The following is a 57,671-nucleotide window of genomic DNA, read 5'->3' as shown; positions in this document are numbered from 1 at the left end:
CTCAAGCGCCAGCGCGCCCGCCGTGAGGCCCGCGCCAACGCCTAAGTTGGTTCGGCGCAGCGCTGCTGACCCAGTCTGAATCGACGTCCCCCGCCACACCTCGTGGCGGGGGACGTTGTCATATCCGGGGACAGGCGACGTTCCGATAGCGGATGCATATCACCCTGCCATGGGCCGTGCACTTCCTGCGGCCAGCTCCGCAAACGAGACTTGGCTCACACCGGGGGTGCGGGAGCGCGGGATCGACGTCCAGATTCGACGTCCATTCAGGCGTACCGGGTCGCCAATCGAAACCGCCCTGGCGGATGGCCCCGGAGCGCAAGGCAAATCCGTGCATTGGCCACCAACACTCGACCACGGGGGTCAACCAGGACTGTGCATCACGAAGTTCCCGCCAACGGCCTATGTCCCCAGCAGGTGCGCGGTTCGCCGGTCAACGGGCGCCCGGCGAATGCCCATGGACCATGCCGGACCCAAGGAAATCGAATGCCGTACCCAACGCAACCACTGGCACGAAGCACGAATCAACCACTGAGGAGCAGGAATGTTTGAGTCACGGAACAGCGGATTGTCCATCGGAAGCCTGAGGCAGTTGGAAGGTGGCGTGTCGCGGCGTTCGCTGTTGAAGTATGCCGGACTCGGAGCGGCGGCACTTGGCTCGGCGTCCCTGCTGACGGCCTGCGGAGGCGGGGCAGGAGCCGCGGACGGCCTCACGACATTCGGGATCGGGGCGTTCCCGGGGGACTCGTTCTTCCTCGATACGGTCAATCTGGCCAACAAGGACTATTCCAGGCACGGCTTGGACGTTCCCAAGCACCTGACTCCGCAAAGCGGTGTCCAGTCCTTCCAGCTGATGGTTGCCGGAGCTCTTGACGGGCTGGGCGCCGACACGATGCTGCTGATGGCGACCCACGCGAACAGCTCCAAGGGCAAGCGCCCCGTTCTCATTGGCTTCCGAACGGCAGAGACCTCCTACGGAATCGTCGGAGGCAAGGACTTCCAGTCGCCAGGTTCCGATGCGGGTTTTGAGGAGAAGATGCGGTCGCTGAAGGGCAAGAAGGTGGGCGTGACGAGCGTTGGTTCGGGCAGTGACCTGCAACTGAAGCTGGCGCTCGAACTGGCCGGCATGAAGTACGGCGACGTCACCGCCCTGGCGGTCGGCACCACCGCCAACGCCATCCCGAACCTCAAGCAGGGGCGCGTCGATGCCTATGTCACCGTCCAGTGGACCTCGACTCGGTACGTGGCCAAGGAAGCCGGCGGTTCCATCATCATCGATTTCGCCGAACCGAGTGTTCCGGAGCTGCTGCGCAACCAGGCCGTGCTTGCGATCGCCGTCCGCGAGGAAACGGCCCAGAATCAGCCGGAGCTGGTCACGAACTGGCTGGCATGCCAAGACGATGCCAAGAACTGGATCATTGACAACAAGAAGGCGGCGGCCGAGCTGCTCAACACCACCGGGCTCGGTGGCAAGGCGCTGGATATAGCCGAGGCGTACATCGAGCACTACGCCACCACGATGGCTCCGAACATCCAACCGATGTTCAAGGCGAAGAAGGAAACCGTGGAACACATGGCCACACTCGCCGAGCGTTTCGGAAGCATCAATAAGGGGGATATAACCTACGAAACCTTGGTACCCGAATTTGCGCGGGCGTAGGTGGCACGGGCATGAATGCGTGATGCACGCATTCGCCCACTGCGGTTGACCGGGAATCAATTGCCGGCGCCGGTCGGCCGTGGAGGGCGGACGGGGTGCACGGCAATGTCCCTCGCCACGGTGGCGGGGGACTTTGCCGTGCCCGGACCAACTTCCGGCATTTGCCGTCAAGCGTTGCCCCTCTACCACCCGGCTATCACGTCGATACGACATGTGAGATTGATTACAGGCTTGTTTGGCAGGGATGATCGAGGTATGTCTACTCATGCCACTTCGCTCCCGGTCGACGTTTCGTCGGCGTACAGGCCCACCGTTGGCCGCCCTGGAATCCAGTCCCTCCGGGTAGCCCGGAAGGATCTGCTGGCAGACGGTGTCGTCCGCTTGCGGCTGGAGGAACCGAACCAGGCCCGAGTGCCGGACTGGACGCCCGGCGCGCACATCGAACTGGTGCTCCCGACCTCGGACGAGGGAACCGTGTCGCGGCACTATTCGTTGTGTGGCGACCGGTGGGACGCGCATGCCTACGAGGTGGCGGTCTTGAATGAACCGAATTCCAGGGGCGGATCGCGCTACATCCACGAGGAGCTCGCGGTGGGGGACATGATCACCGTGGGAACCCCGCGCAACAACTTTCCCCTGTCTCAGGCGAAGCGCTTCGAGTTCATTGCCGGCGGCATCGGGATCACCCCGATCATGACGATGATCGCGGCCGCCGAACAGTTGGGCATCGATTGGCACTTGCACTACGGCGGCAGGACGCGCGCCTCGATGGCCTTCCTCGACGAATTGGCGCAGTACGGCGACCGCGTCACCATCTGGCCGCAGGACGAACTCGGCCACCTGAACCTGGGCTTCCTCAACGAGATGCCCGAAGACGGACGCGTCTACTGCTGCGGACCGGAACCGCTGTTGAACGCGGTAGCCGGAGCCGCGGCGGCATGGCCCACGTGGGCGGTGCGCTTTGAACGCTTCGTTGCCGCAAGCCTGGACGAACCGGTGCGCACCGAGCCGTTCGAGCTGGAACTGGCCGTGTCGAAGAAGACCGTCACCGTCGGAACCAACGAAACCGTTCTCTCCGCCCTGTCCTGCGCCGGGGTCCCGGTGTTGGCCTCGTGTATGGAGGGCGTGTGCGGCACCTGCGAGGTCGGGGTGCTCAAGGGCACCCCGGAACACCGCGACTCGCTGCTCAACGATGCCGAGCGTGCCAAGAACGACCGAATGTTTGTCTGTGTCTCGCGAGCGGTCTCCGATCGCCTCGTGCTGGATCTATAGAAGAGGTACTCCCATGTCGATCACGACGAAATGCCCGGCCCACCAGGGTGCCATCCCGGTCCTCGACGATGACCCGTTCTCGCCGGAGATCCTTGAAGACCCGTTGCCGTTCCAGCAGCGCCTGCGCGAGGCCGGCCCGGTGGTATTCCTGTCGAAATACAACGTCCATGCGATCGGGCGTCACGAGGAGCTGGCCGGTTCGCTGGAGAACTGGCAGGAGCTGAACTCGGGCTCGGGCGTGGGCCTGAACGAGCCTTGGCGTGCTCGGGGCCTGCTGCAGATGGATCCGCCGGAGCATGACGCCCCGCGCGAGGTGTTGCAGGAGATCATGTCCTCGCGCGCCCTGCGTGCGCTGAGGGACACCTGCCTGTCGCACGCCGATCGGGTGCTGAACCCCCTGCTGGCCGGAAAAGACCCCGGTACGCAGGTCGAGATAGACGGCTTCGGCGACATCGGCTCCGTCTTGCCGGTGAACTTCTTCCCGGATGCCGCGGGCATTTCCGACGAGGGCCGCGAGAACCTCGTGCCCTATGCCGACCACATCTTCAATGCCGCCGGCCCGCACAACGAGCTGTACAAACAAGGCGAATGCCAGGCCCCGGCACTGGCCGAGTGGGCCACCGCAAAGTGCCAACGCGACTCCCTGAAGCCCGAGGGCTTCGGAGCCGACGTCTGGGCAGCCGCCGACCGCGGGGACATCACCCATGACTTTGCGCCGCTGCTGACCCGTTCGCTGCTGTCTGCCGGCGTGGACACGACCGTGTACGGCATCACCGGCCTGCTGTACGCGCTGGCCACCAACCCCGACCAGTGGGCCGCGCTGAAGGCCAATCCGGGCCTGGCCCGCGTGGCCTTCGACGAGTCGCTGCGCTGGATCTCCCCGGTGCAGCATCTCTTCCGCAAGGCAGCGAACGACGTGGAAATTGGTGGAACCGTCATTGCCGCCGGGACCCGTGTCATGCTGAACTTCGCCGCCGCGAACCGCGACCCGCGCCGCTGGGAAGACCCGGACAAGTTCGACTTGTCGCGTGACCCCTCCGGCCACCTGGCCTTCGGCATGGGCGTGCACCAATGCGTGGGCCAGCATGCCGCCCGACTGCAGGCCGCCTGCCTCCTGGAGAAGCTGCTGCCACTTGTCGAACGCATTGAGCTGGCCGCACCGGTTCGGTACCACCACAACAACGCGCTGCGCGGCTGGGGAGCCGTGCCGCTGCGCCTGACACTCGCCTAGGAAAACCCCTAGGCGTATCAACGCCGGCATCGAGGAAGAACCCTTAGTGCCGGCGCCCTGTTTTCGGACTTCGACTTTTCACCTGCCACGACATGATCACGGCACGGGGCAGGGCGGTTATTCCGGCATCATGCCGGCCAACCGCCCTGCCCCGTGCTTCTTGTTTCTAGCGTGCGACCTCGAAGAGGCCGGCGGCTCCCATGCCGCCGCCCACGCACATCGAGACGACAACGAATTGCGTATCGCGGCGCCGGGCCTCGAGCAGGGCGCTGCCCACGGCACGCGAGCCGGTCATGCCGTAGGGATGGCCCAGGGCGATTGCACCGCCGTTGACGTTCATCTTTTCCGGGTCGATGCCCAGAATGTCGCGGCAGTAGACGGCCTGGGCGGCGAAGGCCTCGTTCAGTTCCCAGATCCCGATGTCGTCAACGGTGAGCCCGTGGTTCTTCAGCAACTTCGGGATGGCGGTGACCGGCCCGATCCCCATCTCGTCGGGTTCGCATCCGGTCACGGCAATGCCGCAGTAGAAGCCCAGCGGCGCCAACCCCAGGGACGCTGCGTAGTCGCTGTTCATCAGCACATTCGCCGAGGCGCCATCGGAAAGCTGTGAGGCGTTGCCCGCGGTCACCGTCGGATTCGCGGTGAAGTCCCCGGGCTTCAGCACCGTGCGCAACCCGGCCAGGGTTTCGAGCGTGGTGCTGGCCCGAATGCCCTCATCCTGGCTGACGAGCTGCTCGAATTCGGTGACTTCGCCGGATTCCTTGTCGGTCTTCAGCGTGGTCACCAGGATCGGGGCGATCTCGTCGGTGAACCTGCCGCCGGCCTGGGCGTTGGCTGCCCGTTGCTGGGAGAGCGCGCCCATTTGGTCCTGCCGTTCGCGGCTGATGGAGTATCGCTCGGCCACGAGTTCGGCGGTCTGCAGCATGGGCATGTAGGTGCCCGGGCGGTTGGCCTCAAGCCAGGGATCGCGGTTGCGGTACCTGTTGAGGTGTTCGTTTTGGACCAGCGAAATGGATTCGACCCCGCCGCCGACGGCAACATTCATGGAATCGACGAGGATTTGCTTGGCAGCTGTCGCGACGGCCATCAACCCGGAGGAACACTGCCGGTCGATGGTTTGCCCGGGCACCGTCACCGGCAGGCCAGCGCGCAGGGCTCCCTGGCGGGCGACGTTGAAGCCCTGCGTCCCCTGCTGCGCCGCGGCACCCATGATGACATCTTCGACCGACGCCGGGTCGATCCCCGTCTTGGCAAGCGCCGCCGCAATTGCGTGGCCGGCCAGCTCGGGGGCAGAGGTGTTGTTGAATGCGCCACGGTGGGCCTTGCCAATGGGCGTGCGGGCGGTTGCAACGATGGCTGCTCTGGTCATGCCGACTCCTTGGATTGTGTTTGGGTCTAACTCGTGGTCTAAAAGCAAGGCAAGGCACACCGACGCGCTGCGTCAGGTGTGTCCTTGCCGAAGGCGGATCATTGGCCAGTGAGCGGCACTGCCGCCCTGGGCCACATTCCGGGAGGTGCCCCGCAACCCCATTGTTCCGGGGCACCTCCCCATTGCATCGCCCCCGAGGTGAAGGGTGGATTCCCTCAGGTTCCGGACGATGTGCCGGGGGACTCGTAGAGCCGTGAGACGATCTCGGCCACGCAACCGGGTTTGGACTGCATCCCGTTCGCCTGCTGCTCGATGGTGACTTGGATGATCGACTGGCTCCAGGGCTCGGTGCGTTCCACCGACAGCAATTTGACCCGGGCACGTACCGTTGCCCCCGTGGGCACGGGGGCCGGGTAGCGGACCTTGTTCGATCCGTAGTTGACGGCCATCGCCAATCCGTCCAGCTGGTACACGGTTCGCACGAGTCCCGGAATCAGCGAAAGCGTCAGGTAGCCATGCGCCACGGTGGTGCCGAATGGGCCGTCTGCGGCACGTTGGGCATCAACATGGATCCATTGCTCGTCATTGGTGACCTTGGCAAACACGTCGATGTCATCCTGCGTGATGGTCCGCCATTGACTGACGCCCAGTTCCTGGCCAACATTTTGCGCGAGCTCGTCGATGGAGCTGAAGACTCTCATGCCTTCGGTCCGCCCGCCACGTACAGCACCTGGCCGGATACGAAGCCGGCCGCCTCATGGGCGAAGAACGAGACGGCGTTGGCGATGTCGGTCGGCGTGCCGGCGCGGCGCACCGGAATCTCTTCCGCGCGGGCCTTTTTGAAGTCCTCGAAGCTGACGCCCATCCGCTCGGCCGTGGATGCTGTCATCTCGGTTTCGATGAAGCCGGGGGCTATCGCATTGGCGGTGACGCCGAAGGGGCCCAATTCCAGGGCGAGGGTCTTGGTGAATCCCTGCAGCCCGGCCTTGGCCGCCGAGTAGTTAGCCTGGCCGCGGTTGCCCAGGGCGGAGGTGCTCGAAAGATTGATGATGCGCCCCCACTTGGCCTCGACCATGTGTTTCTGTGCGGCCCGGGCGACGAGGAAGGATCCGCGCAGGTGGACGTTCATGACCAGGTCCCAATCGGAGACGGGCATCTTGAACAGCATGTTGTCCCGGATGATGCCGGCATTGTTGACCACCACCACCGGCGGGCCAAGTTCGTCGGCGGTGCGAGCCACTGCCGCGGTGACGGCATCCTCGTCGGAGATGTCAGCGACAATGCCGATGGCGGCGTGGCCCTCTGCATGAAGGTCGCTGGTGAGCGCATCAAGGCCTTTTTCGTCCAGGTCCACCGCGGCGATGTTGAATCCGTCGGAGGCCAGTCGACGGGCAACTTCCGCGCCAATGCCGCGTCCCGCCCCGGTGATAATCGCAGTGCGCTTGTGTTCAGTCATGATGAAACCTGTTTCCTTGTCTTGAATGCAGTGGTTGGAGGGGAACGCCGGCCGGCTCAGCGGTAGGTGATCCAGGACTGGGGGAGATGGCCATGGTCGTTGTAGGTGACCATCGTCTTGCCCTGGGCCCCGGAGACGATCTTGGTGACGCCGGAGTTGACGGTGACGCGGTTCAGCGCGAGCCATTGCGGAAAGCCGCCATTGACCAGTCGGGTAACCGCCCAGGCGATGGCCCCCGAGCTCGAGACGACCAGCGCGCTCTTGCCTGGGCCGAGCCCGGCCATGGCATTGTCCATGGCCGCATCGATCCGGTCGGCAAAGGCCTTGAACGTCTCCCGGTAGTCATCGTCGTGCTCGCCGGAGGCCCAGCGTGCCGAGGATTTCTCCAACATCCGCTGGAAGGCGCCGGTATCGGTCTTGGACTTCGGGTCCTTTTCGGGGAAGGCATCGATCACCGCGGTGGCGTTGAATTCGTCCCAGCCGGGGTCAACGGCGGGGGCAGCGTCCCAGCCTGCAACCTCGAGGGCGCACAGCGCCGTCTGCCGCTGGCGTTTCATGTCACCGGTGAGGACGCGGTCGGGGATGGTTCCATGACGCTTCAAATGCTCGCCGAGGGCCTGGCTCTGGGCGATGCCGCGCCGCGACAATCGATCATAGTCGTCGGTGCCAAAGGATGCTTGTCCATGCCGGACCAAATAGAGAACGCTCACCTTCTGGACGTTAGCCCAGCCACTTCCACCGCGGATAGCATCCGCCCCTTATAGCCGCGATAGGCGAAAAGCGGACCATCGCCGGCTACTTTGCCCCTGCCGTTCTTGAAGCCCTTCGGATCGGTCGGCAGGGTTCCAATCGCAGGGTCGTTGTCGGCGCAGCGCCATGCAGACCACAGATCGACATCGGGGGAGCGCTCGGTCAGCCGCACGAAGGCCACCGGGGCCGGAAGTGGAAGAGAGCCACGGAAGCCACGGGAACGTGCCAGCCGACCGGCTCGTCATGACCGGCCTGACATGGCCCGGAAAAGGCTTGGCCGTGATAGATGCCGGGTATCTGTCGTGGGCCATGGGGGGTTGCCAGGAATTCCAGTGCCGGTAGGCTCAGCGGTATTACACACCTCTGCGGCAAGTCAGCTCCAAGGCCGCGGCGGTGGAGAAGGGCGCGGGGTATTGGGGTCCTCGGATGGACGCCGTACAACCGTGCGATGCCCGGCAACGAGTTCCTTCACCGGAAAATTTCATCGACCATGGACAGGATCCACAGCATGAGCACCGACGTCCTCTTGGAGCGCACCGAAGGCCACGTCCTGGTGCTGACCATCAACAGCCCTTCCACGCGCAACTCGATCGGCCCCGAGTTCTTCCAGACTCTCAGCCGGACGCTGGCAGCCGCTGCGGGCGATCCCGCTGTGGGAGCGGTCGTGATCACTGGTGCCGATGGATTCTTCTGCTCCGGCGGCAACCTTCACCAGCTCGCCGGCACCCGGAACCTTGACGCAGAAGCACGACGTGCGCGCATCGATTTGCTGCACCGGATGATCCTTGACATCAGGTCATGCCCCAAGCCCGTCATCACGGCGGTGGAAGGAGGCGCCGCCGGGGCGGGCTTGTCGCTGGCGCTTGCAGGCGACCTGCTCGTTGCGGCCCGCAATGCATTCTTTTCCGCCGCCTACATCAAGGCCGGGCTGACCCCCGACGGCGGACTGACGGCTCTGCTTGCCGAATCGGTGCCGCGTCAGGCGCTGACCCAGATGTGCCTCACCGGCGAACGGGTCGGAGCTGAGCGCATGCACGGGCTGGGTGCTGTTTCAGCACTGGTGGAGGCCGGCCATGCCGAAACCAAGGCCATCGAACTGGCAACGCAGTTGGCCCGAGGCCCGGAACACGCCACGGAACGAATCCTCGGATTGTGCCGCACCGCGCACACCCAAACCCTCGAAGCGCAGCTGGATGACGAAGCCGGTGCCATGGTCGCCAGTATGGTCGACCCGGAGGCGGTCGAAGGTATCTCCGCCGTGCTGGCTCGGCGGGCCGCCGACTTTACGGCCCTGCGAGGCGCCGGATTCCCGGGCTCGGGGCTGGCCACCTGAGGGGCATGGAATGGTGTGATCCCCGTAGTGGTTGGCCATCCACTCCGGGCCAGCATCTATCGGGGTGATTAGTTGAAGAACGGCCCGAGGAACCGATTGGCGAGGGACGGAAGCCATGATTCCGGTCCTGGGCAGAAGCGCGAATGCCAGACATGGAGCCCGGCATTGGTGCCCAGCTGGCGAAAATACGGACTTCATGCGGCTTCGGTGGTCATGCAGTGAGGTCGTTGACGGAATGTCAAGGGTTGGACTGGCTTTCATGCTCTGAGGCAGCGTGTAGGCCTGCTGGTCCAATCCGGTTTGCCCAACACGGTTGTTAGTGTGGTGCGGGTTACCAGGTGACGTGAAAGTCCGCAGTGGATGGAAACCATGGTGTAAGCCCAGGGTGAGCCAAGCGCGATAGGCGGATGCGCCTACGCCACGGGCCATCAGCGTGGCGTCATGGCGTGCAATCGCCTGCCACGGCGGGATGACGGTTGATGCCCTGCCGCCTACCCATTGGCGCTGCCAGGACTTCATGTCTCTGCAGAATACGAAAAGAAAGATGGACCATGACCTCGGTTATCGACCACCCAGACTACTTCTTGCTTGATGCGGATCTCACCCACGCAGATCGAGAGCTCCGTGACCGGGTGCGCGCCTTTGGACAGGCAAGCATTGAGCCGATCATCAATGATTACTGGGAACGCGCAGAATTTCCGCGAGAGGTAATCCCGGGTCTTCGTGATCTTGGAATCGTTGGCACCTTCATCAATGGCTACGACTGCCCGGGTTTCTCCCGGCAGGCTGCCGGACTCGTTGCCCGCGAAATGGGGCGCATTGATGGTTCGGTCAACACGTTCCTTGGCGTGCACTCCAACCTGTGCATGGGTTCCATCTACATGCTGGGCAACGAGGAACAGCGGCAGCGTTGGTTGCCTGCGATGTCGCGACTTGAGAAGACCGGGGCCTTTGCACTGACGGAGCCCGACCATGGATCCGATTCGGTCTCGTTGGAGACCTCGGCACGCCGTGACGGCGACACCTGGTTGCTCAACGGGCACAAGCGGTGGATCGGCAACGGGCACGAGGCGGACGTGATCGTGCTCTTCGCCCGCGATGAGGCCGATGGGCAGGTCAAGGCATTCGTCGTGGAACGTCAGGCCTCGGGGGAGTACCCCAGCGGGTACCGACCGACACCGATCGTTGGCAAGATCGCCAAGCGGTCAATCCTGCAGGCAGACATCGTTATCGAAAACCTGCGCATCCCGGCGGAAAACCGCCTGGAAAACTGCGAGTCATTTGCCGGGGTCAACCGCGTGCTGAAAGCGACCCGTGGCGGTGCCTCGTGGGAAGCGGTGGGTCACGGCATGGCTGCCTTCGAAATGGCTGCCAAGTACGCCCTGCAACGTGAACAGTTCGGGGCTCCGATCGCCAGCTACCAGCTGGTCCAGGAGAAGCTGGCGACGATGCTTTCTGACCTGACGGGCATGCAGTTGATGTGCACCCGCATGGCGGAGTTGCAGGAACGCGACGAACTAACCGCCCCCATGGCGTCGATGATCAAGATGACGACCTCGCGCAAGGCCCTTGCCATCTGCCGTGAAGCGCGTGACATGATGGCCGGCAACGGCCTCCTGCTGGAAAACCACGTGGCCCGTCACTTGATGGACATGGAAGTCGTTTCCACCTATGAGGGCACCGATTCAATGCAGGCCCTAATTGTCGGTCGCGACATCACCGGCATTTCCGCGTTCACCCGCAAGCAGTCGACAAGGTAGCAACCCGGGAATTGAAAAAGAAGCGCGAAGGAGCGAAAACACGAGACTCCGTGCTCTCACCCCACCGCGATTGATTCAGGCATCATCCGCTCCCCGCGGACAGATGCAGGTGCGAACCTGGAATCCCCGGTGCCTGTCCATGACCATGGCCCTCGCGGAGGTTTAGGGGCGCTTGTCCAAGCGCTTGCGCGCTTCCTCCCGCGCGCGTTCGATCTTGTCCAGGTGCTTGCCCTTGGTGGCTTTTCCAGCCAGAACCGCGGCCTTGTCGACCACCTGGCCACCGGCCTGCCTGACCTTGGGGTTTTTCGCTGCTTCCCTAAGGATCTTGCTGAATTTACTGAAACCTGCCACGGCGTTTCCCACCTTCTATCATCGGAATCATGCGGTCGAAATTAATGATCGCATGTCTATCCAACGGATGGGGGTGCCGGATCATCCCCGGTGCCGAGGTCAACGGCCGTCGTTTCCCGCGAGGTCGCGGTCCTCGCTCGCCAACCGGTATTGCCTGGAAAATCCCCCACTACCAGTGACGTCCGCTTGTAAGCCGAATCCCTTTGGCATGTGGCACTTCAAACAAAAGATGTGAAGGACTATCTCGCGGTCTTTGTTCGATGCCGACGGATCTCGTCCGACGAGACACGGAAAATCGGGGTTGGGAACTGTCTGTTAGATCCAAGTCCCAACCCCGACATTCGCTAGTTGGAATGCGCGACTACTTCGATTTCCAGCATCGACGCATCCCTGAAGCGGGTCACTTCCACCGATGTCCGCGGGGGAATCGGGTGACCGTCCAAGAACCCGTAGTAGATGTCGTTGAACTCCGGGAGGTTGTCGATGTCGGACAGGTAGGCGTTGACCTTGACTAGCTTGTCCAAGCCCGTTCCAGCCGTCTCAAGGGTTGCGGAGATCTTCTCCAGCACCAGCCTCACTTGGTCCGCGAAGGCGGCCGGGACGGTGCCGTCGGGGAGCCGGGGCAGGTGGCCCCCGGTCCACACGATCTCGCCTACGCGCGCGAACATGGGCGGAACCGGCGCACCGGAACTCACTTGGCCTGCCATTCGCGGGCCTGCTTGATGACAGCCTTCGCATCGAAGTCGTTGTACTTCTCGACGAGGTCGTAGTTGAACATCTTCTCCAGCGCGAAATCGGATGCCGAGCCGGTGAGGATTCCGCCCTCAAGCCCGTCGTCGATCAGGCGCTGCATGTCCTTTTCGGTCTGCTCGCCGTAGCGGCCTGCGGATCCGACCTGCGCGGTGGTCTTCATGCGCAATGCCAACTGGCCGGTGGCCATTTTCAGGTTTGCCGCCTCATCGCCCTGGGTTGGCTTGCTGGCGGGGAACTTTTCCCAGTGCATCTTCACCGCGGCTTCCGGGTTTTCCTGGGAGAAGACCAAGGCCTTGAAGAAGGCGGTCCACAGCCCTGCGACCATGTCCGGCTTTTCGGCCACGTCCTTCGCCCGGCACACCAGCGAGGAGGTCCCGGTCATCGAGTCGGCCTCGGACGCCACGTCCACCACCGGTTCGCCGAGCAGCGATTCGATGACCATGTTGGGGCCGTCGAATCCCGAGTACGCCTGGATGTCGTTGTTCTTGAAGGCCTGCGCCGTCTGGGCGCCGTAGCCCACGGACAGGAACTGGTCCTTGCTGGGCTCCACGCCGTCGTAACGCATGCCGATGCTGGCGATGTCGGTGGCAATCGAGGTCAGTGAGGAAACTCCGATGCTCTTGCCCGCGAGGTCGCCGGAGGTCTTGATGCCCAGCGACTCGGGGGCGATGACGCGGAAGATGTTGCCGGTGGTGGTTCCGACGATGACGAGGTTCGGGTCGTCCTTGATGGCGGAGAGCGCATTGTAGGTCGAGGCGTAGGTGCAGAAGGAGTTGCCGGAGGCAACCGACTGGATTGCCGCCAGGGCGGATTCGACCGGCTGCATCTCCACCTCGAGGCCTGCCTCCTTGAAGTAGCCCATCGAGCCGGGAACCGTGGCATAGCTGGCAGAGGTGGCGCTCAGCGACTGGTCCGCCACGGCAAAGGTGACACGGCTCAGTCCGTCGGCTTCCGAGGACGAGCCCGCGCAACCGGTGAGCCCAATGGCCAGGGCGAGCGCTGCCGAGGACGCTGCGAGATTCTTGATTTTCATGAGTGGTCCTTTCCTACTGCTTGTAGTTCTTGAAAACGCGGTTGAGGATGGCCATGACGACCCAGATCATGGCGCCGAAGACACCGAGCACGATCAGCAGCGCATAGGTCGTGGCGACGCTGCCGGTCTGGGTCGCCGACTGGATGGCGAAGCCCAGGCCCTGCCGGGCGGAGACGAACTCCGCGACGATGGTGCCGATCAGGGACAGCACCAGCGCCGTATTCAGGGCAGGGAGGATGTAGCTGATGGCATTGGGGATCCGGAGCTTGAAGAGCACCTGCCAGGTGTTGGCCCGCATCGACTTGAACAAGTTGAGTTGGTCAACGTTGATGTTGGTCAGGCCGACCATCGCGTTGACCAGGACCGGGAAGAAGGCCATGAGTGCCGCCAGCACGACCTTGGGCAGCAGGCCGTAGCCGAAGGACGCAATGATCAACGGGGCGATGGCGACCTTGGGGAAGGTCTGGATGATGACCAGGAACGGGTAGATGGCCTTCTGCAGCGACTCCGAGAAGACGAAGACGAAGCTGACCAGAAGCGCGGCCGCCGTCGCCACGAAGAACCCGATGAGCGTGACGTAGGCGGTGGCACCCAGGTTCTTCCATACCGCCCCGGTGGCGAACATGTCCTGCAGCGCCTTGCCGACCTCGTCGGGAGGCGCGACCACCAGCGGGGACACCCATTCCTTGTCCGTGGCGACGTTCCAGAGGATGAACCCGCCGACCAGCAAGACAATGGCGATGACGCCCGCGCGGAACGATGTCGATTTCAGGGTGAGCGCCAGCCGGGTCGGCAACTCGTCGGCGGCCGTCGTGGTGATGGCTCCGGGCCTGTCGATCTGCGGTGTCTTCTCGAGGATGCTCATGATGCCTTCCGATTCGGCTCCACGTCGTGGCCGGCCTTGGCCTCTTCGAGGCTGAGCCGCACGGTGCGGATGAGGTCGTAGAATTCTTGGCTGTTGCGGATATTCCGGTGGCGGGGACGTGCCAGCGGCACGTCGATCACCTCGTGGACGGCGCCGGGACGCGCCTTCATGACCACGATCTGGTCGGAGAGGAACACCGCCTCGGAGATGCTGTGCGTGACGAAGACCAGGGTCTTGGGTTCGCGCGCCCAGAGGGAGAGCAACTCGTCGTTGAGGTCCTCCCGGGTGAACTCGTCCAGCGCGCCGAAGGGCTCGTCCATCAGTAGCAGGCTGGGCCGCGAGATCAGGGACCTGGCGATGGCGGCACGCTGTTCCATGCCGCCGGAGAGCTCGCGGGGATAGTGGCCGGAGAAGTCCTCCAGGCCCATGACCTTGAGCAGCTGCTGGGCGCGGTCCTTGATCCCGGAGTCGATCCGCTTGCCGGAGATCTGGATCGGCAGCAACAGGTTGTCCATGACGCTGCGCCAGGGCAGCAGCGTGGGTTTCTGGAAGGCGACGCTGACGCCGTCCTGCGGTCCCGTCAGGGTCTTGCCGTCGATCACGACCCGCCCGGAGGTGGGGGTTTCCAGTCCTGCCATGATCTTGAGCAGCGTGGACTTTCCGCACCCGCTGGGGCCGATGAGCGAGACGAACTTCCCCGCCTCGAACTCCAGCGAGGTCTCCGCCAGCGCGTGGATGGTCTTGCCCGCGCGGTGGTAGCGCTTGGTGACGGACTGGATGGAGATGTTGGTGGCCCTGGTGGCCGGCAATTCCGAAAGTGCTGCAGTCATCACATGACCTCCTTGTAGAAGCGGTTCCAGTTTCCCCAAAGGATGTTGCCGGTTTCCTCGTCGCTGAATCCCACGCGCCGCAGGGCGGGCCCAAACACCTGGAAATCACCGGGCCCCCGGTACCACTCGGTCTTGGTGCCCGTGGCGAGTCCCGGGCCGACGCTTGCGCCCTGTTGCGTGCGGAAGCTCCAGCGCCCGTTGCGCATCCACGCCAGGTAGGACGCGTCCCCGCCCTGGTTGTCGTCGGTGCCGATGCCGATGCTCTCGGCACCGATCAACTCGGCGGTCCTGGCAACCATGGTGGCCCACTCGTCGGGGGATCCGTTGTAGCCCCGGGTGATGTTGTGATAGGTCGTCAGCCCGACCATGCCGCCGCGCGCCGCTAGTTCCTTCAGGATGTGCGCCGGCTTGTTGCGGGGGTGATCAACCAGGTCCGAGCAATTGGCGTGCGTCACCGCCACGGGCTTTGTGGAGGCCTGGATCGCCTCGAGGGAGGTGCGGTTTCCGACGTGGGAGAGGTCAACGACCATGCCCACGCGGTTCATTTCCCCCACGACCTCCTCGCCGAACCGGGTCAGGCCCGCGTCCTCGGGGTCGTAGCAGCTGCCGCCGATGTCGTTCTGGATGTTGTAGGTCAGTTGGGCCACGCGCACTCCCATCCTGTGGAACATCTCGACGTAGCCGAGACGCCCCTGGAGGAATGCGCTGTTCTGGAATCCCAGGATGATGGCCACGCGGCCCTGGGCGGAAATGGCCTCGATTTCGGCCGGCGAGGTGCCGAGCCCGGCCAGGTCGGGGTTTTCGGCGATGAGCCGGTGCCAGTTGACCAGCGAATCCATGGATTCGGTGGCGTCTTCCCAGAACCCGCAGGTCACCGTGGCGCAGCGAACCCCGCCGTCGACCAGGTCCTGCAGGCCGGCCCGGTCCAGACGCGAACAGATCAAGCTATCCAAGTACATGCCGTTTCCTTACTTGATCGCCAGGCGGCGAGGGGTGGGTGAGGGGGTGTTGCCGGTGTGGAACCGGGAGATCTCGGTGATGTGGCTCAGCGCCAGCGTCGAGGCGTTGTAGATGGGCCACCAGAGGGTCGGGGAGACCATGATTCCCTGCACCAGGTCGCCGTGGCTGGAGGGCCGGACGTCCCGGATTTCTCCCTGGGCCAGGAAGGTCGCCGAGTTTTCGCCCTCGACGATCTGAACCTCCACGCCGCGGCGCGCCAGGCGGTGCACGACCCCGGCAAGAAAGCGGGGGCTGGAGACATTGACCACCGAAAGCGTCACGCTCCGGGATCGGGATAGCAGGGACTCCATGGCATTGCCAACGAGGGCGCCGGCGACCAGCGAATGCTGGTGGCGTGCATCGATCCGGTGGCCGTCGTGGGACGTGTCCACGCCCAGCCCGTCGGGGTGCACTGGCTGGGGGCAGTTGACGACCTCCAGCAGCCCGGCCACGGCGTCCGCCTTGAGCAAGACCGCGACGTCGAGGAAGTTGTTGCGGGCAGCTGCCCAGGCCCCGTTGGGCACTCCCCGGTGCTGGAACACCCGCTCGCTGATGAGCGTGAGCTCGCGCCGCTTGAGCAGCAGAGGTTCGTCGCCGACTTCATCCAGGTCGACCATGTCGTGATGGTCCTGGGCCGGGTTCATGGGGTTCACCACTGGCTCATTCCGTTCTGTTGGTTCAGGATTTGCTGGTTGATGGATTCCGCCCGGTCGACAAGTGCCGCCTCGACGGCGTCCGCATCATGGCGCGTGGCGGGCATGATGACGCTGAGCGCACCAACGCAATGTCCGCGCAGGAACACCGGGCTGGCCACGGCGATGATTTCGTCGCCGAGCCAACGCGAGTGCACCCGGGAGGCGCCGCGGGTCTTGACGCGGTGCACGATTTGCTGCAGTTCCTCCTCGTTGCTGTCGATCGCGGAGGATTCGATGAGTCCAGGGGCGTGGGCGAGGAACACCTGCCCGGAGGCCGAGGTGCGCAGCGAGAAGCGCGACTCGAGCCCGCTGCGTATCTGGATGGCGCGGTCGGGCTCGACGCGGTCGATGACGATCGGGCTTTCCTTGTCGAGGACCGCGTAGGACACCGCCGCGTTCACGATCTGCACCAGGTCGTTCATTTCGGCCAGCAGCAACGAGCGGATCCGGCCGTGCGGGGAGGCGTTTCTGGCCACCACGGCGGCGTGGAAACCCACCGAGTATTTTTGGTTTTCGCCCTGGACCAGCCAGTCCGCAGCCACCCCGGTGGTCAGGTATTGGTGGGTGACGTTGCGCGACCAACCGAGCACCCGTGCCAGCTCGGAAACCCCCACGCCGTTTTTGTAGTCGGCCACCGCGTCGATGACCTGCAGCATTTTCAACCCGGTGCTCAGCAGGTTGGTCCCGCCTGTTGCCGTCTTTTCGATGGTCATTATTTGTCGCTCCATTGGACTGCGTCGATGACGGGAAGGGCGTAGGTGTCGTGGTTCGGCGCCCAGTACCAGTCCGTGGCGTCCGGGTGGGCGAGCTCATCGCGGTAGGGGGCGCCGTCGAAGATGACTCCGCGCAGGATGCGCTCGAGGCGGTCCACCGTCTTATCCAGTCCGAAGGCAAAGCCGTTGAGCAGGTGGATGAGGTGGACGGGCACCAGATAGTCGTCCTTGATGTCCATGCGCGGAATGGCGTAGGGGAGATCCGCGAGGTTCTGCACGTGGGCGACGATCTGCTCGAGCGTCGGGTCGGCGACCAGCAGGGCTCCGACGGTCTCGAGGCCGGCGTCCCGGTCGATCCGGCCCAGCAGGCGCTGGATCTCGCGTGGAACATCGAACGACAGGTCAACGGTGCCCGCGGGGACTTCGCCCGCCGGGCCGCATCGCGGCTCTTCGGAATCCCTGGACTTGTACCAAACCCGGTTGGCTTCGTGGTCTGCGGCGAGCTGGAGATCCAGCGCCCACCCGAAGTGCTCCTCGATGTCGACTCGCAACGAGTCAATGCTCTGCGCTCCATTGGCTAGCAGGCTCTCGTCGACCGCGTCGGAGAGCAGGAACGAATCGGTTGCCTCCGGAGCCAGTTCCAGCAGGATCGCGTGGACGGTCTCGATGGTTTCGGGGAGGAATATCCCGTTCATCGATTCCTCAAGCACGCGCAGGGGACGTGGGGAGCCGCTGGTTCTTGCGGCATCGATGAGGCGCTTGGCCGCTCGGAGGTCGGAGGAGATCTGCGGTCCGCCGGGGAGTGTGACGTAGCGGCCCACGTCCTGCTGGCGGTAGAGGATGGATCGGTTGACCAGGGTGTCCAGGCGTTCCCAGGCCGGGTCATCGGCGTTGAGTGGAAGGTCCAGCGCCTGGGCCAGGGCCTTTTCATATTGGCCGATGAGGGTGCCGATCAACTGGGGACGATTGAAGGCAAAGAGCACCAAGCCCAGGGCCGAGCCATTTCCGATCGCGATGCCGCGGCGGATGACGGGGGAGAGGGAGGCAGCGTCCGTGCTATCCAGCCGCGCCAGGTGCTGCACCAGGTCAATGGAGAGCTCGCGCATCAGGTAGGCGGAGAGCATTTGGGCGTGGTACGGGGCGGCCAACGGGTGATCGGGGCCGAGCTCCCGGAAGTCCCGGGTGCCGAAGGTGCCGTTGCCGTCCAGGCCGGTGTTGCGCATCAGGTAGCCGACCTCGGCCACGAGTTCCTGGTCCGGCTGGCTTCCGGCGGCCAGACGCTCGCGCACGTGTTCGAAGAGGCGCACGCTTTGGTTGGCGCGGAACCAGGTGAGGGTGCCTGCCGGTGCCCGGCCTGCGTACAGCTTGGGCAGTTCGCGCCGGTTCTGTTCGATCCTGGCGGGATCCGGTGCGCCGTCCATGAGGCTGCCGAGCATGTCCCAGCTTGAGCCGATGATCCTGGAGGTCCGGTTGACCGAGCGGGGTTCGGACACGAATCCCACGAAGGACATGATCCCTGAGGGGGTGCTGATCCGGTAAGTCATGGTTCCGTTACCGGATGCATCGACATCGGTGCTCAGCAGCTCGATGTCCCAGTGCTCACGCACCATCTTTGCCACAAAACTGCGGGCAGCGCTGAGCCTGTTCGGTTGGAGGGCACCGAGCCAGCGAGGATGCATGATCCGCTGTGGTGGTCTCGGAGGTGATGCGACGGTACTCATGAACGTCCTTGTGGTTAGATCCAATTTCGGTGACTGTCCTGCATGTAAGGACTCGATCCTTTGGAAAGCGACAAGAATCTAGCACTGTGATGTGGATCGCACAAGGATAGTTTTTGAATTGCTCGTGTATGACGCGAATTCCTTGGGCCGGGCACGTTTTACACGGAGGTTCGCCGGTGTCCGAGGTAGTTCACATTGCGGGACATTGCCGCCAGGGCATGACCCGGATGGTTGAGGGACGAACCGTGATCCACCTCACCCGGCGGGCCCAGAAGGAATATCGCCGCAGCGTGGCCGGTTGCACCAGGCAACCCACCCCAACGTTTGGAGTACTGCCCCATGGACCTGTTTTCCCCGCTGACCCTAGGTGACCTCGAACTTCCCAACCGACTCGTCATGGCGCCGCTGACCCGCTCCCGTTCCCGCGTGGACGGCGTGCCGAACGACGACGTCGTCGAGTACTACCGCCAGCGCGCCTCGATGGGGCTGATCGTGTCCGAGGGCGTCTACCCCAGCGCCACCGGCCAGGGGTTCGTCCGCCAGCCGGGACTGGCCACCGAGGAGCAGATTGCCGGATGGAAGCGCGTTACCGACGCCGTGCACGCCGAGGGCGGCCTCATCGTCGCCCAGGTGATGCACGCCGGCCGGGTCACCCACACCGAGACCACCGGTCAAGGCCACGTCGTGGCCCCGAGCGCCATTGCCGTGGAGGGGCTGACGCGGACCTACACCGGCAAGCACGCCTACCCCGTCCCGCACGCCCTGGAGACGGATGAGCTGCCGGGCATCATTGAGGAGTTCGTGGCCGGATCCCGCAATGCGATCGCCGCGGGGTTTGACGGCGTGGAACTGCACGGCGCCAACGGCTACCTGCTGCACGAGTTCCTGGCCCCGAGCTCCAACACCCGGATCGACGCCTACGGTGGATCCCCGGAAAACCGGGCGCGCTTCGTCATCGAGGTGGTCACCGCCGTGGCCAACGCCATCGGTGCGGGCCGGACAGGCCTGCGCATTTCCCCCGAGCACAACGTCCAGGGTGCGGTGGAGAGCGATCCGGTGGACACCGCCGCCACCTATGCGGCGCTCATCGACGGGATTGCACCCCTGGGGCTGGCCGCGCTGAGCATCCTGCATGCGGATCCCGCCGGCGAACTGGTCCAGGACCTGCGCTCACGGTTCAACGGACCCGTCCTGCTGAACACCGGGTTCCAGACCGTCACCACCTACGACGACGCGGCCGCGGTTGCCGCCAATGGCTGGGGAGATGCAGTGGTGGTTGGCCGCCCGGCGATCGCCAACCCGGATTTGGTGCGCCGCTGGCAGGAAGGCTTGCCGTTGAACGAGCCCGATGCCTCCACGTTCTACACCGAGGGTGCAGCCGGGTACACCGACTACCCGTTCTGGGAGAACTAAGCCGGCGGTTCATAAGTGCGCGGGGTTCCCCGCCGATTGACGTGAGGACTTGGCACCTGCGCAAAAATGTGTGGGGTGGACGAACCGAAGTTCGTCCACCCCACACGTATTTCTTGGGTTTCCGTTAGGCCGCGTCCACCAAGGACCCGTCATTGAGATCTTTGCCCCGTGTTTCGGGGGAAGCAATTGCTGCGACGAGCACAAAGGCGCAAAGCACCATCAGGTAGACGTCGAAGATCCGTGGATTGCCCTGCGAGTAGAGCCACGTCTGCAGATACGGAGCCGTGCCACCCGCCAAGGCCCCGGCAATGGAGTACGGCAGGCCCATGCCCACAGCCCGCACGTGCGTGGGGAACTGCTCCGGGAAGGTTGCTGGCATGATCGCCGTTGGTGCCGAAATCAGCACCATGCCGATGCCCATGTAGAAGGCCAGGCGCCACACTTCCGGACCGCCGTTGAGCACCAGCGTCAGCGGAATGATGAGCACGATGGCGCCGACTGCGAAGAAGTACCAATTGAACTTGCGTCCCACCCGGTCCGAGAGCCAGCCCCAGAACACCAGGCAGGCCATGAAGAACACGTTGGCGCCTGTGCTGATCCACAGCACCTGCGTCGGATCCATTTTCAGCGGGCCCATGGCAAAGGCGGGTGCCATGATTGACCAGACGTAGAACATGACGGTTCCGCCGGCGGCCAGGCCAACGATGCGCAGGCAAGCGCGACGGTGGCGCCAAATCTCGCGACCCAGGCCGCGTGTGCGTGGAATGGCCAGGCCTGCCGCCTTGGCTGCCGCGGCGGCTTCGACCTTGGCACGGAACATCGGCGTTTCATCCAGCTTGCGGCGAAGGTACAGGGCATAAACACCCAGCAATCCACCGAGGATGAACGGTACGCGCCAGGCCCACTCGCGCACGGCATCGGTGCCCAACGTCGAGGAAAGGATCGCTCCGAGCAAAGTTGCGGCGATGACGCCGAGGGTGACGAAGACGAAGACGGAGGAAGACCACAAGCCGCGCGATTTACGCGGGGCCATTTCCGTGACGTAGGTGAAGGACGAGACCACTTCTCCGCCGTGTCCGAGTCCCTGCAACATGCGTCCAAGGAGCAAGAAGACCGCCGCGGCCGCACCGATCATTTGGTAGTTGGGGGAGATGCCGATGAGCAGGCTTCCCCCGGCCGTGATCAGCATTGACACCGACATGGCTTGGCGGCGTCCATATTTGTCGGCGAACCAACCGAAGAACAACCCGCCCAGCGGTCTCATGAAGAAGCCGGCGCCAAAGATCGCGAGGGTTCCCAGCAGGGCGGTGACGGGGTCCTTGGCGTGAAAGAACTGTCCGGCGAAGTATGCGGCAAAGATGGAATATGCCGTCCAGTCGTACCATTCGAGGGCATTTCCCACGCCCACGCCCAGGATGATCTTGCGCTTTTCCTTGCGGTCCATGGCTGAACCGGGCAAGGCCGTTAATGCCGTGGCAGTTGTTGAATCACTCATGATGTAAACCTTTGCGAGTAGGTGTCGAAGGAGAACTTTGGAGTCCGTGGAAAGGCCACGACCTTTTTATAGGCGCCGCCTGGGCGGGGCATGGCTCACCCCGAATCTGGTGCATTGATGGCCCTTGGGCCGTTATCAAATTCTGGCGGTCGTCATGAGAATGCCAGATCTTGACAGGGGTCCTGCTATGCGGCGAGTTGCCGAAAGGCGGAGTCGTGGAATACCAAGGGGCTGGTGGTCTTGTCGGCGTGCAGGGCGTGGATCTCCAGCAGCACGACGTCGTGGTCCCCAGCGGGATGTTCGTCGAAGATGCTGCATTCAAACCACAGTGAAGCATGGGGCAACAGCAGGGCGCCGGACTCCAAGCGGTGAACCTCCACGTCGGCGAATCTGGCGTTCTTGTCGCGGTTGGCCAGCTGCCGGCAAAGGGCGCCCTGGTCCTGCCCCAAGATGGAAACGCCCACGCGTCTCGCCTGTCGCAGGATGGGCCACGTCCCGGAGGACTTCTGTACTGCGAACATCACCAGGGCCGGCTCCAGTGAAACTCCAACGGTGAACGACGAGGCGACGAGTGCGTGGGCAACCCCATCGACCTCGGCCGTCATCGCGGCAACCCCGGAGGGGAAATGGGCAAAGGTCTCGCGAAGGACCTGCGAGTCCAAGGTCTGGGGTGTCAAGATCATTTTCTGCTCCTTGGCTGGTTCTTCCACCGGCGCAGGAGCCCGGTGGAACTTCCTGTGAGCAGTAGCTTGCCAGACGGAGACGATCCTGTATAGCCCTTTTTGAACGCTCGTCTAGATTTCGGCAATATGACGCGCCTCACAAATGGATATTGCGCATTCGTGGCGACCGTAGTAGCTTCGGTCACATCGTTCGGCGCCAGTGCGCCAGCCGCCATGAAGGAGCAAAAGATGACACAACTTACCCAGCAGCAGACCAGTCGCCTGAGCGTTGTCAGGCAATCCGAGCGGGAGAACCTGTGGTTCCTGGGCGACTTGATCCAGCCGATCATTACCAGCGAAATGACAGACGGCCGATTCATGATGGCACTGACCCATTCAAAGCTCGCCTCGGAGCCGCCGCTGCATGAACACGTCGGCGAGGACGAGATCTTTTACATCCTTGAGGGAACCGTGACATTTTGGGCCGCCGAAGCCGATGGGCTGACACTGGGCCCCGGCGACTGCATCCTGATGCCCAAGGATGTCCCGCATACCTTCCAGGCGAGCCCCGACATCGAAGCCAAATGGTTGGTCATGTCGGCACCCGGGGGACTGGAGAAGTTCTTCCGTGCCGTCGCCATTCCGGCGGAGTACGCTGGCCCGCAGCGGGGCTGGGAAATGGACGAGGAAACCGAACATCGACTCCAGAATGCTTGCGACGACTTCAATATCACCCTCCTGGCCGAGCCGGGCGTGGTGACGGGAACTGACATCTAATGGGACAGACGTCCGACGGGCAACTGGTTGTGGTGCGGAAGTTCTGGGATGCCCAGGCCGTTGGAGACGAGCAGTCAGCACGCTCGGTGCTGGCCGAGGGCCTCGAGTGGACTGTCGTAGGTCAGCACTCCCGACTGGCACGAACATATCGAGGGGTGGATGCATTCTTCGATGAATTGATCGGAACACTTGCGGCGACATTCGTGCCGGGCAGCGCGGTCATGGAGATCCGGGGCATGTACCTCGATGCCGGTCAGTCCGTGGTGGTCACGCATCTGCGGGAGACCGCAAGCACCCGTGACGGACTGTTGTTCGACAACGACATCGTCACCATCATGACCGTCGCAGGCGGCCGGATCGCCAAATGCCAGGAGTTCATGGATCTCCACGAGGTCCGCCGGGCGTTCGGCGAGGAAATCCGAAGCGCACCCATTGCAACATTCAACGTACAAGGTTAGGCAGAGCAATGATCGAAGTAGCAGAAAACCTTTCAAGCGAAACAGCCCGACCGGTCGCGATCTGCGCGCCCCCGTCGGAGATCACCGCGGACATGGTTAAGCGTGTTCACGAGATCGGGCCGTTGCTGCGCAGGAATGCGGTGGAAGCCGATGCACAGAGGGTGATGTCCGACGAATCAATCGAGGCCCTGGACTCCATCGGCGCCATGCGCATCTCGGCGATGCAACGCTACGGAGGGTATGAAGGCGGCGCCTCGATGCTTCTTGAGGTGGCTCGAACCATCGGCTTCTACGACCCGGCCGCCGCCTGGTGCACCGTGATTTCCAATGGTTCGGTCATGCTCGCCAACCGCTATTCCGACGAGGTGCTCGACGAAGTGTTCGCCGGCGGTCCGGTGCGCATGGCCTCGATCTTCGCCAGCCCGCAGGGAACCGCGACTCCCGAGGCCGGGGGCTGGCGGGTCAGCGGCGAATGGCCATTTGCGTCGAATTCCTCGCACTCCGAGTGGGCCATTGGCATTCTCTTCATCGAAGACGGCACCACCGAAACTCCTCAGATTGGGTTTGCGCTCATGCGCCGCGGGGAATACGAGGTCAGGGACACCTGGCACACCATTGGCATGCGGGGATCCGGGTCCAACACCATGCACACTAAGGACCTCTGGGTGCCGCAGGGCAGGGTCATCACCTTTACCCAGCTGATGGGCGACGCAAACGAAAAGGACCCCCAGGCCACGTTTGCCCGGCGACTCACCCCGCACCTGACCATGTCGACCACCATTCAGGCCGCCTCGCTGGGAGCTGCGCAGGCGGCACTTGACCACGTGACCGAGAAAGCCCAAAGCCGGGGCATTACCTACACCCACTACAAGCGCCAAATCGACTCGGGTGCCTTCGTCCAGAACCTGGGCCAGGCCAGCATGAAGATCGACTCGGCACTGTTGTTGCTCCAGCGTTCCGCTGCCGAAATCGATGACGCAGCGGCAGGAACCGCTCCCATGCCCTTGGCAAACCGCGCCAGACACCGGGGCGGCATCGGGCACGCGGGACATGAGCTGGTGGATGCGGTCAATGACCTGTGCTGGCTTCACGGCACCGCTGCCTTTGCCGAGAACAGCCTGCTGGGACGGATGTGGCGGGATATTAATACGGGCACTCGACATGCCTCGATCACCGCCCACATGGGATATGAACTCCAGGGCAACGGGCTGACCGATACCGTCTACATCTCCACCAAGCTCTAGGCCGGGGCAAGGATGGGAACCTCGACGTCGCCAAGAATCGACGGATTGAAGTCGAAGATCGACCAAGCCGGCATTCGTGCGGTGCTTGGAATCCGCTACGCGCAGCTCGCCAACGGAGAGCGGTTTTCGGCCCCGGTGGCGGCGGATGGACAACTGGAAGTCCAAAGACTGGCGGAGGTTCCCGTCTTTCCCCAGCTCCCCAGTCGCCTGGCCAGTGTCATGGGCACGGGCAGGGATAACCCGCAAGCCGAGGACTCCTTCTTCCTGAATGTTTGGGCACCCGAGGGTGCCGTTGGATTGCCCGTCCTGGTCTTCGTCCATGGCGGGGCCTGGACGAGCGGCGGAGGATCCAATGAGTGGTATGACGGGTCGGCGCTTTCGGCCGAGAACATGGTGGTCGTGACCGTAAACTACCGCATCGGCCCCCTGGCCCATCTGGCGGCACCCGGGGCCCTGGACCTCCCGATGCAGGATTTGGCATTGGCCCTTCAATGGGTCAGCGAAAACATCGGCGCCTTCGGCGGAGATCCTGACGAAGTCACCCTGGCCGGCCAATCTGCGGGGGCTTGGTATGTACATCTGCTCAGCATGGATCCGGGTGCGAAGGGACTCATGCGCCGTGTTGCCTTGCTGAGCATGGCGACGCGTGAGCCGTGGAGCAGGGAAAGGCTGGAAGCCGTGAGGGATGCCGCCGCCAAGCGATTGCATCCCCGGAGCCTTGAAAATGCCGAGGTGGAGGACTTGCTCAAGGCGGGCGTCGGCGCGCTGCAGGAAACAGCCGAACGCCGCCCGCTGGGCCACGCGCCATCCGGCTATCTGCCCGGCCTTGCCGAAAACATCCCGGAGGATTTCTTGCGAACCGAATGGTGTGCCCAGAACGTCCACGTGAACGACGTCCTGCTAAGTTTTACGGCCCAGGAAACGGGGACGTTCTTCTGCGAAGCATCGGAGGAAAGGTCGGTGACCCATGAAGCCGGCGACGCGTGGGTGGCAACCTTGGATGAAGCGGATCTCCCGCCGGACATGGACCTTCGATGCCGATCCCGGGAACCGTACGATCGGATCGTGCACATCTCGTCATGGGTTCAATTCCAGCGTTTTCCGACAGAGCTGGACAACGCGTACAGCGAACGGGGGTTGAATTCCCATCTCGTGCGCCTTGCGATGCGGAGTCTGCAACCCGGAGTCTTAAGCGGTCATTGCCTTGACCTGCCATATTGGTTTGGGACCTTGGACGCGTGGGCGGATGCGCCGATGCTTCAAGGCGTTGACCCCGAGGAATTCGCTATCGAGTCCCTACGATTGCGCCGACTTTTGGCGCGTTTTGTGCAGGGCCACCGGAGTGCGTAGTGCCGTGGATGATGCGTTGGGCGTGCCATCCGGCCAACGGGCTCAGCAGGGCTCGCAAATCAAGGAATAGGGAGCGGGCAGCTCCCCCTTTCCACGAATTGGGCAGGGCTTCCAGGGGAAGCCCCGGATCGAGGTACGGAAGGGTCCGCCAGTCGGTCACCATCCGGATATAGTCGACGAAGGCTTCCCGGGAGCCTTCCTCCGTTTGCTGGGCGGGTTTGCCCCACCGGGCCAGTAGCGGCGAGTACTTGTCAATGAATTCCTGGTAGTGCGCCTCCAAGCTGTCCAAATCCCACCACTGGGCGACCTTGGCGCGGAGTTCTTCCGGGCCACCATGGTTGGCGTGGAAAAAATCGACAAATTGCAACAGGTCATTGTCTTGGAGGTATTCGAGGGCCTCGTCATAGACGTGCCCGGGTGCAACACAAAGTCCCGCGCTGACGGTGCCGAATCCCATGCGAGAGAGTCCGCTGCGGATTTTGTGTCGCTGGCCGCGCTGGGTTTCCGGGACCGAAAAAGAAACCAACAACCATGGGTCGGACGCGCGGGCAGGGTGCGGTGAAAAGATTCGCTCGTCTCCGACGCGCATGTGTTCTTCGAGCTCGGCCGAAAGTGCATAGCCGGCCTCGCCATTGATGCGTTCGCTGGTGAGCACTTCCCGCTTCTTGAGCCGGGAAATCGATGATCGAACGCTGGCTGGCTCGGCTCCCAAGTCCTGGAGAAGGTGCACAATTGCGGCCACCGCTATCGGCACGCCGGCAGGACGGGCATATAGCCCAAACACCGTCAGGATATGGCGATGGTGGGCGGCCTGCCCGCTTTCCCCGGTCAGACGACCGGCGATGATTTCTTCAATTGCACGCATGCACTGAGCGTATCAACCAGGAGGCTGCCAAGAGACGAGCGCCTTCGAGATGAACCCACCATCGCTGGAGCAGCAAGCTGGACTTTTTGCTCGGTAGCGGCTTGGGGGGAAACCGGGACTCAGTCCGAAGAGTCCATAGACTCCGGCGGCAGTCAGTTCGTCGCGTCAAGGCCGGGCGAGTTCGACAACGCCCCTAGTTTGACGATCCGCTCCTCGGTCACGGCGCCGCGGGGCGCGGAGTCGGAGATCGAGACGATCGGATCCACACGTAGTTTCACTGCGAATTTCCCCGAGTACGATGTCCGGGGCACAGTAGAGAACGATCCGGCTGGCGTCGCGGCCACCGATGCTGCACTCATCGACCGGATCACAATCTGATGGCCGGGCTGAACATCCGGCACGCGGTTCACGATTTACACCGAGGGAGCCGCCAGCTACACCGACTACCCGTTCTGGGAGAACTAGCCGAGATGTAGTGGCAGGCTACCTATCCAAGGAGTCGAGGAAGTCCATGCTCGCCCCGGAGACCCGGGTGCGGGCCTCCTCGGGCGGAATCGACGGGAAGCCGTCTCCGGCTTGGCGTCCGTAGTCGCCGAAGCTTGCATGGGTTGCACCCTCGATCTCGGTGAATCGGGTGCCGGGCGGCAACAGGTCCCGGGATGCGTCGATTTCCTCCGGCGTGGAGAGCCCGTCATTCGACCCCGAGACCGAGAGCACGGGCATGTTCAGGATGCTCACGTCGGTGGCCGGATAGGAAGCGAAGAACAGCAACCCTGCCACCGGAGCATCCGCTGCTGCGGCGAAGGACGCTGCGTCATTCGCGGACACCACGCCGCCCAACGAATGGCCTCCAACCACCCAGCGGATCACCGGCGGGTGATCCGAGCGTGCCCCGGAGAAGGCGCCCGTCGCCAGGAAGGCGATGCCGAACGGTTGTTTGGGGATGACCACGGTGTGCCCGGCTTCGGCCAGCGGCCGCAATATGGCGGCGTAGGCCCGTGCATCCACCAGGGCGCCGGGCTGGAAGAACACCCCGACATCCCCGGGATTCTTGACCGGGGCCATGACGATCCGACCGGCCGTCTCGGTGACGGCCACGGTGGCATCCGACTTCATGGCGGCGTGGGCCGGGCCGATCGCCCGGTACGGAACGAGCCACCACACAGAGGCCAGCACCCCGCATGACGCCGCGAGGGCAACCCAGCGCAGCACCTTGAACCTGCGCCCCTGCGCCCTCGGCTTGGGCCAAGCCCGCACGGCCGCGAAGGCGCTGGCCAGGAAAACGATCCCGAGGAATACGGCATACGCGGGGTGGCCGTGAACCAACACGTCACCCGCGGCGATGGCGGCCCACACGCACACGACAAGGCCCAAGCCGGAGACGGTCCGCGTGGCCCAGGCAACCGCCGCATCGGAGCGAGTCGCCGGCGGGGCGGGTTCCGGAGTGTTCATGGCTGGCTCCCGGGGACGGTGGTGGCGAAACTAAAACCTTGCGTTTCATGGTTTATCTGGACAACGCTATCAGTGGGTTGGGCGCGCCCCCCTGCATGCGCACCGCGGAGTGGTGCACGGGATTCGGTGTCTCAGCTCCATCGGGTTCGCACCCGATCGGAGATGGCCACGATAATCGGGTGGCGCCCGCCGCGGCCGAGGGAGGATGGAGTCTGAAAGTGAGGACCACATGATCGGCACACTCAATGCCCTGGTAGATCTCGTCGAGCGGAATACCGGCGACGCGTTCGACGTCGCGGCATTCCCCGCAAGCACGGGACGACCGAATACCACCTGCGCAAGATGTTCTCGGCGCTGGCCCGGATGCCCTTGTCGGAATATGCGCGCCGCCGTCGGATGACCCCGGCCGGAGCCGACCTCGCGGCGGGGGATCCGAACCTGCTGGATGTCGCTGTGCGCTACGGCTACGGATCGGTGGAGGCGTTCGGGCGGGCATTCCGCTCGGTGCACGGCACCGGCCCGGCCGAGGTGCGCCATCATGGTGGTCCGCTGAGCACACAACCCATGCTCAGGTTCCGCCTGAGCGTCGAAGGGAGCACCCCGATGGACGTCACCATCACCCACAAGCCCGAATTCGTTCTCGCGGGACACGCGGCGCAGGTCCCGCTCATTCACGAGGGCGTCAACCCGCACATCCAGCGGCACATTGCCGGCATTGCGCCGGAGGAACACGCACGGCTCAAGGCGCTGGGGGACACCGACCTCGCCGGGATCCTGGCCGTCACCGCGGATGTGGAACCGGACGCGCCGGAAGGGTCGATGCTCACCTACCTCCACGGGGTCGCGGTCAATGCGGCAACCGCGCTGCCCGATGACCTCGACACCATCCGGCTCGAGGCGGGGACCTGGGCGGTGTTCTCCTCCCGAGGACCGTTCCCGGAGGCTCTGCAACAACTGTGGGCCGCGACGGCGACGGAGTGGTTCCCCTCGAACCCGTGGCGGCTGCGCCCCGGCCCATCGATGCTGCGTTACCTCGAGCTCACCGACACCTATGCCTCGTGCGAACTTTGGCTGCCCATCGAGAAGTCCTGACCCGGGACGTTCGGGCGGTGGGCGGCCGCCGCGGCCGATCGCGCCGCCCGGCGTACCATCAACTACATGTCATGGGTCGAAGTAGCAGCCGACGTCTTCGTCAAGAGATACGAAGCGGGCGACGTCAACGTGGTGGCAATCCCCGGACCCCAGGGAGTGACTGTCATCGACACGCGAGGCTCGCCGGCGGAAGCGCAGGAGATCGTCGACGACGTGGCCGAACGCTTCGGCATGCCGATCGTTGGTGCGGTCAACACCCATGCACACTACGACCACAGCTTTGGTAACTCAGTCTTTGCCAACGTCGGTGTTCCGGTGATTGGGCACCATCGGATTCCCGAGCACTACGCCACCTTCGAGGGGCCCCGGCTGCGCGCCTGGCAAGCCGACCCGGCTCGCGAACCTGACAAAAAGTGGGACCACGTGGTGTTAGCGCAGCCCACGGTCCTGATCCAACGGTCCACGACACTCACCGCAAGCGGGCGCAATATCGAACTCATTCCGATCTCCCGCGGCCACACCGACACGGACCTGGTCGTATACGTGCCCGACGCAGGGGTCTGGGTGCTCGGTGACGCGATCGAGGAATCCGGCCCGCCCATGTTCGGCTCGGGCTGTTGGCCACTTGAATGGCCAGCGGCGTTGGACGAGGTTCTGCCCAAGATCAAGCCGAACGACGTGGTGGTTCCCGGCCATGGACGGGTGGTTGACCGGGAGTTTGTCACACGTCAAGCCGCCGACCTGCATGCGGTGGCAGTTGCCATTCGCGGAGCCCATGCAGCCGGGACTGAAATTGAGGAGGCCTTGGATAGCACCCGGCTTCCGTGGCCGAAGTGGATGCTCCGCTCGGCCTTCGAGCAGGGTTTTTTGCAGCTTGATGACGGGTCTCCCTCCGTAGCCTGAGCCCCGTCCAACCTTGATCAAGCACTCCATGAAGGCTGGGCAGTGGGATTCGCGGTTTCGCGGGCCAGATAAAGGACGCTTCGCGGTCGGGCGAAAATCGGTAGGAAGGCTAGTATCGGCATCTGGAAGAGAGCCACAGATTCGGGCAGGAACGAGTTGCCCACCCCGAGCGCCGCCAGACCATCAGGCTTTCTGAAGAATGGCCAGTTCCACGACGTGCGACCGCATGCCGCTGAACAAACCTAATGCTTCCACCTTCTACGCCGCGGGCACAGCCGGCTTCGTCAATTATCGTTGCTGTGTCGTCAGGAGCAGCCGTTCACCGAAAGCGGTGGCTGGCCGAGCTTGAAAAATGGTTCTTTTCCTACAACGGATCTCTTGTGCCGCAACGAATGATCCGAGTCCCCATCGAAGGAACATTTCCTTGTCATATAGTGTTTCCCAAGGCCGCAAAGCCAAGCTAGAAACCAGGGGGACATCTTGAGTGAATACAGTGCTGATGAATCGATGAGTAGGGACCGAAGGGGATCCGAGCCAGAGCTGGAATCAGCCGGTCAAATGATCCTTGAACGAGGCCTACGCGGCGACCCGTCCCCCTTCTGGGATCAGCCGACATGGACCGAGCACAACGCTACGGAGCTGCTCCGTAGGACGTTCGTCAACTACGACGGCGGCACAGGCAACTTCTTGTTCAAGCTGCAAGGCCAGTTGGAAGGGGCCGAGACCGCAGTCATCGTTCTGGCCGCCGAGCTCATGGCCCTGACCCAGTTGCCGCTCGTCAATGTCAGGAGCGACACCAAGCGGGACCATGTCGAACTGATTCTGTCCTGGGCGCATGCAGAGACAAAAATCCCAGATGAAGTCCTCAGAGGGATGGATTCATCTGGTGCTTTCAACGGCGGGCAGGGCTACAACAGCCGGAAATGGCATCATTTTGTGTGGCTTGCCCGCTTCGTGCAGAAGGTGCGTTCGCAGCCCCAAAATGCTGTGGAGGATGCACTTAACGACCCTGAAGCCTTCGGCGCACTTACAGACGCGGTTGACGACCAAATTCAGGGTGTTCGTTTTGCAATCGAATACATGATGTGGCCGAACTTCTTCGAACCGGTGGTTAGCCAAAACCATCGAAAACTACTTCTCGAGGCGTACGCCTGGGAAATTGGTGGTCGAAGTGGCACAGATCAACGCGCAATTGCCAAGGACCTCGCCGCCATCCACAGGATCCACAATTCCAAGGCCGGCCACCGTGTGGATTGGTATGAAGAACCATTCATCCACGACTGGCTGAGCAAAACTTCGACGAAGGCAGGACAGCGGGCCTGGCTGGTTCGCCAACAACAGGGTAGCCATCAGCTATTGGACGACTGGTTGGATCGGGGAGAGGTCTCTCTGAATGCAACCCATCTCGGCGAGATTGAGGCGGGGAGCACTCTCCCCCAGATTCAGAGCGCCGTTGAGTTGGGTTATGACCACGTTGATTATGCGGAACGCAAGCAGAGCGCCCATGCTTTTCATCGATTCCTGACTTTGATGGGCGAGGGAGATGTGGTCTTCACTCGTCGCAGTGACGAACTTTTTGTTGGCGTCGTTGAGTCCGGAGCCCGCTTCGTTTCAGGCGAGCCGGATCATCTAGCCTGCGCGGTTGACTGGCAGCTGCTGGATCTGCCTGTTGGCGATGTAGATGAACTAATCCTGGGAACATTTGACGAACGGGGGATCATTGTTGACGCGACGGCTGCGCTGTCGGCCTTGACCGCTTTGCTCACGGGAGCTGGCGCAGGCGAAGATACCGCGGACCTTGAAACTCCGAAGGCGCAGAAATCCACGGCGCAACCAGGGCTCCTGCCCGATATTGACGAGACGTTTGCCGCATCCATCCACATCGAGCGAGAGCAGCTGCAAGAGGTTGTGGAAATGCTGCGGACCCGCCGGCAAATTGTTTTCTACGGTCCGCCGGGAACGGGCAAAACTTACCTTGCAGGCAAGCTTGCTAGATACCTTGCGACGGCGGAACACGTCGACCACGTCCAAGTGGTTCAGTTCCACCCTTCTTATGCTTACGAGGATTTCTTCGAGGGCTTCCGTCCGGCGGCTATCGACAACGGCCAAATGGGCTTCTCGTTGGAGCCGGGCCCGCTAAGACGCATTGCGGCCGAAGCTGCGGCGGAGGGGAATCGAGACAAACCGTTCTTCTTGATCATCGACGAGATGAACCGTGGCAACCTGGCCAAGATCTTCGGCGAGCTCTACTTCCTGCTCGAATACCGTGACCAGAGCATCAACCTTCAGTACAGTCCAGGATCGACATTCAAGCTTCCGCCCAATCTTTTCTTCATCGGAACCATGAATACCGCGGATAGATCGGTCGCGATGATCGATGCAGCTATCCGCCGTCGCTTCGCCTTCATAGAGTTGCATCCCCAGGAGGGACTGATTGAGGGCTTGCTTGATCGTTTCCTTCGAGCCACAGGACAACCATCGCTACGGGCCGATCTGCTCAGGGCGTTGAACTTGGAGATCGAAGGCACGGATCGAGACTTGATGATCGGCCCGTCGTACTTCATGGGGAAGCACGCGGAGAGCGACATTGGCTTGGAACGGATCTGGCGGTACGAGCTCTTACCGTTGCTGGAAGAGCACTACTTTGGACGCTTCGGTCGAGACGAAGTTCGCCATCGGTTCGGCCTCTCCAGCATCCGCAGGAAGGCTGGGCGGCTTGCCTCCAATAACGATGTCCGCGAGGCTGCGGTGGTCGAGTCGGAATTAGCGACCGAAGATGATCTGTCCTGACGTGAGTACGCACATCGTCTTTGACGAGCTTGAAACCGCACCCCGAACGGTGGAACTAAGTGAGGGCGATGCTGCGCGGCTGCGGGCCTCCAAGTTGTTGCTTGTCGCTCGGGCATGGGGCGGTGGCTGGACTATCTGCCCGACGGGAATGGTGGGGGCCGTGCAGATGGGCGGGCTGCTGATTGAGGTTCTTCCCAAAGCGAGGGTGGGCCTGAACCGATTGATGTTCATGCTCGGATACGCTGCCGATCCAGGGTTTCGCGAAGAGGACACTGACGCGGTGGAGGAGCCAGACTTTTTTGCGGCGATCGCGCACTCCTTTGCACGGCAATGCGAAAAGGCACTGAAACGCGGACCGCTATTCAGCTACCTCACCGTGGATGAATCTCTGCGAGTACTCCGTGGCAGGATCCGTGTGGGTGACCAGCTCTCGCGACACGTTGGACTACCTGTTCCGCTGGAAGTCACCTATGACGAATTCACGATGGACATCGCTGAGAACCGGATCCTTCGGACGGCGATCCGATTGCTGCTCGCTCTTCCCGATCTTTCTCCGGAGGTCAGCGCACGTCTCTCTCATTTGGACAGGAAGCTGGACGGTGTTGAGGTGCTTCGTCGAGGTGCCGCTTGGCCGGATTGGCGCGAAAGCAAGGCCAACGCCCATTACATTCCTGCTCTGCGCTTGGCCGCGCAGATCCGGGCTGGCCTATCGGTGGAGGCAGGAATAGGGCGCGGCCGGATGAGCTCATTTGCAGTGGACATGGCAAAGGTTTTTGAGGACTTTGTTGCGGCAGCGTTGAGAGAATCGATGCTTTCCTTTCCCGGGACTGTTCACTCGCAGTTCGAAGCTCATTTGGATGAACCGAAACCAGGGGGAAAGCCGCGGACGTCCATGTATGTCGATGCCGTCTATTGCGAGACTGGAGTGCCTCGAATCGTATTTGACGCCAAGTACAAGGCTTCATATTTCGGTAGCTACTCGAACGCCGATGAGTACCAGATGCTTGCTTACTGCACCGCACTTGCTGTGCCAAGGGCATGGTTGCTCTATGCAGGATCCGGCAAAGCCAGGCTTGTGAAAGTCCGAAACACGCGCAAGGAAATCGTTCACTTTCCATTGGATCTGTCGCTGAGTCCAGAACTGCTGCTGGAGCGAGTGCAAAACGTCGCCAACTTGGCTCATGCTCGAGTGTGTTCCGCGTAAGGCCCGACGTTCTCTTGCTCGAAGTTGACGGACACCGTGGTGACTCGACACAGCGTTCCTGGTTACGGGCGACGGATTCTATGCTGCATCGCCGATCCTCCGCGGGGGCCCAATTGTTTCCTGAGTTCTGTCTCTGGGGAGCCCAGGGTCAGTCCCAGGAGTCCTTGAACCCCGGAGGCAGGCAGCTGGTGATTTCCGGGCCGTGCGAGTTCAGCAGCGCCACCAGGTCGGAGATCCGCTCCTCGGTCATGTAGACACTCGGGGCCGAGACGGAAATCGACGCGATCGGCTCCCCGCTCAGGTCGGGGATCGGGATAGCCACGCAAATGATGCCTAGTTCGTTCTCCTGATTGTCCAGGGAGTAGCCGCGCTCGCGGATCAGCGTCAATTCCTTGTCGAAGTCCTCCACGGTCGTGATGGAGTGCTCGGTGATCGTGGCGGAGGGGTCGAAGCGGGCCAGGGCCTCGGCTCGCGGCCGCAGGGCGAGGAGCATCTTGCCCATGGCGGTGTTCTGGGCGCGCAGCCGGCCGCCGGGCCGCGAGGCCATTTCGATGCCCCGGCTGCCGCGCGCCTTGGCGAGGTAGAGGACGTCATCTGCTTCGAGGATGCCCAGGTGCGTGGTGTCGCGGGTGGCCTCGGCGATCTCCGCCAGCCGGGACTGGATTTCCTCGGGCAGGTTCAGGCTGCGCTGGGTCTGGGCGCCGAGTTCCATGAGCTTGAGACCGAGCCGGTAGCGGTTGTCCGCACCCAGGGAAAGGTATCGCCCGGCCACCAGGGAGGTCAGCATGCGGTGTGTCGAGGAGCGGCTCAGGCCGGCCGCCGCGGCGATGCCATCAAGCCGATCTACGCCGGCCGCCACGTGGTCCAGCAGCTCGAGGCCGCGCTCGAGGGTCTTGGCTCCGGTCGGTTTTTCCATGCCATCAGTCTTACATGACTTGGGCCTTTCCCTGCCGGGGCCTCCGCGGGTGTGACCGGGGTTGCATTTCAGGGTGTGAGGTGGCTTATAGTTGACCTTATTGAAAGTGGGACGTCATACCGATAATAGGGATGACACAATTCTTTGGATTGGTGACTATGAACGAGAACAACGGTGTTCCCGCCGGCGGAACAGTGACGGCTGGCCCTCAGCCCGCCGCCACGACTGCCCGGCATGACCAGAAGAACGTCCGCCGCGCCGCCTGGGCGGGCCTGGTCGGCACGGCACTTGAGCAGTACGACTTCGTGATCTACGGGACCGCGTCGGCGATCATCTTCAACACGATCTTCTTCCCCAACGTCAGCCCGGCCGTCGGCATCATCGCCTCCTTCGGCGCCTACGCAGTCGGCTTCGGCGCACGCCCGCTCGGCGGACTGTTCTTCTCCCGCTACGGCGACCGCCTGGGACGCAAGTGGGTGCTGGTCTGTACCTTGATGCTCATGGGCGTTGCCACCTTCGCGATCGGCCTGCTGCCGACCTACGCACAGGCCGGCGTCTGGGCCCCGATCCTGCTGGTGGCCTGCCGCTTCCTGCAGGGCTTCGGCGCCGGCGCCGAACAGGCCGGCGGCGTGGTGCTCCTGACCGAGCTCGCCGCGAAGGGCAAGCGCGGACGCTTCGCCTCGCTGGTCTTCGTTGGTGCCGCCGCCGGCACCGCCATGGGCGCGGTCGTCTGGATGCTGGTGCAGCTCATGCCAAGGGAAGCGCTGCTGTCCTACGGCTGGCGCCTGGTCTTCTTCTCCTCGATCTTCGTCACCATCGCCGCTTGGCTGATCCGCCGCAACCTCAAGGAATCCCCGGTCATGGCGGAGCTCAAGGCCGAAGTCGGCATGGCCGAACGCCAGAAGACCCCCGCCGCCGACGTGTTCAAGAACGGCCGCCGTGGCCTGTTCAGCGTCTTCTTCATGAACGTGGGCGCCAACGCGCACTCCTACATCTTCCAGACCTTCATGGGCTCGTACCTGATCACCTACCTGGCCGTGGACTCGACCTTCATCCCGAAGGTGCTGTTCATTGGCGCCATGTTCGCCTGCATATCGGCCTGGGTCGCCGGCAACCTCTCCGACAAGTTCGGCCGCCGCCCGCTCTACCTGGCCATCACCGGGTTCCTGCTGCTCTTCCCGTTCCCCGCCTTCATGCTGCTGAACACCGGCAACCTCTTCTGGATCGGCGTGGTCATCGTGCTCGGCTTCATCTTCGCCGCGCAGGGCACCGTGGGCGTGCAGGCAGCCTACTTCCCGGAGCTCTTCGGCTCCCGCTACCGCTACGCCGGCGTGGCCCTGGGACGCGAGTTCTCCTCGGTCTTCGGCGGCGGCATCGCCCCGCTGATCTGCTCCGCCCTTGTCACCTGGGCATCCGGATCCTGGATCCCCGTGGCCATCTACATGATGTTGATGATGGCCATCACCTTCATCGCCGCACTCAAGGCCCCCGAAACCCGGGACCGCGACCTACTCACGGAAGAAGACGCCCACAAATGAGCATCCGCATCTTGATTACCGACTGCGACCACGACTCGATCGCCGTCGAGCAGGAGGTCGCCGCCGCGGCAGGGATCGAACTGGTGCTGGCCCAGTGCCACACCGAGGACGAGGTGATTGCCGCGGCCGCCGACTTCGACGGGATCGTGGTGCAGTACGCGCCGATCACCGCACGCGTCATGGACGCCCTGCCCAGGCTCAAGGCCATTGGCCGCTACGGCGTGGGCGTTGACACCCTGGACGTTGAGGCAGCCACCGCACGCGGCATCGTGGTCTCCAACGTCCCTGACTACGGCACCGAGGACGTCTCGGACCACGCGATCTGCCTGACCGCCACCCTGGCCCGCGGGATCACCCGCCTGGACCGCGAACTGCGTGCAGGCTCTTTCTCCCTGGAATCGGTCAAGCCGCTGCGCCGCATCCGCGGACGCGTCTTCGGCGTGATCGGCCTGGGCCTGATCGGTGCCGCCACCGGACGAAAGGCCAAGGGCCTGGGCTACCAGGTCATCGGCTCGGACCCGGCCCGCGAGGTCGGCACCACCACTGAGGAGGGCATCGAGGTGCTCACCATGGAGCAGGTGCTCGAGCAGGCTGATGTCATCTCCCTGCACGTACCGCTTAACAGCCACACCCACCATCTGGTGAACGACGACTTCCTGGACAAGGCCAAGGACGGCGCGGTGCTCATTAACACCTGCCGCGGCGGCGTCGTGGAATCCGCCGCAGTGGTCCGCGCCCTGCGTAGCGGCAAGCTCTGCGGTGCGGGCCTGGACGTGTTCGAGGAAGAACCGCTTCCCAAGGATTCGGACCTGCTCACCGAGCCCAATGCGGTGCTGACCCCGCACGCGGCCTGGTATTCCGAGGAGTCCTACACCGAATTGAAGTCACGCGCCTTGGGCAACGTCATTGACGTGTGCCAGGGCAAGGAACCACGCAATATCTACAATCCGGCAGCACTCGCTGTTGCCCGCTAGGAGCTCTACCGTGTCCACCCACACGACACAGACCGGGGGAGTCTTCGACATCTCCGGTCGCACAGCAGTGATCACTGGAGCCTCCCGCGGGATCGGACTGCACATAGCCTTGGGCCTCATGCGCCAGGGCGCCAACGTGATCACCCTGCAGCGCGGCGGGCTCGCCCCCGAACTCGAGCAGCTGGCAAGGGAAACAGGCCGCAGCGCCCACGCGATCGCCGTGGACCTGGGCGACGAGGCCTCCGTCGCCAGCGCAGCGGCGCAGGCACTGGCCTTGGGGCAGGTGGACATCCTGGTGAACAACGCAGGAACCCAGATCCGCCATGACGCGGTTGAGTTCCCGTTGGCGGATTTCGACACCGTGATGAACGTGAACACCCGCGCGGTGTTCCAGCTCTGCCAGCTCTTTGGCGCGCCGATGCTCGAGCGCGGGAACGGCAAGATCATCAACCTGGCTTCGATGCTCACCTTCCAGGGCGGCTTCCGGGTTCCTGCCTATGCCGCCTCCAAGGGTGCGGTGTCGCAGCTGACCAAGGCCCTGTGCAACGAATGGGCCGGACGCGGAGTGAACGTGAACGCGGTGGCCCCAGGCTACATCGCCACCGACATGAACGAGGCGTTGCTGGCGGATGAGGCACGCAACGAACAGATCCTGGTGCGCATCCCGGCCGGACGCTGGGGCAACCCGGATGACCTGGCCGGTGCGGTCCTCTTCCTGGCCAGCGGCGCTGCCGACTACATCCACGGCACGGTTCTTCCGGTGGACGGCGGGTGGCTGTCGCGATGAGCACCGGAATCAATCGCCCGGCACCCGGCGCACTGCTGCGCGAAACCCCGATCGTGGCGGTGCTGCGGGCCAAGCACGCAAGCGAATACGCCCCGGTCATTGACGCGCTAGTCGCAGGCGGCATCACCAGCATCGAGCTGACGCTGAGCACCGCCGGCGTGTTCGAGGAACTGCCCGGGCTGCGCGCCCGTTATGGGACCGCGGCGGATATCGGGGTAGGCACCATCACCACGGTGGAGGAAGCCGAGGCAGCCATTGCTGGTGGCGCCGGATTCATTGTCACACCGATCACCGACACAAGAGTCGTTGCCGCCGCGGTGGCGGCGGGTATCCCGGTCTACCCGGGCGGCATGACCCCCACCGAACTGTTCGCCGGCTGGAAGGCCGGGGCCACCGCGGTGAAGATCTTCCCCGCCTCCCAGGTGGGCCCCGGGTTCCTCAAGGACCTGCGCGGCCCGTTCCCGGACATCCAAGCTGTCCCCTCCGGCGGGGTCGGCGTTGCCGAGGCCGTTGAGTGGATCCGTGCCGGGGCGCTCGCTGTCAGCGTGGGCGGCCCGCTGCTGGGAGACGCCTTCAATGGTGGGAACCTGGACGAGCTCACGGCCCGGGCCAAGGCACTGGTCGCCGCCGTCGCGGCCGCACGGAACGAGGAAAGGGCATGAGCCAGGAGAAATGCACCGACGTGGTGACCCTGGGGGAAAGCATGGCACTGATGCGCGGCACCAGTGCCGGTCCGCTGGCCCACGCCTCCACCCTGGGTCTGGGCATGGGCGGCTCCGAGTCGAACTTCGCCATCGCGCTGCGCCGGCTGGGCACCTCCGTGTCCTGGATCGGACGTCTGGGGGCCGACAGCCTGGGTGATCTGGTGCAGCGAGAAATCCGCGCCGAGGACGTGAACACCGTGGTGGTGCGCGACGAGTCGGCCCCCACCGGCCTGATGATCAAGGAACGCCGCACAGAAACTCACCAGAAGGTCTGGTACTACCGCGCCGGGTCTGCCGGTTCGAAGCTCTGCGCCGCAGACCTTCCTGAATCGTTGATTGCCAACGCCAAGTTGCTACACCTGACCGGAATCACCCCGGCGCTCTCCGCGGAGGCCGCCGGTGCGGTGGACTCGGCCATCGAGATCGCCCACGCCGCCGGCGTCTTGGTCTCCTTCGACCTGAACTACCGGGCGGCGTTGTGGAGCGAGGAAGAGGCGGGGGAAGCCTATCGGGCCATCCTGCCCAAGGTCGACGTGGTCTTTGCCGGGGACGAGGAAGCAGCCATCGCCGTGGGCCCGAGCGATGACCCCATGGAGCTGGCCCGACGGATCGCCGAGCTGGGCCCGCGCCAGGTCATCATCAAGCTGGGTGATGCGGGCGCCGTGGCGCTGATCGACGGCAACGAATACCGGCGCGAGGCGATCAAGGTGCCGGTGGTTGACACCGTCGGTGCCGGGGATGCATTCGTCGCCGGCTACATTGCCGAACTGCTAAATGGCCTGGATCCGCTCCAGCGGCTTGAAACCGCGGTGCGCACCGGGGCCTTTGCCTGCATGGTCCCCGGAGACTGGGAAGGCATGCCGCGACGCGACGAGCTCGGGCTGCTCGAGCACACCGAACCGGTGGCCCGCTGAGAAACCCCCGACAGGACCAGCGGGCAATACCAGATAGACAAAAACCAAGGAGTTGTAATGAAGGCAGTAGTGGTGCACGGACCCAAGGACCTGCGCGTGGAAGAGGTCCCGGAATCCCCGGTGGGACCGGGCGAGGTGGCCGTGGATATCGCCTACGGCGGGATCTGCGGGTCCGATTTGCACTATTGGCAGCATGGCCGCAATGGGTCCTTCGAGGTCAAGGAACCGCTGGTCCTAGGCCACGAAGTGGTCGGGCGCGTGCGTGAGCTGGGGGAAGATGTCACTGGCTGGAGCGTTGGGGACGCCGTGGCGATCCACCCGGCAACGCCGTGCCCCGAACCCGGTGCCAAGCCAACGGGCATGCACCTGGTCCAGGGCGGCACCTATCTGGGAAGTGCGAGCACCACGCCGCACACCCAGGGCGGACTGGTTGAGGTGCTGAACGTCCAGGCGCGACAGCTGCGCCGACTGCCCCAGGGGCTAAACCTGCGCACCGCCGCGTTGGCCGAACCGCTGGCAATCGCCATACACGGGATCGACCGGGCAGCTGGCTGCATCGAGGGATCGCGCTGCTTCGTCAGCGGCGCCGGGCCGATCGGATTGCTGGCGGCGGCGGTGTTGAAACTGCGCGGCGCTGCTTCGGTGGCGATTTCCGATCTGCAGCCGCGGGCGCTGGAAGTGGCCAGGGCCATGGGCATTGAAGAGACCTTCAACATCCTGGAGGGAGAAAGCCCCGTATCACTCGTCTTTGATGTGAGCGTGGAGGCCGCAGGTGCCGCTGCGAGCCTGCAGATAGTGTTGGATGCGACCTGTCGCGGAGGGACTGTGGTGCAGCTGGGGATCCTGCCCCGCGATGCGGCGTCGATCTCGCTCTCGGAGCTGGGCCTGCGCGAGCTGACGGTGTTTGGTTCACAGCGATTCGAGACCGAGATGGACGAGGCGGTGGAATTGTTGGCGGAGCACCCGTTCCTGGCGCGGGTCATCAGCCACGACTACCCGCTCGTAGAAGCCGAGGAGGCTTTCGCCATGGCCCAAAACTCGGCAGTTTCCTCGAAGGTCTTGATCAAGGTAGGCGCGCTCGAAGCATAGTGGGGCCGGGAGAGCCTCACACGTTCAGGTGCAGTAAGCGATTCTTGGCCGTTGGCAAGGATGCTCGCGGGTTTCATGTATGCCGCTCCAAGTGGTAGTCAACTATGGCAGTAATGATAGGGGGCAGACATACTGCGAGCATCGCTCACAGTGACAAATATGCCTAAATGCTACGGGTGTTGTGCGTAACCTCGCAAGGCGCAGGCCGGAACGGGAGTACCCACTGGCGCTATTTAGCACTGTCGGTGCGGATGAGGATCTTCTCGCCGAGCAGGTTCCCGTGCCCGTCGTAGAAGCCGTCCGGCAGCTGCGCCAACGCCCGGGTGAGCACCTCGATGTGGTCCCGCGCGCTTGGCTCCCTCGTTGCCCGGGCGCATCATCACCGCGAGGATTTCCCCGGTCCCGTCGTCCCGGCCGTAATCGACGATGGCGATCTGCGGCGAAAACCCGTACCCGCCCTTGTAGGTTCCCACAGCCTTTTCCTTCTCCAAAGTGCACGTGCACGAGTGACGCGTCGATGTCGATGATCAGCGGGTCCGCCGCGGTGGCCCGGCGCCCGGGGTTCCGCTTGCCTGCCGCGCCCAGACCTTGGGTCGCAGGGTTCGCTGCATCGTCGTGGCGAACCCGTGGGCGAAGGCCTCAGGCTGGTCCTTGACGCGGGCCATGAACCGGCTGATCGTCGCCTCCGAGGCGACGGCACCGAACAGTGCCGGGGGCGGCGTGCAGCTGGTCGACGTCGGTGACCTGTTCGCCGTCGGCGGCGAGCATCACCGCCAGGGTCCCGAGGATCCTTCCCGGCCGGTGCACCGCCGTCGAAGGCACGAATTGGGAGAACCGGTCCTCGCAGAGCTTCCGGAAACCCAAGGCGTTCAGCAAGCCGGTGAGCACCCCCAGCCCGGCGTGGGACACCAGCGCCTGGCCGGTGAGGGATGCCGGAACGGCGGGGAAGACTGGGGTAGAGTTGTGCACTGAAAGGTGACCCTTTGAACCGGTAGATATAAAGCTTAGACACTCCTATTGTCCCAGTTCAGGTCATCTTTTCTTCGTTAAAGACGGACAATGACGCCAGCCCTCATGAAACCCTCGGGCTAGGTCTTCCAAGAGAATTCTGCCACGAAACGTACGTGGCTGCACCGGTCAAGAACAGGGGAAGCTGCCCCCATCAACCTAATGGATACCAAGTTCCATTTCTGTGGCTTGCCCCGGGCCGCAACGCCGAATTTCAAGGTCAAAAGCGGTCGATTATGTGGAGAGATAGGAGGCAGCGAGGAGCCTCCGAGTCGAAGGCGTTGAATTTAATGCACGAGGATGGGATCGCCTTCGCCGACGTGACCGTCTCCAACGGGACAATAGCATGGGGGAATAACTAGAAGGAAAAACTAGCTTTCGCGCCCGCGAAGTGTGCGGATCTATACGACACAAACCAATCCAGCTAAGAGTCTACGAGCGTAACAAAAGATTCAATAGTATTGCGTGTGAGTTTTGAAACCCGGCGAGCCAAAATAGCGAGTATTCTAAAGAGAATGACATCCGAGTAGCCGACAAAACTTGCACTAGCTATAAAAGTTTCGTCACAAATATAGAATGATACTCATGAGATAGCGAAGTGGATTTCGAACAAATATCTACATCACTTCTCAACGAAAGAAAGAAATAAATTGCGAACTAAATTTGTGTCAAAGATCGGCACGTTTTCGATGCCAACCGAAAATATTAAAAACAGGCGATTGGAAAATAAGTTCACAGTTGTTATTGGCGCAAATGGTGCCGGGAAAAGCCATTTGCTTGGAAGCATTGCCCATCAGTTTAGGCGAGAGACCAAAGGATTGACGTCTTGGGAACTTAGATTCGACCAGGACAAGGCCCCTGGGAGCTTTCCGGATAACACCAGCCTCCTTGCAATCTCGAACCTGGTACAGGATTCATTTCCGTACGACACCGGCACCATAGGTGGATACAAGTACCTAGGATTGCGCGGGGCAACCAACAATGTGTTTACTGGATCCCTTGCACAAACGACGTGCGATTCACTCTTGGACTTTGAAGGAACACCGGCAAAGCTGGAGTGGATCCAACCTCTTCTATCAGAAATTCAAATGACGAAATTTGGATTCACTTTCGAAGCAGCGAACAAGGCGGAAATAAGCAAACCAAACGTTATTTATAGAATTTCAGAAATTTTGGAAAAACCCAAGGGCACTAGAAGTGCTTTAATATCTCAACTTTTGGATTCAGCTAATGTAGAAATTTCCGGACTAGCTCAGGATGTCGAGGAAGCAATAAGACATTTTGGTATCGACGAAGAAGACAGTTTCAAGTTCGGTAGATCAATTGAAAAAGTTTTAGACATGTCTTATAAGTATGAAGTCAGCCCATCCAAAATTTCTCAATTATTTAGAATACTGAGTTTGGGTAAGGTCGAATCGACATTTACTGGGAAATATGGAACATTCAATTTCACATCACTTAGCGCTGGTCAGCAAATAATTATCTCTACATTCGCCCGAATAGTTGCGAATATCGAGCCTGGGGCGCTGGTCCTTATTGATGAGCCAGAATCTGGACTACATCCAAATTGGCAGCACCGCTATATTCCACTTCTCAACGAATCGATCCCGTCGAATTATCGTTGCCACTTCGTCATTGCCACCCATTCCCCGTATATTGTCTCAGACGGCAGCGATCTGCTTGTCCCGGGTGCCAAGTGGGGTGATTTTGTGCAATTTGATGAGCCTTTTCAGGGACGCTCTGTCGAAAACATCCTTTACCGCGTTTTTAGGGCCCGAATCAGTGGGAACTCGTTGGTTCAAGACGATTTGCAGATTCTGCTGGAATATATTGCCGGTTTGGGTGATTTTCCGGACGCTGAAGTCGCGCGAAGCCTGCGTCGGCTAGAGATTTTATCCGGACCGGACACGAAAGACTTGAACGATGTGATTGGTCAAGTTCGCGAATTGCTCGGTAGTGGGGAGAACTAGATGCGCCAGTTATCTAAGCCGAAAATTTCAGCCTCATCAACAGTTGGAGTTTCGCGAACCGGTGGCCAACGGTCATGGGACAGTTCAGCAAATGAGCTAGAAGACCTTAAAGATAGCTTCAGAGCTTGGGCTTTGACTTCGCAGAATCATCGATGCGCTTTTTGCTTAGCAAAGATCGGGCACGTTCTGGCCCGTCGCGGAATCGATATTGACCACTTTGCACCCAAAGAGACGTATCCTCGGTGGACATTCGAAACCATGAATTGGATAGTCGCGTGCAGCAGCTGCAACCAGCACTTCAAATCTCGCTATGACCCTGTGGTTCCCACCTCGAAAAATATAAAAAATTCGATTTATTATTCTACGGAATTTACTTTAGTTCATCCGTATCTTGATAAATTGGATAACCATCTTTGCGGTGGATTCATGAATGATAACCGTAGGCCAACTCCAATTCAAACTCTCGACGATAAGGGACGGGAGACGGTTAGACTTTTCGATCTTGCTTCACCCGACTTGCTCAGTGAATGGAAAAATGATTACAGAAGAAACAAGTTTGATAGACTGCCACCAATATTACAGTATATCTATGACAGGATATTGGATTCCTTATGATTTACAAGATTTGCGATCTCCTCATATTGTTTATTGCAATTTCCGTTAGGTGTATTCGGTGATTGTGAGTTCCCTAGACATGTTCCGTGAGATTTGCAATTGGCCGGTAGGGGTGGCTGGCCACAATGAAGCGACCACCTGCCAGATAGCGTCTGAAGGTACTACTGTTCTGACGACTTGGACTCTTCTATGTCTTGTCTGATGCCCGCACCCGCACAGGTGTTCCGCTTCGTGACACACCCGTACCGAAAGCCACGCCAATACACGAAATCCTTCTCCGTCGGCGAGATAGATGCCAAATAGGGCCAGACGGTACTCCCGTTCCGACCTGTTGGTCGCCGGAACACCGGTACCATCAGACGCTATTTGGCAATTACACACCAGGTCGTCGGATCAGCACTACCAAGAGGCGCTATTTCGCAGCAATCCGATGCACCCACGGGTGCTACCGATTCGCTCCACACCCGCTATCCGATGCTTCGAATTAACATCACTGCCTGTCGAAACCAACCAGCAGTGTCATCCAAGCAACTGAGCTCGGGGATCCAGCCCATCATTCAAACCTTGTCGCTTTAGCTATTGCGATCGCCTCGTCGCGGTTCCTCGATGATGGGGGCAGGCTCGTCGATTGCCTCATCCGGCCGAGCGCGCCGCCACCGACGGCCATTGATTACAGCCCCTGTGGCGTCAGTGGATGGCGTAACGCGAACTGAAATGTACTCATCTTGGAGGGGAACCGCAATGCCAAGATCCTCGGCCAATTGCCGATGATAAAGCCCGCTGAGGATGATGATGCCTTCAGGCTGCAAGGCAGATCTGGACCCTCCATTGTAGCGCACTCTCTTTTGCGGGTCTAACTGATGACCTACGGTGGCAACGATGTTGCGGTGAACGATCATGTCCGCGGTCGCTCTGAAGAGGCGGTGAGTCCGCTGGGTGCCGTGCGGATGGTCCAGAATGTCTTCAACGATGCTTTCTGGAAGCTGTAAAAGGACGTTTGGACGAAGTGGCGCATCCATCCAGACCCAAGCGACGTTATCACGCCCAAACTTGTTGAGCCGACTCTTCTTATCGCGATTGTCTTTTTCATGGCGGACATCTGCCGTTATGCGGATGAGCCCAAGGGACCAGACAGATTTCTCATCGCTAGCTGTTACAACCAACGCTAGCTCACCGAAAACCTCCGGGGGGAGCATCCACTTACCCCAGTCTTGACTCCACTTCGCATCAACTTGATGGCCAGCAATCCTGTAATCGGTTTTATCCCCATCTTCAAACTCAAATTCTCTTTGGGCATTAATTTCCAGGACAGTCCCGAAATGAGTCTTTTCAGTCTTCATTAACTGATCCCAGCGATAACGCCCCGATTCCTGGCCGTTATAAATCATGTCATACGTGTGCCGAATTACGGCTGCCCAACGTACACCTTCAGGGTCGAGCCGTTTCAGCTCAGCGGCGACCTCATCAAGAGCGGGGTCTGGTTTGGGAACGAAGACTTCAAATGACTGATTCACCGTCTGAGACTACAGAATGCAACCGTGCTCTCGCACCTCGACACTTCTGCATGTCGATGTCAGATCGCGTGTCACGACCGCTATGCGCCAGGGAGTCGCTGCATCAATTCTGCCGAATGAGTCGTGAGAGGTTAGATGGATGCGTCGTGCTGCGATACGCCTACCCGAATGGTTGAGATCTGCTCACCTCCACGTTCAGCGCTGAGGCTTGCCCACGCAAACACGAACGGGAGCGAGTTTCGTTTAGCAGCCCTAGCTCACGGCACGAAGATGGCGTACTACATCCGCCGAATCGTATTTCTTAGCCGCCGCTTTGACGCCCAGCGCGGTTGCGATCGATGTCCCGATAGCTGTAGCAACCGGCGGCGGGAACGCGTTGCCGATCTGACGGTATACGGATGTCTTCAGTCCGGAGAACTGCCACTCCGGAGGGAAGCCCTGGATTCGGGCGACCATCTGGTTGGTCAGACGCGGAATGTGGTCGAAAGGAGTATCCGGCCCTGGAACCTCGTTAGCAACTCCCTTGCCATCGACGCCGAGCTGCAGCCATCCGGCCTTGGCGCGAGTCGGGCCGAGATCGGCTCCGCCGTGCTTCTTGGAACCGCCCACGACGGTCGGGGCAACACTGTTAGCCTTGGCCGCCCATGCTTCCGCCCCGGCCCAGCCACCACTAGCCATGTATGGCAGCAAAACTTCACCGACCGTCGGCGGAGTACCTTGCGGCGCGGGCCAAGCAAACTTCTTCTGAAAGCGGGTTTTGACAGCCACCAGGATAAAACGGGGGCGCAGCTGGGCCACGCCAAACTCACTCGAATAAAACAGCTGCCAATCCGCATGGTACCCAAGCTCTTTGAGTTCATCCAGAATCGACTGTCGGTAGGTCGCAAACCTAGCCGAAGCTAGCCCCTTAACGTTTTCAAGCATGACCGCCGACGGATTGGCTTCTTTGACGAGCCTCAATGCTTCCGGGAACAAGTCACGCTCATCGTCAGCACCAAGCTGCTTTCCCGCAACGCTGAATGGAGGACACGGCACACCGCCGGCGAGCAAATCCACACCCTTGTAGTCCTTGCCGTTGATCTCCCGAACGTCCCCATGGTGGACGTTCCATGCCTCACGGTTGAGCTTCAGCGTTGCCGCCGCGTCCTTGTCGATCTCGACTGCCAAAGCATGGCCGAAGCCGGCCTTTTCCAGGCCAACTGACTGGCCACCTGCACCAGCGCAGATTTCAAGTACGGAAAGGGAGTTGGTGGTGTTCATGTCGTCTATCTTCTCATTACGGGGCAGTTACCGGGACCTTGTGTGGTGCGCCTCCCACAGTGCCATGCAGCACTGACAGTTAGTCACCGGGGGAGCTCAGGCTGAGAATGCCGCCACTAGACGTTGAAGTCTACAGTCGTGCCGCGAACTCCTAAAGACCCCGCGAGAGGGGTCAACCGGTCTCATTAATCGTTCGTTTTCGAGAATGGAACGGCCGCCAAGATAGGGGGGGGCGGTTGGGACTGTCGTTGTCGTAGCTATGGACCGGTAGGAAGTAGGGTCGTCATCATGATTGATGCGACAGCACGTGAAAATCAAACGACTCTGAGCTGGAGTCACTCCGGACCGAGCCTGGTTGTTGAAGGTGACAATTTGGGCGTACTTCGTTCTTTGCCGGATGAAACTTTCCGACTGATCTACATTGACCCGCCATTTAACACCGGAAAAACTCAAGTTCGGCACTCGTTGAAAACGATGCGATCTGCTACTGGTAACAGGTTAGGTTTCAAGGGCGAGAGGTACGAAACGGTCAAGGGCGCGAAGTTAGCCTACGACGATACTTTTGATGACTATTGGGCTTTCCTGAAGCCACGTTTGATGGAAGCCTGGCGGCTGTTGACCGACGACGGGACCTTGTATTTGCACCTTGATTACCGTGAAGTGCATTACGCCAAGGTCTATTTGGATTCGATATTCGGAAGTAACTGCTTTTTGAATGAAATTATTTGGGCGTACGATTATGGCGCAAGAGCCCGAACGAAATGGCCAACAAAGCATGACAATATATTGGTCTATGTGAAGAACTCAGAGAACTACATTTTCAACACACGGGACGTTGATGGAGAACCGTATAAGACTCCGGGCCTGAGTCTTAGGCCGTCAGCCACAGATGTTCTTCCCAGCGATGTCTGGTGGCACACTATTGTGTCGACAATGGGGAAGGAAAAAACAGGGTATCCTACCCAAAAACCGGAAGGCATCCTTCGGCGGATTATTCAAGCTAGTAGCGAGCCAGGCGATTGGGTTCTCGATTTTTTTGCAGGAAGTGGAACTACGGGAGCGGTGGCGCATGACCTCGGAAGGAAATTTGTAATGATCGATCAAAATCCTGAGTCGTTAGTCACCATCAAGGCGCGACTCAGTCCCCATCTGAGAAGCTCTGCCGACATGGAGGAGGAGGTTCGGATTTATGCCGCTAGTCCATCCAAACGGGGGCTAGCGTAATGACTTTAAGTGACTATAAGATCATGACCTCCGCCTCCGAAAAGCTTCTTGGGGAGATCGTGCGGAACGACGCATGGACGGGGAGTTCTTTCGAATGGATTCGAGGAGTTCCTTCGGCCACCAAGGGTCGGGTTGGGAAGACCTTGATAACTGAATGGGCGCGTGCTGTTGGACTTTTTGTAGAGGGAGCTCCAGATGGACAAGGGGATCGTTGGATCAATGGACATCTAATCCAAATAAAGATGTCCACCCTTTGGGACGTGGGCTTCTATAAGTTCCAGCAAATTCGCGACCAGGACTATGCATATTGTCTCTGCCTGGGAATCTCACCTTTCAAAATACACGCATGGTTGCTGCCGAAAAGTGTCATCAAAGAGCATGTCATCGGCCGTATGGGGCAGCATACGGGCTCTGGCGCTAATGAAACGGCCTGGTTGGAGGTGCGCCCTGGTGCCGCCCCTGATTGGATGCACCCCCACGGAGATACCCTTGAAAGCGTGCGATCAACGCTCGAGAAAGTTCAAACGTAGACGATCCTCTGGGATGCCAAATCACCGTATAGAACGAGGCTGATCGTCCCACCCGTCGCCAACTCACCCCTTTGGTTTGACGACAACGAATTGAACGTCGGTTGTTCAAATGCGGCCGCTAGTGAGCATTGGGCGCAAGAACAGCCCGTGGCTTTAAGGCCGCAGCAATGTTGAGGGATGGAAAAGAATTTTGAAACGTGCAGGGTGCCGAGCAGATCCAGCCATTGGGATGGTGCCATGTGGTTAAAACGCGGGACGCCGTTGCGCAGGCCAGAGATGGCTGGCCTTACTTTGAGGCTGAAGAGCGAGGCACTGATTCAAAGGGAAAGGCCTTGGTTGAGATCCGAGTCGGAGACAGGGAATGGATACTCGCTGTCGAAAACGACTTGTTGCGGCGCGGTCGTTAGGAATATCAGTCAAGGCTGGCGAGATCCGAAAGGAAAATGAAATTTAGCTAACGGCTTGAAAATACCTGTCGACCAAATCGATTTCCATGTTGTTCGAGTGGCTCTTTACGCCGAGGGCATGCGCAATGAAACTTCCGATCGCGCATGCGACAAGCGGGGGAAAGGCGTTGTCGGTCTGGCGGTAAACGGAGGTTTTGCGACCTGCGAACTGCCACTCTGGGGAAACCCCTAGACGCGCGCTACCATTTCGTTCGTCAGTCGCGGTACATGGTTGAGGGCTGTGTCAGGGGCAGGCACTTCATTTGCGATTCCCTTGCCGTCGGCCCCGAGCTGCAGCCACGCGGCCTTCGCACGGGTGGGACCGAGGTCGGCGCCGCCGTGTTTTTTCGAGCCTCCTACAACTGTTGGAGCAATGTAGTTGGCTCTCGCTGCCCATGCCTCTGCGCGTGGCCAGCCTCCGCTTTTCATCAACGGCCACAGGACGCCGCCCACCGTCGGGGGAGTGCCCTGGGCCCCGGGGACGCAACTGGGGGACCCCAAGCTCGCTTGAGTTAAACAGCTGCCAGTCAGAGTCGTAACCCGGCTTGTCGAGGGCCTCCAAGATTAACTGGCGGTCCGGAGTGAACCGAGCCGAGGCCAAGCCCCTTGCGTTTTCGAGTAGTACGGCTGTAAGTGACGGTTCGCGGACAAGGCGGAGCGCTGCGGGGAAAAGGTCGCGTTCGTCATCAGCGCCCAGCTGCTTGCCGGCAATGCTGAAAGGCGGGCAGGGAATTCCACCGGCCTAGAGATCAATGCCTTTGTAACCCCGTCCACTGATTTCCCGGACGTCGCCCTGATGCACATTCCAATCAGGACGGTTCAGGCGAAGGGTCGCGGCTGCATCAATATCGAGATCCGCCGCGAGGGAGTGTCCGATATCCTGCCTTTTCCATGCCGACGGATTGACCTCCCGCTCCGGCGCAGATTTCGGGCACGTTGAGGGCGGGGGAGGTTGCAACCATGCGGCCCATCATCTCATGTCATCTGTGATGGTTTGGTCGCCTGACGCGCCTTGGATCCTATTTAGGTGATCGTTTTAAGTCGATGTAGTAGATCGTCGCGCTGCGCCTTCGAAAGCAGCCTCACAAGAGTCCAGGTCTTATCGAGTTTTTGCGGCGTCCTGTAGCCGACGGCTATCCACTGGGCTAGCACCTGAGTTTCAGCAGGGTCGAGCCGTGCGGCGGCCTCAAAAGCGTCATTACCTGAGTCGGCTCCGTCAAGCGGATTGCGGCACAGTTTGCAAGAAGTCACATAACGTCCTGCTGGCCCAGCCGACCCGCACCAGGTAACGCTCAACTGTCCCGAACGAGCCGGATCGTCACTGTAGGATTCTCCGGCGCCTATGCCGCAGAAGACACAAGCAAAGTTGTCCCTGGCAAGAGTCTCCCGGCGCTCACGGTTGCTGGCGGTTCGGGTTGTTGTGGATTTATACCCGACTTCCCAGACAGGGCCACCGATCTTGACCAGCCGGAGCTCGTCCACGGCCAGTGAGCGTTCTTGCGCGTACGTTGCAATGATCCAGTCGTCCTTTCTTAGATCCCGCATACGGCGATCAATCTGTTCGACTCCCGGAAACGCTTCCCGGAGCCGGGCTTTCGTAAAGACGCCCCCCTCGCCAATCTCTGATGCCAGCCATAGGGCAGCCCGGACGCGTGTCCCAGCGTTGCTTGTTCTCCAGTCGGGAAGGTTCATGACGTCAATCATGATTGATTTATGCCTTATGGACAATGCAGACATGTCTGGCGGTTTGGGTGTCCCCTGAAGATTGACCGGGGGCAACACATTAGGATGAAATTGGGAACTTTACTTTAAGGGGGATGACTGTGAGCAACGTGCCAAGGCGTGCGCAGGACAACAAAGCCATTATCGAGGAGCGTTTAGCTGCGAACCGGTCCACAGAGGGAGTCCATGAGACTGTCTCGATTGAATGGCGCGGAAGCTCGACGCACTTGCCAGTCATTTCCATGCCGGTGGAAATTTTGTACTACAACCCCGCAACTCATCGTATTCGTGCCCAGCGGAGTATCGACAGCGTCAAGGACCAAGACCTGGACAACGATCCGTATGGCGATCTTGGCCAGGCGTACCTCCATCAACTGCTCAAAGGTGATCCCACAAACCCGGAGTCCGTAGATCCCGCCTTTGAGGTACTTAAAGAGGACCTGAAGGTCCACGGTCAAAGCGACCCGGGCCTCATAACGCGTAACGGTGTCCTGATCAACGGCAACACACGCCGGGCGGCGCTTTCGGAGCTGAAGCAGGAGCACATCCGCGTCGGAGTCCTTCCTCCGGATGCAGGCCTGGATGATCTTCGTTCCATAGAGCTTGCTCTGCAATTGAGAAAAGACCACAAGCGCGACTACTCGTTCATGAACTTCCTACTGGCCATTGAGGAAAGGATCCAACAGGGACGACCTGCCCATGAGATCACGACTGACTTCCGAATCAAGGCGGCAACTCTTGAACGCCATCTATGGATCTTGAGCCTCGTCCGCGAAGCCATCGACAGGAGCCGGATCGTGGCATCGGACGGCCTGCCCGTTTCCCTGCGTTTAGTGGATTTTGAAGAACAGCAGGGGAAACTCGAGGAACTCTACCGGTCCTATTCCGCCCTCAAGGTAAAGGCACCGGATGAAGCGGAAGCGCTGAGAGAACAGCGCCTGTTGGCCATAGCACTCAATAAATCCAAGACCGATCTCCGGTTGATCGAGTCTGATTTTCTCGGAAAATACGCTAAGCCGCTTATGCCGGAGCTGTCCTCGACCCAGGGAAGCACCGTGCGCATTCCGGGCACGCAATTGACGGCGCCAGGCCCGAGCGCGATGGTCGAAGCATTGAAAGCCTCAACCACCGCCGTGCTCCAAGCGAGGGCAGCAACTCAGCCCCACGCCGATGTATCCATCATGGAGCGGGCGGCAGCACAGCAATTACTTACAACCACACAGACTGCCCTTGACGATGGGTTGGATCTAGCCGGCCGTCAGGGCAGGGTACTGAAGAGGAAACTAGCAGCAGCTGACCGGCTGTCCGATGCAAACGATGCTTTGGAGCTGGCCCTGGAAGCTGTCGGGGTTGCTAAAGCTACAGGCAACTTCAGCATGTCAGACCTGGAAGACGGCATAGGAGCAATCCGAGAGAATCTGCACAAGCTTGCACAGATTGTCAGCCGAGGCTCCAGCGAAGTGACAGACGGCGTTCGGTGGCTTCAAGCGATAACCCGAGTCGAGATAGGGGCGGAAAACTAGAGTGCTCGACCTCCGGTTTTCTCTCACGGCAGGGCGAATTGATCTTTCGTGCGATGAAAAAAACGCGCCGCATCTTCGGATGCTGACCACGCACTTTTCGACAAGTTTGAGCTTGCACAAAACATCAGTCAGCGTTGAAATCGATGACTTCCTCGTCAATCTCCGTGAACTAGCGAGATGGCCTCAAGAAGATGTTGATGTCCGCTGGGACGGCACTCTCCTCAGGCTCGTCGAAGGAAACGTCCAGGACTCCACTGTGGTAGAAGCGCGTCTTAGAACCGAAGAGTCCGGTCCGCTGTCGGTTCCCACCCTGCCATCCAACTGGATTGCTCCGCTTACGGAGCACCAAACCCGTGATCTCTCTAAGCTTATGGCGCTCAATCACGGCGCAAACTTCAGTGTTCCAGGCGCAGGAAAGACCCGGGCGACCATGGCGGTCTACGCGACCCGTCGTGGGAGTGGATCGATCGATCGCATGCTCGTGGTGAGCCCTAAATCTGCATTCGAAAGCTGGGTATATGAAGCCGGGGTCTGCTTTAGTGGTACCCGGATAACTACCCATGTGTGGACCGGGGGTCCTCCTCCGGAGGTCGACATTCTCTTGGTCAACTACGAGCGTCTTTCCAATTCAATTCCGCCGCTTATTTCGTGGATGAAAGCTGCTTCAACCCTCTTGGTCCTTGACGAAGCCCACCGGATGAAACTTGGGAGTTCGGGAGCCTGGGGGAGCGCGTGCCTTACTCTTGGCCCCTACGCGACGAATCGTCTCATCTTGACCGGTACACCAGCTCCCAACGGGGCAAAGGACCTAGAAAGCCTCTTCTCATTTGTGTGGCCAGGGCAAGGGCGAGCAACTGTTCAGCGGGCGGTAGCCTACGACGATCTTTCGATTGCGAGCCAGGCCCTCAAGCCACTTTTTACCCGGACAACGAAGTCCGAATTGAATTTGCCCCCAGTTGAGGTATCCATCCGCCGGGTCGAACTTCCGCCGCTGCACCGGGAAATATACGATGCACTTCTCGGCCAAGGAAGACTTGCTTCAGCATCCGAGGCCGGTGACATGGCCGCTCTGGGAAGAATCCTGCTGTATCTGTTGATGGCTGCCACTTCGCCCGCACTTCTTGCCGTTGGCTCGGACAAACACGAAGCTTTGCCATACCGTGTGCCGCCCTATCAGGTCCCCGAGAACACTTCCGCCATGGAACTTCTTCGGGACCTGCCACTCTATGAGCTCAACCCTAAATACCAGGAAGTACGCAGCATAGTGGAAAAGAATGCTGCCACAGGAAGAAAAACTCTCATTTGGTCGACTTTCGTGCGAAACCTGAAGTCGCTAGAGAGGATACTCGTGGACTTCAACCCCGCCTTGATCCATGGAGGAACCATCGACCGGGAAGCAGAACTCAAACGCTTCCGGGAGGATCCCACCTGCGCTGTCCTGCTGTCCAACCCCGCAACACTGGGCGAAGGTGTCAGTCTCCATCATGAGTGTCATGACGCCGTTTACGTAGACCGTGATTTTTCCGCCGGCCGGTTCCTCCAAAGCCTGGATCGCATCCATCGGCTCGGTCTTGCTCCGTCAACGATTACGAAGATCACCATCTTGTCAGCCTCAGGGACTATCGATGAGCTAGTCGAAGATCGGCTTGCCCGGAAACTGGAATTCATGGGCGGCATTCTCGACGATCCCAACGTGCGTGTTCTCGGGGACCTCGAAGAAGAAATCGACGAATCTATCGGAATGGACCTGTCCGACCTTGCTGCCCTCTCCACCTACTTGAATCGATGATCCCCGCTGAAGGAGTACTCATCGCCGCAGCCAGATGGCTTGACTTGCTAGGGCGTTCCACTGAATCTCAGGCCTCGATGGTTATTCGATCCAACTCCCGATACGCGGATCTGACTCCAACGCAATACTCCACTGCCCTCGATTGGCTGCACTCGCTGCGATGGACGGACCTGACAGTTAACACCTTGGGCCGGTCCGACACGCTACAGAAAATGACTTCACAGGGCAGGAAAGAATGCCTTTTGGCCAGTCTCTTGGAGGCCTCTAACCCCCCTTGGCTGGAAAATTCGGACGTGCTGGTTCACAGCAGCGATGACCTGCCCCAGGACATAAATAGGTGGCAGGAACTGCTGGGGCTCCCTCCCAGCTCAGGCTTTCGCGTCGTACGCAGAATTAGCGGAAAAATTGATTTGGCGCGTCGTGCACAGATAGGAAATGCCGGAGAAATTGCCTTATGCATGCTCCTCGAGGCCAAGTGGCCGGGCGCAATCCATCATGTGGCCGCAAGGGACGACGGATTCGGATACGACGTTTCAGCCTCAATCCAGGACTGCGAATGGCATTTCGAAGTGAAATCTACCACTCGCAGAGGTCGTCTTTCCTTCTTCCTTAGCCGCCATGAGTTCGAAACGGGACTGGCCGACAATTATTGGAAGTTGTTGGTTGTCGGGTTAGACGACGAGCTCAGAGCCACCTGCGTCGCCGAAGTGGATAAGTCAGCGTTGAAAAAGTTCGCCCCAGCTGATCGGACTACGGCAGCAATCTGGGCAAGCGCAAGGTACGACTTCGGGGAAGGCCAACTGAGTCCTGGTCTGTCATTTCTTCCTTGGGAGGAGGCAGACATGAGGACACACAGATTACTCACCCAAGGCACTCGAGACCACGGCCCCAATTTTTCTTGGATGCCAACAGATGCTGGACGGGCTGCTGCATTGCCGTTTCCGGGTCCTCCATGACTTCTGCCGGTCGGTTGTACATGTCAGCAAGCAAAGTGCGAACTCTGCCCGGCCTACCGTCGGCGGGAGTTTTCCAGTGCGCGAAGCAGGGGAGAGGAGCCGGTCTTGAGGAGGCCTACGGGGCAGGATCCGGCCAAGTCCCGCGCGGGGTGACCATCCGTAGGGCGAAGGCAATCGACTTCAGCAAACATTCGGAGCTTGGCGAACTGGTGGTGACCTTCAGAACGCTCGTGCTGACGTAGGCGCGATTATTGGCGATTGCGCTACCGGCAGGGGGAGTGGAGACCCCTTATCTACTAGGTGCATCACTGACCGCCGCATAGGGGCGCTGCGCGCCCAGGACACCCCGGCACGGTGCAAGCCAACAACTTCACCCCCACGCTACGGCGTATGACCTCATGCGCTTCTATCTCGGCGATGGGTCGGCCCAGCCGGTACCGCACCACCGGGCCACAGCAGGGGTTCCCACACTTCGTGGCGGCCAGAGCCGGGCAGGCTCCCGCAAAGCCGAGCTTCCTCGTTGACATCGCCCGGAACTGGCGTCCGGCATTGCAGATCATGGGCCTGACGGTGGGAGCCACCGTGGTCTATTGGGTGTGGGAGGTCTCCACCCCGGCCTATGCCATCAACGTGCTGGGCATGGACCCGAGTAGGGCGCTGTGGGCAGGGGTGCTGGCCAACGTGGGGCAAGCTCTCGGACCGCATCGGCGGCTAGCCGGTGCTGTTGATCGGTGCATTGGGCTCGGCGGCGTGCTTCTTCCCCGCGACCTGGTTCGTCAAGGACTCGGTCTGGCAACTGGGCGTGGCCATAGCCATGATGCTCGTGGTCATCGGTGCGACCACGTTGATTGTCCCTGCCGTCTACCCCGAGCTTTTCCCGGCATCGGTGCGCACCATCGGGATTGCCATCCCGTACGCCGTATCCGTTGCCGCTTTCGGTGGCACCGCTGCCTACCTGCAGGCCGGGATGGCGCTGCGGTTCGGGGATGCCGGGCACATCTACTTCGGGATCTACACCATCGTGCTGCTGCTGGTCGGCGCGAGCACGGTGCTGACCCTGCGAGAGACCCTCGGCATCGAGCTGTAGGCTCGGCGCCGGGCGAAGCTCCGGAGCGATTCCTTGTCATGGCCAACGCGGCGGGGGTGGATGAACTACGACCGGTTCATCCACCCCCGCCGTTAGACGTCATGTGCGGAAATTCGCGTGTTGGTTAGATGGCTGACAGCTCGCGCTTGCGACCCTCGGGTGCGAGCATCACGGCAATCGCGCAGATGGCGAGGACCGAGATCCAGCCTGCTCCGAGGACCACCGCGCCCGCGGTGGCCGCCATGATGCCCGCGGCAATCATCGGGGTGAACCCGGCACCGATGGTCGAGGACGCCTGGTAGGCAATGGAGGAGCCGGTGTAGCGAACGCGGGTCGGGAACATCTCCGCAATGAAGGCGGCCAGCGGGCCGAACATGAATCCCTGGATCGCCTGGCCCATGATCACCGCCGTCGCGTACCCTGTCACGGTGCCGGTCTCCACCAGGTTCAGGATCGGGAAGACCGCCGCCATGCCCGCAACGATGCCGATCAGCAGGATCTTCTTGCGCCCAAACCTGTCACAGAGCCGGGCGCTGACGATCGTGGCGATCAGCATTGCCGCTGCGGCAATGGCCTTGGCGTTGAGCACACCGGTCTTGTCGGCGCCGT

General features: G+C 61.3%; 51 protein-coding genes and 2 pseudogenes (2 of these 53 cut by a window edge). 28 read left to right on the top strand and 25 right to left on the bottom strand.

The window, feature by feature from the left end:
- The 4 genes from FPY90_RS12710 to FPY90_RS12695 form a co-directional block, all read left to right on the top strand.
- Positions 1-45, top strand: partial view of an acyl-CoA dehydrogenase family protein gene (locus FPY90_RS12710; RefSeq protein ID WP_498681403.1) — the 3' portion only. 1,197 nt of this gene lie to the left of the window's left edge; 45 of the gene's 1,242 nt are visible here — the last part of the coding sequence; the start codon falls outside the window, past its left edge; its stop codon occupies positions 43-45.
- A 559-nt stretch (positions 46-604) separates the two neighbouring features.
- Positions 605-1,660 (top strand): ABC transporter substrate-binding protein, encoded by a 1,056-nt coding sequence (locus tag FPY90_RS12705; RefSeq protein WP_498681402.1) that lies wholly within the window; start codon positions 605-607, stop codon positions 1,658-1,660.
- Between the two features lie 411 nt (positions 1,661-2,071).
- The gene (locus tag FPY90_RS12700) at positions 2,072-2,932 is read left to right on the top strand and encodes a PDR/VanB family oxidoreductase (RefSeq protein WP_498681400.1); all 861 of its coding nucleotides are present in this window, start codon (positions 2,072-2,074) and stop codon (positions 2,930-2,932) included.
- Positions 2,933-2,945: 13 nt separating this feature from the next.
- The gene (locus tag FPY90_RS12695) at positions 2,946-4,163 is read left to right on the top strand and encodes a cytochrome P450 (RefSeq protein ID WP_498681399.1); all 1,218 of its coding nucleotides are present in this window, start codon (positions 2,946-2,948) and stop codon (positions 4,161-4,163) included.
- A gap of 166 nt (positions 4,164-4,329) precedes the next feature.
- Here FPY90_RS12695 and FPY90_RS12690 read toward each other — a convergent pair whose 3' ends face one another.
- The 4 genes from FPY90_RS12690 to FPY90_RS12675 form a co-directional block, all read right to left on the bottom strand.
- A complete protein-coding gene (locus tag FPY90_RS12690; RefSeq protein WP_498681397.1) occupies positions 4,330-5,532 on the bottom strand; it encodes an acetyl-CoA C-acyltransferase in 1,203 nt (400 codons plus the stop codon).
- A gap of 215 nt (positions 5,533-5,747) precedes the next feature.
- Positions 5,748-6,233, bottom strand: a complete 486-nt coding sequence (locus FPY90_RS12685) for a MaoC family dehydratase (RefSeq protein WP_498681396.1) — start codon at positions 6,231-6,233, stop codon at positions 5,748-5,750.
- Entirely contained in the window at positions 6,230-6,988 is a 759-nt protein-coding gene (locus FPY90_RS12680; RefSeq protein WP_498681395.1) for an SDR family oxidoreductase, read from the bottom strand. The genes FPY90_RS12685 and FPY90_RS12680 overlap by 4 nt, the downstream gene beginning before the upstream one ends.
- 56 nt (positions 6,989-7,044) lie before the next feature.
- On the bottom strand, positions 7,045-7,635 hold the full coding sequence (locus FPY90_RS12675; protein ID WP_498681393.1) for a histidine phosphatase family protein: 591 nt from the start codon (positions 7,633-7,635) through the stop codon (positions 7,045-7,047).
- Positions 7,636-8,246: 611 nt separating this feature from the next.
- Here FPY90_RS12675 and FPY90_RS12670 point away from each other — a divergent pair.
- Together FPY90_RS12670 and FPY90_RS12665 are read left to right on the top strand one after the other, a co-directional pair.
- Positions 8,247-9,071: an oxepin-CoA hydrolase, alternative type gene (locus tag FPY90_RS12670; RefSeq protein WP_498681392.1), complete on the top strand. Its 825-nt coding sequence runs from the start codon at positions 8,247-8,249 to the stop codon at positions 9,069-9,071.
- A 551-nt stretch (positions 9,072-9,622) separates the two neighbouring features.
- Positions 9,623-10,831, top strand: a complete 1,209-nt coding sequence (locus tag FPY90_RS12665) for an acyl-CoA dehydrogenase family protein (protein WP_498681390.1) — start codon at positions 9,623-9,625, stop codon at positions 10,829-10,831.
- Between the two features lie 162 nt (positions 10,832-10,993).
- Here FPY90_RS12665 and FPY90_RS12660 read toward each other — a convergent pair whose 3' ends face one another.
- The 9 genes from FPY90_RS12660 to FPY90_RS12620 form a co-directional block, all read right to left on the bottom strand.
- Complete coding sequence (locus FPY90_RS12660) at positions 10,994-11,194, bottom strand: Rv0909 family putative TA system antitoxin (RefSeq protein ID WP_498681389.1); 201 nt, start codon at positions 11,192-11,194, stop codon at positions 10,994-10,996.
- A gap of 332 nt (positions 11,195-11,526) precedes the next feature.
- Positions 11,527-11,850, bottom strand: a complete 324-nt coding sequence (locus tag FPY90_RS12655; RefSeq protein WP_498681387.1) for a RidA family protein — start codon at positions 11,848-11,850, stop codon at positions 11,527-11,529.
- 23 nt (positions 11,851-11,873) lie between these two features.
- Positions 11,874-12,968, bottom strand: coding sequence for an ABC transporter substrate-binding protein (locus tag FPY90_RS12650; RefSeq protein WP_498681386.1), 1,095 nt, complete (start codon positions 12,966-12,968; stop codon positions 11,874-11,876).
- Positions 12,969-12,981: 13 nt separating this feature from the next.
- Positions 12,982-13,833 (bottom strand): ABC transporter permease, encoded by an 852-nt coding sequence (locus tag FPY90_RS12645; RefSeq protein ID WP_498681383.1) that lies wholly within the window; start codon positions 13,831-13,833, stop codon positions 12,982-12,984.
- Positions 13,830-14,663, bottom strand: a complete 834-nt coding sequence (locus tag FPY90_RS12640) for an ABC transporter ATP-binding protein (RefSeq protein ID WP_498681381.1) — start codon at positions 14,661-14,663, stop codon at positions 13,830-13,832. Before FPY90_RS12640 ends, FPY90_RS12645 begins: the two co-directional genes overlap by 4 nt.
- Entirely contained in the window at positions 14,663-15,622 is a 960-nt protein-coding gene (locus FPY90_RS12635) for a dipeptidase (RefSeq protein ID WP_498681380.1), read from the bottom strand. Before FPY90_RS12635 ends, FPY90_RS12640 begins: the two co-directional genes overlap by 1 nt.
- A 9-nt stretch (positions 15,623-15,631) precedes the next feature.
- Positions 15,632-16,315, bottom strand: a complete 684-nt coding sequence (locus FPY90_RS12630) for a hypothetical protein (protein WP_498681379.1) — start codon at positions 16,313-16,315, stop codon at positions 15,632-15,634.
- Positions 16,312-17,070 carry an IclR family transcriptional regulator gene (locus FPY90_RS12625; protein ID WP_498681377.1) on the bottom strand — a complete coding sequence of 253 codons (759 nt, stop codon included), beginning with the start codon at positions 17,068-17,070 and terminating at the stop codon, positions 16,312-16,314. The genes FPY90_RS12630 and FPY90_RS12625 overlap by 4 nt, the downstream gene beginning before the upstream one ends.
- On the bottom strand, positions 17,070-18,791 hold the full coding sequence (locus FPY90_RS12620; RefSeq protein WP_498681375.1) for a hypothetical protein: 1,722 nt from the start codon (positions 18,789-18,791) through the stop codon (positions 17,070-17,072). Before FPY90_RS12620 ends, FPY90_RS12625 begins: the two co-directional genes overlap by 1 nt.
- A 339-nt stretch (positions 18,792-19,130) precedes the next feature.
- On the opposite strand from FPY90_RS12620, the gene FPY90_RS12615 reads away from it, so the two are divergent.
- Complete coding sequence (locus tag FPY90_RS12615) at positions 19,131-20,204, top strand: alkene reductase (RefSeq protein WP_498681374.1); 1,074 nt, start codon at positions 19,131-19,133, stop codon at positions 20,202-20,204.
- A gap of 124 nt (positions 20,205-20,328) precedes the next feature.
- On the opposite strand, the gene FPY90_RS12610 is transcribed toward FPY90_RS12615, so the two are convergent.
- Together FPY90_RS12610 and FPY90_RS12605 are read right to left on the bottom strand one after the other, a co-directional pair.
- Positions 20,329-21,699 carry an MFS transporter gene (locus tag FPY90_RS12610; RefSeq protein WP_498681372.1) on the bottom strand — a complete coding sequence of 457 codons (1,371 nt, stop codon included), beginning with the start codon at positions 21,697-21,699 and terminating at the stop codon, positions 20,329-20,331.
- A 185-nt stretch (positions 21,700-21,884) separates the two neighbouring features.
- Positions 21,885-22,382, bottom strand: a complete 498-nt coding sequence (locus tag FPY90_RS12605; protein WP_498681371.1) for a flavin reductase family protein — start codon at positions 22,380-22,382, stop codon at positions 21,885-21,887.
- A 159-nt stretch (positions 22,383-22,541) separates the two neighbouring features.
- Here FPY90_RS12605 and FPY90_RS12600 point away from each other — a divergent pair, with 159 nt between their 5' ends.
- From FPY90_RS12600 to FPY90_RS12585, 4 genes are read left to right on the top strand one after another with little or no spacing between them, the layout of a single operon-like run.
- A complete protein-coding gene (locus FPY90_RS12600; RefSeq protein WP_498681369.1) occupies positions 22,542-23,138 on the top strand; it encodes a cupin domain-containing protein in 597 nt (198 codons plus the stop codon).
- Positions 23,138-23,596 carry a nuclear transport factor 2 family protein gene (locus FPY90_RS12595; RefSeq protein ID WP_498681367.1) on the top strand — a complete coding sequence of 153 codons (459 nt, stop codon included), beginning with the start codon at positions 23,138-23,140 and terminating at the stop codon, positions 23,594-23,596. The genes FPY90_RS12600 and FPY90_RS12595 overlap by 1 nt, the downstream gene beginning before the upstream one ends.
- 8 nt (positions 23,597-23,604) lie before the next feature.
- A complete protein-coding gene (locus FPY90_RS12590; protein ID WP_498681366.1) occupies positions 23,605-24,840 on the top strand; it encodes an acyl-CoA dehydrogenase family protein in 1,236 nt (411 codons plus the stop codon).
- 45 nt (positions 24,841-24,885) lie between these two features.
- The gene (locus FPY90_RS12585; RefSeq protein ID WP_498681363.1) at positions 24,886-26,190 is read left to right on the top strand and encodes a carboxylesterase family protein; all 1,305 of its coding nucleotides are present in this window, start codon (positions 24,886-24,888) and stop codon (positions 26,188-26,190) included.
- On the opposite strand, the gene FPY90_RS12580 is transcribed toward FPY90_RS12585, so the two are convergent.
- The 3 genes from FPY90_RS12580 to FPY90_RS12570 form a co-directional block, all read right to left on the bottom strand.
- Positions 26,126-27,055: a PaaX family transcriptional regulator gene (locus FPY90_RS12580; protein ID WP_498681361.1), complete on the bottom strand. Its 930-nt coding sequence runs from the start codon at positions 27,053-27,055 to the stop codon at positions 26,126-26,128. The two genes, FPY90_RS12585 and FPY90_RS12580, sit on opposite strands and share 65 nt — an antisense overlap.
- A gap of 152 nt (positions 27,056-27,207) precedes the next feature.
- Positions 27,208-27,333, bottom strand: a complete 126-nt coding sequence (locus FPY90_RS12575) for a hypothetical protein (RefSeq protein ID WP_498681360.1) — start codon at positions 27,331-27,333, stop codon at positions 27,208-27,210.
- A gap of 205 nt (positions 27,334-27,538) precedes the next feature.
- Complete coding sequence (locus tag FPY90_RS12570; RefSeq protein ID WP_498681358.1) at positions 27,539-28,507, bottom strand: alpha/beta hydrolase; 969 nt, start codon at positions 28,505-28,507, stop codon at positions 27,539-27,541.
- Positions 28,508-28,736: 229 nt separating this feature from the next.
- On the opposite strand from FPY90_RS12570, the pseudogene FPY90_RS12565 reads away from it, so the two are divergent.
- The 4 genes and pseudogenes from FPY90_RS12565 (at position 28,737) to FPY90_RS12550 (ending at position 34,496) form a co-directional block, all read left to right on the top strand.
- Positions 28,737-29,599: pseudogene (locus FPY90_RS12565) on the top strand (AraC family transcriptional regulator).
- Positions 29,600-29,665: 66 nt separating this feature from the next.
- Positions 29,666-30,502 (top strand): MBL fold metallo-hydrolase, encoded by an 837-nt coding sequence (locus FPY90_RS12560; protein ID WP_498681356.1) that lies wholly within the window; start codon positions 29,666-29,668, stop codon positions 30,500-30,502.
- A 480-nt stretch (positions 30,503-30,982) separates the two neighbouring features.
- A complete protein-coding gene (locus FPY90_RS12555) occupies positions 30,983-33,292 on the top strand; it encodes an AAA family ATPase (protein WP_498681354.1) in 2,310 nt (769 codons plus the stop codon).
- 1 nt (position 33,293) lies between these two features.
- The gene (locus tag FPY90_RS12550; protein ID WP_498681353.1) at positions 33,294-34,496 is read left to right on the top strand and encodes an McrC family protein; all 1,203 of its coding nucleotides are present in this window, start codon (positions 33,294-33,296) and stop codon (positions 34,494-34,496) included.
- 148 nt (positions 34,497-34,644) lie between these two features.
- Here the strand turns inward: FPY90_RS12550 and FPY90_RS12545 are convergent, their stop codons facing one another.
- The gene (locus FPY90_RS12545; RefSeq protein ID WP_498681351.1) at positions 34,645-35,412 is read right to left on the bottom strand and encodes an IclR family transcriptional regulator; all 768 of its coding nucleotides are present in this window, start codon (positions 35,410-35,412) and stop codon (positions 34,645-34,647) included.
- A 158-nt stretch (positions 35,413-35,570) separates the two neighbouring features.
- On the opposite strand from FPY90_RS12545, the gene FPY90_RS12540 reads away from it, so the two are divergent.
- Genes FPY90_RS12540 through FPY90_RS12515 form a run of 6 tightly spaced genes read left to right on the top strand, consistent with a single transcriptional unit; the run spans position 35,571 to position 41,418 of the window.
- Positions 35,571-36,950: an MFS transporter gene (locus tag FPY90_RS12540; RefSeq protein ID WP_498681349.1), complete on the top strand. Its 1,380-nt coding sequence runs from the start codon at positions 35,571-35,573 to the stop codon at positions 36,948-36,950.
- Positions 36,947-37,924, top strand: coding sequence for a C-terminal binding protein (locus FPY90_RS12535; protein WP_498681348.1), 978 nt, complete (start codon positions 36,947-36,949; stop codon positions 37,922-37,924). Before FPY90_RS12540 ends, FPY90_RS12535 begins: the two co-directional genes overlap by 4 nt.
- A 10-nt stretch (positions 37,925-37,934) precedes the next feature.
- The gene (locus FPY90_RS12530) at positions 37,935-38,711 is read left to right on the top strand and encodes a glucose 1-dehydrogenase (RefSeq protein ID WP_498681346.1); all 777 of its coding nucleotides are present in this window, start codon (positions 37,935-37,937) and stop codon (positions 38,709-38,711) included.
- Positions 38,708-39,373, top strand: a complete 666-nt coding sequence (locus FPY90_RS12525; RefSeq protein ID WP_498681344.1) for a bifunctional 4-hydroxy-2-oxoglutarate aldolase/2-dehydro-3-deoxy-phosphogluconate aldolase — start codon at positions 38,708-38,710, stop codon at positions 39,371-39,373. The genes FPY90_RS12530 and FPY90_RS12525 overlap by 4 nt, the downstream gene beginning before the upstream one ends.
- Positions 39,370-40,329 carry a sugar kinase gene (locus FPY90_RS12520; protein ID WP_498681343.1) on the top strand — a complete coding sequence of 320 codons (960 nt, stop codon included), beginning with the start codon at positions 39,370-39,372 and terminating at the stop codon, positions 40,327-40,329. The genes FPY90_RS12525 and FPY90_RS12520 overlap by 4 nt, the downstream gene beginning before the upstream one ends.
- A 57-nt stretch (positions 40,330-40,386) precedes the next feature.
- Positions 40,387-41,418 carry an L-idonate 5-dehydrogenase gene (locus FPY90_RS12515; RefSeq protein ID WP_498681341.1) on the top strand — a complete coding sequence of 344 codons (1,032 nt, stop codon included), beginning with the start codon at positions 40,387-40,389 and terminating at the stop codon, positions 41,416-41,418.
- A gap of 235 nt (positions 41,419-41,653) precedes the next feature.
- Here FPY90_RS12515 and FPY90_RS12510 read toward each other — a convergent pair.
- A pseudogene (locus tag FPY90_RS12510) lies at positions 41,654-42,387 on the bottom strand (transposase); the annotation flags it as partial.
- Positions 42,388-43,115: 728 nt separating this feature from the next.
- Here FPY90_RS12510 and FPY90_RS12505 point away from each other — a divergent pair.
- Positions 43,116-44,396: an ATP-binding protein gene (locus FPY90_RS12505; protein ID WP_498681340.1), complete on the top strand. Its 1,281-nt coding sequence runs from the start codon at positions 43,116-43,118 to the stop codon at positions 44,394-44,396.
- A 1,187-nt stretch (positions 44,397-45,583) separates the two neighbouring features.
- Here the strand turns inward: FPY90_RS12505 and FPY90_RS12500 are convergent.
- Both FPY90_RS12500 and FPY90_RS12495 read right to left on the bottom strand, forming a co-directional pair.
- Positions 45,584-46,525, bottom strand: a complete 942-nt coding sequence (locus FPY90_RS12500) for a NaeI family type II restriction endonuclease (protein WP_498681338.1) — start codon at positions 46,523-46,525, stop codon at positions 45,584-45,586.
- Positions 46,526-46,777: 252 nt separating this feature from the next.
- Positions 46,778-47,785, bottom strand: a complete 1,008-nt coding sequence (locus FPY90_RS12495; RefSeq protein ID WP_498681337.1) for a DNA cytosine methyltransferase — start codon at positions 47,783-47,785, stop codon at positions 46,778-46,780.
- A 288-nt stretch (positions 47,786-48,073) separates the two neighbouring features.
- On the opposite strand from FPY90_RS12495, the gene FPY90_RS12490 reads away from it, so the two are divergent.
- Both FPY90_RS12490 and FPY90_RS12485 read left to right on the top strand, forming a co-directional pair.
- A complete protein-coding gene (locus FPY90_RS12490) occupies positions 48,074-49,009 on the top strand; it encodes a DNA-methyltransferase (RefSeq protein WP_498681336.1) in 936 nt (311 codons plus the stop codon).
- Positions 49,010-49,032: 23 nt separating this feature from the next.
- Positions 49,033-49,539 carry a hypothetical protein gene (locus FPY90_RS12485; RefSeq protein ID WP_498681334.1) on the top strand — a complete coding sequence of 169 codons (507 nt, stop codon included), beginning with the start codon at positions 49,033-49,035 and terminating at the stop codon, positions 49,537-49,539.
- A gap of 705 nt (positions 49,540-50,244) precedes the next feature.
- Here FPY90_RS12485 and FPY90_RS12480 read toward each other — a convergent pair.
- A complete protein-coding gene (locus tag FPY90_RS12480; protein ID WP_498685583.1) occupies positions 50,245-50,682 on the bottom strand; it encodes a DNA cytosine methyltransferase in 438 nt (145 codons plus the stop codon).
- Between the two features lie 326 nt (positions 50,683-51,008).
- Positions 51,009-51,689 (bottom strand): KpnI family restriction enzyme N-terminal domain-containing protein, encoded by a 681-nt coding sequence (locus FPY90_RS12475; RefSeq protein WP_498681333.1) that lies wholly within the window; start codon positions 51,687-51,689, stop codon positions 51,009-51,011.
- Positions 51,690-51,808: 119 nt separating this feature from the next.
- Here FPY90_RS12475 and FPY90_RS12470 point away from each other — a divergent pair, with 119 nt between their 5' ends.
- The 4 genes from FPY90_RS12470 to FPY90_RS12455 all read left to right on the top strand — a co-directional run bounded on the left by FPY90_RS12470 (position 51,809) and on the right by FPY90_RS12455 (position 57,062).
- Positions 51,809-53,230 carry a ParB N-terminal domain-containing protein gene (locus FPY90_RS12470; protein ID WP_498681331.1) on the top strand — a complete coding sequence of 474 codons (1,422 nt, stop codon included), beginning with the start codon at positions 51,809-51,811 and terminating at the stop codon, positions 53,228-53,230.
- Between the two features lie 79 nt (positions 53,231-53,309).
- Positions 53,310-55,019, top strand: coding sequence for a DEAD/DEAH box helicase (locus tag FPY90_RS12465; protein ID WP_498681329.1), 1,710 nt, complete (start codon positions 53,310-53,312; stop codon positions 55,017-55,019).
- On the top strand, positions 55,016-55,975 hold the full coding sequence (locus tag FPY90_RS12460) for a protein NO VEIN domain-containing protein (protein WP_498681327.1): 960 nt from the start codon (positions 55,016-55,018) through the stop codon (positions 55,973-55,975). Before FPY90_RS12465 ends, FPY90_RS12460 begins: the two co-directional genes overlap by 4 nt.
- 718 nt (positions 55,976-56,693) lie before the next feature.
- Entirely contained in the window at positions 56,694-57,062 is a 369-nt protein-coding gene (locus FPY90_RS12455) for a hypothetical protein (RefSeq protein WP_498681326.1), read from the top strand.
- A 124-nt stretch (positions 57,063-57,186) separates the two neighbouring features.
- Here FPY90_RS12455 and FPY90_RS12450 read toward each other — a convergent pair whose 3' ends face one another.
- A protein-coding gene (locus FPY90_RS12450; protein WP_498681324.1) for an MFS transporter crosses the window boundary here: on the bottom strand, positions 57,187-57,671 show its final stretch. Its footprint extends 832 nt past the window's final position; only the last 485 of its 1,317 coding nucleotides appear in the window; its start codon lies beyond the right edge, outside the window — the gene reads right to left on this strand; it ends in the stop codon at positions 57,187-57,189.

It is taken from the genome of Arthrobacter sp. C2 (assembly GCA_024207135.1).
Classification (GTDB): Bacteria; Actinomycetota; Actinomycetes; order Actinomycetales; family Micrococcaceae; genus Paeniglutamicibacter.
This window is presented reverse-complemented; position numbering and strand designations above follow the sequence as displayed.

What these genes read in the sequence shown, in the direction of transcription:
- FPY90_RS12525 (WP_498681344.1), top strand. Translation starts at nt 38,708, where the DNA reads ATGAGCACCGGAATCAATCGCCCGGCACCCGGCGCACTGCTGCGCGAA.
- FPY90_RS12695 (WP_498681399.1), top strand. Translation starts at nt 2,946, where the DNA reads ATGTCGATCACGACGAAATGCCCGGCCCACCAGGGTGCCATCCCGGTC.
- FPY90_RS12475 (WP_498681333.1), bottom strand. Translation starts at nt 51,689, where the DNA reads ATGATTGACGTCATGAACCTTCCCGACTGGAGAACAAGCAACGCTGGG.
- FPY90_RS12520 (WP_498681343.1), top strand. Translation starts at nt 39,370, where the DNA reads ATGAGCCAGGAGAAATGCACCGACGTGGTGACCCTGGGGGAAAGCATG.
- FPY90_RS12605 (WP_498681371.1), bottom strand. Translation starts at nt 22,382, where the DNA reads ATGATCTTGACACCCCAGACCTTGGACTCGCAGGTCCTTCGCGAGACC.
- FPY90_RS12595 (WP_498681367.1), top strand. Translation starts at nt 23,138, where the DNA reads ATGGGACAGACGTCCGACGGGCAACTGGTTGTGGTGCGGAAGTTCTGG.
- FPY90_RS12690 (WP_498681397.1), bottom strand. Translation starts at nt 5,532, where the DNA reads ATGACCAGAGCAGCCATCGTTGCAACCGCCCGCACGCCCATTGGCAAG.
- FPY90_RS12625 (WP_498681377.1), bottom strand. Translation starts at nt 17,070, where the DNA reads ATGACCATCGAAAAGACGGCAACAGGCGGGACCAACCTGCTGAGCACC.
- FPY90_RS12615 (WP_498681374.1), top strand. Translation starts at nt 19,131, where the DNA reads ATGGACCTGTTTTCCCCGCTGACCCTAGGTGACCTCGAACTTCCCAAC.
- FPY90_RS12635 (WP_498681380.1), bottom strand. Translation starts at nt 15,622, where the DNA reads ATGTACTTGGATAGCTTGATCTGTTCGCGTCTGGACCGGGCCGGCCTG.
- FPY90_RS12640 (WP_498681381.1), bottom strand. Translation starts at nt 14,663, where the DNA reads ATGACTGCAGCACTTTCGGAATTGCCGGCCACCAGGGCCACCAACATC.
- FPY90_RS12465 (WP_498681329.1), top strand. Translation starts at nt 53,310, where the DNA reads ATGCTGACCACGCACTTTTCGACAAGTTTGAGCTTGCACAAAACATCA.
- FPY90_RS12685 (WP_498681396.1), bottom strand. Translation starts at nt 6,233, where the DNA reads ATGAGAGTCTTCAGCTCCATCGACGAGCTCGCGCAAAATGTTGGCCAG.
- FPY90_RS12540 (WP_498681349.1), top strand. Translation starts at nt 35,571, where the DNA reads ATGAACGAGAACAACGGTGTTCCCGCCGGCGGAACAGTGACGGCTGGC.
- FPY90_RS12665 (WP_498681390.1), top strand. Translation starts at nt 9,623, where the DNA reads ATGACCTCGGTTATCGACCACCCAGACTACTTCTTGCTTGATGCGGAT.
- FPY90_RS12485 (WP_498681334.1), top strand. Translation starts at nt 49,033, where the DNA reads ATGACCTCCGCCTCCGAAAAGCTTCTTGGGGAGATCGTGCGGAACGAC.
- FPY90_RS12620 (WP_498681375.1), bottom strand. Translation starts at nt 18,791, where the DNA reads ATGAGTACCGTCGCATCACCTCCGAGACCACCACAGCGGATCATGCAT.
- FPY90_RS12655 (WP_498681387.1), bottom strand. Translation starts at nt 11,850, where the DNA reads ATGTTCGCGCGCGTAGGCGAGATCGTGTGGACCGGGGGCCACCTGCCC.
- FPY90_RS12610 (WP_498681372.1), bottom strand. Translation starts at nt 21,699, where the DNA reads ATGAGTGATTCAACAACTGCCACGGCATTAACGGCCTTGCCCGGTTCA.
- FPY90_RS12570 (WP_498681358.1), bottom strand. Translation starts at nt 28,507, where the DNA reads ATGAACACTCCGGAACCCGCCCCGCCGGCGACTCGCTCCGATGCGGCG.
- FPY90_RS12680 (WP_498681395.1), bottom strand. Translation starts at nt 6,988, where the DNA reads ATGACTGAACACAAGCGCACTGCGATTATCACCGGGGCGGGACGCGGC.
- FPY90_RS12645 (WP_498681383.1), bottom strand. Translation starts at nt 13,833, where the DNA reads ATGAGCATCCTCGAGAAGACACCGCAGATCGACAGGCCCGGAGCCATC.
- FPY90_RS12515 (WP_498681341.1), top strand. Translation starts at nt 40,387, where the DNA reads ATGAAGGCAGTAGTGGTGCACGGACCCAAGGACCTGCGCGTGGAAGAG.
- FPY90_RS12590 (WP_498681366.1), top strand. Translation starts at nt 23,605, where the DNA reads ATGATCGAAGTAGCAGAAAACCTTTCAAGCGAAACAGCCCGACCGGTC.
- FPY90_RS12535 (WP_498681348.1), top strand. Translation starts at nt 36,947, where the DNA reads ATGAGCATCCGCATCTTGATTACCGACTGCGACCACGACTCGATCGCC.
- FPY90_RS12490 (WP_498681336.1), top strand. Translation starts at nt 48,074, where the DNA reads ATGATTGATGCGACAGCACGTGAAAATCAAACGACTCTGAGCTGGAGT.
- FPY90_RS12505 (WP_498681340.1), top strand. Translation starts at nt 43,116, where the DNA reads ATGCCAACCGAAAATATTAAAAACAGGCGATTGGAAAATAAGTTCACA.
- FPY90_RS12580 (WP_498681361.1), bottom strand. Translation starts at nt 27,055, where the DNA reads ATGCGTGCAATTGAAGAAATCATCGCCGGTCGTCTGACCGGGGAAAGC.
- FPY90_RS12560 (WP_498681356.1), top strand. Translation starts at nt 29,666, where the DNA reads ATGTCATGGGTCGAAGTAGCAGCCGACGTCTTCGTCAAGAGATACGAA.
- FPY90_RS12495 (WP_498681337.1), bottom strand. Translation starts at nt 47,785, where the DNA reads ATGAACACCACCAACTCCCTTTCCGTACTTGAAATCTGCGCTGGTGCA.
- FPY90_RS12670 (WP_498681392.1), top strand. Translation starts at nt 8,247, where the DNA reads ATGAGCACCGACGTCCTCTTGGAGCGCACCGAAGGCCACGTCCTGGTG.
- FPY90_RS12545 (WP_498681351.1), bottom strand. Translation starts at nt 35,412, where the DNA reads ATGGAAAAACCGACCGGAGCCAAGACCCTCGAGCGCGGCCTCGAGCTG.
- FPY90_RS12460 (WP_498681327.1), top strand. Translation starts at nt 55,016, where the DNA reads ATGATCCCCGCTGAAGGAGTACTCATCGCCGCAGCCAGATGGCTTGAC.
- FPY90_RS12650 (WP_498681386.1), bottom strand. Translation starts at nt 12,968, where the DNA reads ATGAAAATCAAGAATCTCGCAGCGTCCTCGGCAGCGCTCGCCCTGGCC.